We start from the raw sequence: 57,671 nt of genomic DNA, 5'->3' as shown, positions 1-57,671 counted from the left end.
GGACGGGATCTCGGAGGATGTCGTGGGGGTGTCACCGAAGAGGACGATGCTGGCCGTGAATCCGTGGACGAAGTTCTGACCCCCGACGGCCCCGAGCTCGCCCATTGCGAAGAATCCCCCGACTGGGATTCTCCCCAGGACGTCCTGGATCAATCCGACGTCGTGGTGGAGACCGGGGAAGAGTCGCGTCCCTCGTCCGTTACAGGTGAACAGAAGTGCTCCGGCGATTTCTGACTCCCCACGGGAATTCGCGACGTTTTCGAGGAGTCCTCGTAATTCGTCGCTGGCCGTTTCGTGGTCGCGGACGTGGAACTGGACGGTCTGGCCGACTCGGATATGGTCGCCGACCGCGATCCCTCCCCCCTCGTCTCCCCCCATCACGTTTCGGATGAGGAAGTCCCCCATGCCGAACGATTCCTGATATTCATTGATAACTCGGCCGACGTGGAGGCCGTTCCTGACCCGTTCTTGATCCCGGGGTGAGAGCGTCTCGTACACTTCCCTGAGGACTTCGATCGCAGGTCGGCGTCCCAGTTCGCGGATGACGTGTCCTTCGATCCTCGTGACGATCAACGGCCGGCCGATCGGGCGGCACCCCTGACTCACGACCGTCCGGGACGAGATCGGCCCCCCGATTTCGAACGCGACCGCCCCGTCCTCGAAGACCTCGTCGTCGAGGACGAGCCGATTCCCTCCCGGCCGATGGCTGCCGCTGGCCATACCACCGAACACGGGGATCGGACGATTGGCCGCGTTGATCGACTTGAGGAGGTCCTCCGCGGGGAAGCTGAAGGGATCGCCGAGCAGCAATAAGGATGGATTGGTCGCGTTAAGGAACTCGTCGCCTGGGGCGTGATCCTGTTCCGTCAGTCGACGTCCACGCAGTTCGACGTTGGGCGACCGCAACGTCCAGAGGCTGAGGGCAGGGGCGTCCTCGATTTCCTGGCCGTCCCCGACGATCGACTCCCCCGTGCAACCGATGACGTGTTGCGCCAGGCCCCGAGTGCGGAGTTCTCGGGCGGTCGTGGCGAGGGTCCCGGCGTGGTGCCTCGAGGCGAAGAGAACGGCCAGGTCGGCGGCTTCGCCTTCCGCCCGACTCAGGACCTCGGCGAGTGCCGATTCGGGATCGTTGGCGGTCGAGAGCGCCGAGACGCACTTCATCAGACTTCCTCTTAGGCAACTGGGAGCGGGACCGCGGGTTCGCGGATCGATTGGGGCTAGGGGACGGGCAAGTTGTGCTTAACCCCCATCCCCAAACCCGATATATTACGACGCGGCTATCGACTTGCCCACCGCCCCTCGACGACTGCACCGACTTCGATGCCATTTGGAACGCGACGCGACGTGCCTTGGACGTCTCGCTCGGGACGTCGATGAGTCGCACCGCGTCCCTCCCGAGGGTTTGCGTCGGGGAGTCCTGTCTCGTGTGCCCAGTGGAATCTCGGACAACTCGACCTGGGCGATGGCCCTCCGGCCTGCTCGGAATGCTCTGCTTGATGGCGGGGATCGAGGCCTACGTCCTGCGGCATGAATACGACCGCTTCCTCTGGGTGGAAGGCTGGGACTGGCGTCGAAGTGCGTCGATGGCCGCTCGGGCCGATTCGAATGCCGATCTCCTCTGTTTCGGCGATAGCCAGGTGAAATGGGGGGTCGCGCCGCTCGTGCTCGAGGATGCGACCGGTCATTCGAGTTACAACCTCTCGATGTGTAGCGGCCAGGCTCCCGCAAGCTATTTTCTCCTCAAGCGGGTCCTCGACCAGGGGAAACGCCCCCGTGCCATCCTCGTCGACTACTTCTCGCCGCTGCTCGTCGCCGACCCCTGGAAAGACGCGCGTCACATCCCGGAAGTCTTCCGCTTCGGGGAGGTCCTCGACCTGGCGAGGGTGGCGCGTGACGCCTCGTTCTTCGGGAACGTCGCCGCGATGAAGATTCTCCCCACACTCCGTTCCCGCCTCGAGGTCCGGGCGGAGGTGGCCCATTTCGTCCGCCTGGCCGACCATACTCATCCCCATCGTGTCCCTCCGAAGATTCGAAGGAACCTGGACGTGAATAAGGGGGGGATGCTGGAGCCCAGTCGGCCGCTGGTCCGGGCCGATTTCGAACGGGAACGCGCGGCATTCCCCGCCGATTGGTCCTGTCACCCGGTCCAGCGTGTGTTCGTCGAGCGGTTCCTCGAGTTAGCAGGTGTTCACGAGATCCCGGTCTTCTGGTTGATCCCGCCGATGTCGCCCGAGATCCAACGAGCTTGCGACGAGTCGGGGAACTCGGGTCGGTATGACGAGTTCGTCCGAGAAACCGCGAGCCGATTCCGCCACGTCACGGTCGTCGATGGTCGTCGGGGCGGGTATGAACCGTCGGATTTCATCGACTGGATCCACCTGGCTCGCGACGGATCGGCGCGGTTCAGCGCCGAGGTCGCGACGGTCGTCGGTCGCCGACTCGACGGCAAGAAATGCCTCGCCTGGGAAGTCCTGCCCGATTCCCGTGGCCGCCGAATCGACCTCCCGCTCGAGGATCTGGATCAGTCGCGCGCGGCGATCGCAGCCGGTGCCGCCGCGTCGCGTCGACGTTGAGGGATCTCGGTTCACTCATGGAAGGCCGAAGTCGCCAGGAACCCCGAACGATGAGCGCTCCCGGAACCCTCGGCTACCGCAAGGCGATGCCCTGGGGACTCGTCGGAATGATCGCGCTTTCGCTCGCCGTCGAGCGGTTCGCGGCCCGGCACGAGCACGACCTCTTCCTCAAGTTCGACGCATGGAGTTGGCAACGCACCGGCCAGTACGCCCGGTCGGACGCGACCAAGAGTCGGATCCTCTGCTTCGGCGACAGCCAAGTCCAGCGTGGGGTGGTCGCCCCGATCCTCGAGAGCCGCACCGGTCGCCCGACGTTCAACCTTGCGCTCGGAGGGGGACAGGCGGTCAGCAGCTACATGCTCCTTCGCAGGGCGCTCGAGGCCGGAGCACGTCCGGATGCGGTGCTCGTCGACTTCTTCCCCGCGATCCTGGCCGGCGACCCCCTGGCCCCGCTCGACGCTTGGCCGCCGATCGCGGACTATTCCGATGTTGTCGACCTCGCCGTGACCGGCCGCGATCCCGACATCTTCACCGAGGTTGCGCTTGCCAAACTCCTCCCGACCTACCGGGAGCGGCACATGATCCGCACCAATCTGACTTCGGCCCTCCTCGGCGAGGAGCACGCCGATCGGTATCTGGTCCCCCCCTTCGTGCGGCGGAACATGAGGCTGAATCGAGGCGCCTTCCTCTGTCCCGACCCACCCGAACGTAAGCCCGATCTCGAGGCCGAAGGCCGGAAGCATTTCAAGGAGAGTTGGACTTGCCACCCCCTGAACGCCCTCTACCTCGAGCGGTTCATGGAGTTGGCACTCTCGCAGAACATCCCGGTTTTCTGGCTGATCCTCCCGATCGATCCCGGGCTTCAGCGGATCAGCGAGCGGACCGGTGTGGACGCCAAGTCTCTTGAGTTCGCTCGCCGAATCCAGGCCCGCTTCTCGAATATCACCGTCGTCGACGGCCGGAAATCAGGCTACGGGCCCTCGGCCTTCTTCGACTATCACCATTTGAGTGTTCGGGGGGCGTCGGTGTTCTCGGACGACGTCGCGACGATCGTCCGCCGCGTGCTCGACGGTGACCGTTCATTCCCCCGTTGGGTAAAATTGACCGAGTACCGCGAACGTCCGATTGACGTCCCCCTGGAAGATATCGAACAATCGAGGCTGGCGCTCAAACGAGAGAGGGAAGCGCGTCGACGCTGAGACCTACCCTTGCCGCTCGAGATCCCGGATGTCTCGGGATCGGTAAAGCCCTCGGCCGTCGCGTCGTGGATTCGTGAGAGCCCTCATTCCATCTGGACCCCCGTCTATGGTTTTCGACCCCAAGTTCATCCGCAATTTTTCGATCGTCGCGCACATCGACCACGGCAAGAGCACGCTGGCCGATCAAATCTTGCTCCAGTCCGGGGCGATCACCCAGCGCGAGTTCCGCGAGCAACTTCTCGACGACATGGACTTGGAACGGGAGCGGGGGATCACGATCAAGGCCCGTGCCGTGGCGATCAACTACGTCCACGAGGGGCAGACGTACGAACTCAACCTCATCGACACCCCCGGCCACGTCGACTTCCACTACGAAGTCTCGCGCAGCCTCGCGGCATGCGAAGGGGCGATCCTGCTGGTGGACTCGACCCAGGGGGTCCAGGCCCAGACGGTGGCCAACGCCTACCTCGCGATCGGGAATGATCTGGCGATCGTCCCCGTGATGAACAAGATCGACATGCAGGCATCCCGCCCGGATGAGATCCGCGAAGAGATGATGGGCTCACTCGGGATCGACCCGGCCGACATCCTCGCCATCAGCGCCAAGACGGGCCTCGGGGTTCCCGAAGTCTTCGGGGCGATCATCCAGCGGGTCCCGGCCCCCGCGGGCAAGCCCGAGGCGCCGTTGCGGGCGCTGATTTTCGACTCGAAGTTCGACGATTACCAGGGCGTCGTCATCTACGTCCGAGTCGTCGACGGCCTGCTCCGCGTCGGGCAGAAGATCCGCCTCATGGCCGATCAGACCGAGCACGAGGTCATCGGCCTGGGCCGGTTCCGGCCCCACAGCGTCGCCTGCGACGAACTTGGCGTCGGCCAGGTCGGCTACGTCACCGCGAACATCAAGCAGTTGTCGGACGTTCACATCGGCGACACGATCACCTCCGCGGCCCGGGGGGCCGATGAAGCCTTGCCCGGGTACCAGGAGCCGGTCCCGGTGGTCTTCTGCGGGCTCTTCCCCGCGACCCACAACCAGTTCGAGGACTTGCGGACGGCCCTCCAGAAGCTCGCGCTGAACGACTCGAGCTTCTCGTTCGAGCCCGAGACTTCGGATGCCCTCGGGTTCGGGTTCCGTTGCGGGTTCCTGGGCATGCTCCACATGGAGATCGTCCAGCAACGCCTCGAGCGCGAGAGCAACCTCGCCCTCGTGCAGACGGCGCCGAACGTGACGTATGAGATCCTGACGACCCGGGGCGAGACGTTCCTCATCTCGAATCCGACCCGGATCCCGGGGGCGGGTGACATCGAAGAGTTTCGCGAGCCCGTCGCCCGCGTCAACTTCATCCTCCCGTCGGATTGTATCGGTGCGATCATGCAGTTGTGCGAGGAGCGTCGTGGGACCTACCTCAAGACGGAGTACATCACCCCGACCCGCGCGATCCTGTCTTACGAATTGCCCCTGGCGGAGATGATCTACGACCTCTACGATAAGTTAAAGAGTGCGACCCGCGGCTATGGCACCATGGATTACGAACTGATCGGCTATCGCGCGAGCGATCTCTGCCGGCTCGACATCCTCGTCGCTGGGGCGAAGGTCGACGCCCTGTCGATCGTGGTCCACCGGGCGCACGCCGACCGTCGTGGGCGGAAGCTGGTCCGGAAGCTCAAGGGGGAGATCGAACGGCACCAGTTCGAGGTGGCGATCCAGGCCGCGATCGGGAGCCGCGTGGTCGCCCGTGAGACGATCTCCGCGCTCCGGAAGAACGTGACGGCGAAGTGCTACGGCGGCGACATCTCGCGGAAGCGCAAGCTCCTCGAGAAGCAGAAAGAGGGCAAGAAGCGTATGAAGCAGGTGGGGAATGTCGAGATCTCGCAGGAGGCCTTCCTCTCGGTGCTCGACGACAGCGACGAGTGATCGCGATCCCGCCCCGGCCGACCTCCCCGCCCGGCCTTCGGTCCAAGGCGAACTGCGGGGGGCCTCGACCTTCGACGTGCGGTGCGTGGGTAAGGACGTCCGGCGGCTCGGCCCTCTCGGCAAGCCCGACCCAGTCCGGCGGTGACTATGAGCCAAGCGATTGAGGCGCCCCCCGAGACGGTGATCGAAGTCTCCCACTCGGGAGTCGTGCGGCAAACCGTCGAGTTCCTCGTCGTCCTGACCCTGGGCATCCTCCTCTTCCGAACCTTCGCCGCCGAAGCGTACATCGTCCCGACCGGCTCGATGGCGCCGACCCTGCTCGGACTCCACGAGGAACTCGTCTGTCCGAACTGCGGGATTCGCTTCGCCCTGGGAGTCGACGAGGAAGGTCGTTCCGGCCGCCCGCTCTGTCCGAATTGCGGGCAGAGCAACTTCGACCACGTCCCGGCCGTCGAATGCAACGGGGACCGGCTCCTCGTCCAGAAGTTCCTCTATGACATTCGCAGGCCCAAGCGGTGGGAGGTGGCGGTTTTCCACTTCCCCGGCGACCCTACGCAGGCGTATGTCAAACGCGTGGTCGGCCTGCCGGGAGAGTCGATCCAGATCGTCGGGGGCGACATCGTGGTCGACGGGACGATCGCGCGGAAGTCGCTCGACGAGCAACGCGGCATGCGCATCCCGGTCTACGACAATCGGTTCGTGCCGCTCGACTCGGCTCGCTACCCCCGCTTCGCTTTCCACCGAGGTTGGAAGGAACGCGGCCTCCCGACCGGCTGGCACGCCTCGGGCAGCCGATTCATTCATGACGCCGACGGATCCGAGCGAGGGCCGTTGGATTGGGTCGAGTATCGACACTTCGACCCGGACCGCGGGGCCTATGCCCCGGTTCACGACTTCATCAGCTATAACGGCAGCGATTTTCGGGGTGAGAACCGAGTCTCCGACCTGATGGTCGAGGCTCGCCTCAAGGTCGCGGACGACGTCGAGTCGCTCGACGTCCGGCTCAACTCGGGTGCCGACCGGTTCGTGATCACATTGCCCTTCCGAGGGAAGCGTCCCCTCGAAGTCCGCCGGAACGGGGCGCCGGTGGCGTTCTTCGACCTCGAACCGACCTCTCCGCTCCGTCAGGAGGCCCCCGGCGGCCGACTACTGGAAGCGTCGGTTATGGATCGTCGGCTCTCGGTGGCACTCGATGGCGTGCCCCTATTCGAGCCGATCGACTACGAAAACCCGACGGAGGGGCCGGGAGTGGACGAGAGCCCGATCGCCTTCGGTCTCCGGGACGGGACCCTGGAGATCGACGGACTGCGGATCTTCCGCGACGTGTACTACACGAGCCTGCTCGCGAATACGCCGAGACGTCCGTTCGGGGTCGAGCACCCCTATCAACTCGGCCAGGATGAGTTCTTCGTACTCGGGGACAACAGCCCCGTTTCGAACGACTCTCGATTTTGGGCGGAAAGTCCCGTGGTTCCCGGCGAATACTTCCTTGGGAAGCCATTCCTGGTGCATCTACCGGGACGGGCGGTCCCCCTTAAGGTGTTCGGACGGTCCTTATACTGGGTTCCCGACCCGAGGGAAATCCGGTACATTCGATGAGGATACGTCCTTGTCCGCGCGGAACCCGCAGGGATTCTCGACGATGAAACGCCCCTCAGCGACTCGATTTGAGCCGAGTTCCGCGGAAACCTCGCGCGGTGGTGTCGCCAATCGCCCGGCCGGGGCGACGCAGAGCGATAAGCCGAAGGACGCCAAGAAGGAAGGGCATCGCGAGACCGTCGAGGCGATCGTGGTCGCCTTCATCCTCGCGCTCCTCGTCCGGGGTTTCGAGGCCGAGGCCTTCGTGATCCCGACCGGCTCGATGGCCCCGACCCTCATGGGCCGCCACAAGGAGATTACCTGCCCGCAGTGTGGGTACGTTTACTCCGTGAATGCGTCGTCGGAAGACGACGGGGGTCGTTCCGTAGGGATCGCGGGGCTCCGACTTCGCTCGAGTGGACAAGGCTCAGGGTTGCCCACGGTGGTGATGGGGACCTGCGTCAACTGTCGCTACCAGGCGAGGGTCGACGACACGCCGACCTTTAACGGCGACCGCATCCTCGTCATGAAGTTCCCGTACGACATGCCGTTCCTGCCGGGGGCCTCGGCCCCCTCGCGGTGGGATGTGGTCGTCTTCCGATATCCCGAAGAGCCCGAAGTCAGCTATATCAAGCGGCTCGTGGGCCTGCCGGAAGAAGAGCTGCGGATCTGGTTCGGTGATCTTTACATCAAATCTAAAGGCGAGAAGGATTTCGCGCTCGAGCGCAAGCCCTTGGAACACCAGCAGTCGATGGCGATGATGGTTTATGATGACGCCCATCGGGCCAAGGCGCTGGAGGGGAAGTCGGAATGGCTCCGTTGGGGGTCTCGGACTCCGGTCACCTGGGACGAGAAGTCGAAGGGAGAATTCACCGTCGACGCCCCGGTCGGTCAGGAAGCCGAGCTGCGTTACCGACACCTCGCCCCCGATCGTGAGCAGTGGGACGCCATCAACGAGAATGCCCGCCTGCCTCGGGCTCCCCGCCCGACCCTCATCACCGACTTCTACTCCTACAACACGAGCCAGACGAGCGAATCTCGGGGGGCCTTCGAAGGGGCGAGGATCCAGCCTCACTGGGTCGGCGACCTCTGCATCGCCGGCACCTTGAAGGTTGATCAGCCGAAGGGGGTGTTCCGGCTCGAACTCATCGAGGGGGGGATTGTTAACCGATGCGAGATCGACCTCGCCTCGGGGACGGCCACGCTCTTCCACGACGGCAAGCCGCTCGGCTCGTCCTTGAGCCCGAAGGTGTTCGAGGGGACGGGAAGCCATACCTTCTCGTTCGCGAACATCGATAATCGACTTACTCTCCTGATCGACGGTCGCCCGGCCTTCGGCGACGGGATCACCTACGAGGATGCCCCGAACACCCACCCGGCTCCGACCGCGGCCGACCTCTCGCCGGTCGGGATCGCGGCGATTGGTGCGGCGGTCTCCGTGAGCGACCTTGTCCTGAAACGCGATATCTACTATACCCTCAATCCCGGAAGCCCCGACTACGGGAACCTCTGGGATGACCGGATGCCCAGGAACACGGAAGAGTTGTTCGACCTCCTGGCCGAACCCTCCCGTTTCTCGGCCCTGGCGAATCTCCCGACCAAGGATTACTCCATCGGGCCCGATCGCTTCCTGATGCTGGGCGACAATAGCCCCGAGAGCCGAGACAGCCGGGGCTGGAATACCGACGATCGCAGGGTTCCGAGCATTCCGATCGAGGAGTCCAACGCGGGTTGGGATACCTCCAACCGGAAGAGCCATGAGGTCCCACGCGCGATGCTGACGGGCAAGGCGTTCTTCATCTACTGGCCGCACGGCAAACCGGTCTGGCCCGACATTCGCATCAGCCGAGACTTCCGGATCCCGTTCCTGCCTTATGTTCAACGGATGAAGTGGATTCGCTGACCGCAACGACGCGGTCGGCCGCCTCGCGGGTGGCAAGCCCCTCTGGCGCGTTCAAGGAGGATCGGCCCCATGGCCTTGCTCGAAGCTCGCGGTCTGGAGAAGTTCTACGGCCGTCGGAAGGTCGTCAACGGCGTCGATTTCGACGTGTCGCAAGGCGAGGTTGTCGGCTTGCTCGGGCCGAACGGCGCCGGGAAGACGACCAGCTTCCGAATGACCATCGGCCTCATCAACGCCGATGGCGGCAAGGTCGTCTTCGACGGCCAGGACGTCACCCCGCTTCCGATGTACAAGCGGGCCCGCCTCGGCATGGGCTACCTCGCCCAGGATTCGAGCGTCTTCAAGCAACTCTCGGTCGAAGACAACTTGATGGCGATCCTCCAGACCCGCAAGGGGATGAACCGTCGCCGTCGGATCGAACGGCAGAACGAACTGCTGAGCCAGTTCGGCCTCACGCACATCCGGAAGACCAAGGCCAACCGCGTCTCAGGTGGTGAACGCCGCCGGCTCGAGATCGCGCGTTCCTTGATCACCGATCCGAAGCTGATCATGCTCGACGAGCCGTTCGCGGGCATCGACCCGAAGACGGTCAACGAGATCCAGGACGCCATTCGCGACCTCGCCGTGCGCTACAATCTCGGCATCCTGCTGACCGACCACAACTTCCGCGAGACGATCGAGGTTACCGACCGCAGCTACCTGATCCGCGAAGGGAAGGTCTTCGCGTACGGGACGCCCGGCGAGATCCTCATGAATCCCGACGTTCGCCGCTATTATCTGGGCGAACGCTTCGACGCCGGACACCTCCTCGACCAGATCCAGCGCCGGAGCCTCCACCATCACCAACACGAGAACGAGGCCAAACCGGCCGACGTCGTCCTCGACCAGGTCGATGTCGAGCACCGATTCCCCCCGAACGACGACCCCCCTCCGGGCCCTGTCATCTCGATCCGCTGAGCCCCGGCGGCGTGATGCCCTCGCCGCCGATCCGACGTGCTCGGAGCCCTCTGATCAAGGTATCTTGGCGCGCGTCAAGGTCTCCTTGACGGGCCTATCGAAATCAGGGAAGATCCCGCGCAGACTCATTTTGCGCAGCTCGGGCCCGACGAGACTTTCCCTCGTCCAACGACGACCACATTCGCCAAGGAGGGCTGGATGGCGCGGCTGACGATCGACGACGGTACTCCGGAGTTCACGGCCAACGAGGAGCAGTACCGACGGCTGGAGACTGGGGACATCCTCTATTTCCCGACCACGCCGTTCGAGCTCTCGGCGGACGAACGCGCGTTCCTGATTTCGCAGAAACAAGTCGACGCGTCGTATCACAAGAATATCAGCTATCGTCCTTCGGAAGACCGCCTCAAGGGTGTGGACCAGAAGGACGCGGCCGAGTGCGACCGTATGCACCGGGTGATGCGGGCGTACTCGGAGCGGGCGATCGGGTTCATGTCGCGGTTCCTCTCGCGGTATGCGAAGGACTGGAAGATCGACTTCGCGAGCTTTCGGCCGATCGAAGAGGCCGGGCGCAAGGTCTCGCTCCGGTCCAGGAACGACCTGATCCACGTCGACAACTTCCCCTCGCGACCGTCGCACGGCGATCGGCTGCTGCGGATCTTCACGAACGTCCACCCCGACCGTTCGCGGATCTGGGTCACGTCCGATAGCTTCGAGCAGCTTGCCTGGCAGTACGCGGGCAAGGCGCGGCTCCCGCACCCGCCGACCCGGATGTCCCAGCTTCGTAGCCGGGCGACTCAACTCCTGTCGGGGATCGGGCTCCCGGTGGTCGACCGGCCCCCGTACGATCAGTTTATGCTCCGCTTTCATCATTACTTGAAAGAGAGCGAGACCTTCCAGAAAGAATGCCCCAAGGATCGATGGGAGTTCCCGCCCAACTCGACCTGGATCGTCTTCACGGACACGACGAGCCATTCCTGCATCAGCGGCCAGTACGCCCTCGAGCAGACGTTCATCGTCCGGCGCGGAAGCCTCGTCTTCCCGGAGAAGGCCCCGATCGCGATCCTCGAGCGAATGGCCGGCTTCCCGCTCGCCTCGCCGAAGGCCAAGAGCGCCTGAGCCCAGAGTTCCCGAGGGCCCGTCCTCTGAAGAAGGACGGGCCCGGGACGCGTCCTCGACCGTCTTTGACCATCAGGCCGCCGCCGTCTCCCCGCGATCGAGGTGAGCCAGCACCACCGGCCAGACCCGGTCTGGCGTGAGCTCGGCGAAACATTCGAGCCTGTCGCATTTTGTCCGATAGCTCGAGGCGCACCAGACTCGAGTGGCCACCGACGTCGCTCGAGGCCCATACGGACCGTTGAGGCCGGGGCTGGTGCAAGTGTAGACGCCGACGACCTTCGCCCCGGCCGCGGCGGCGAGGTGGAGCGGTCCCGAGTCGTTGGAGAGGAACAGGTCGCACTCGCTCGCGACCGCCGCCAACTGGGGCAGGGTGGTGGTGCCGCAGAGGTCGACGAGCGAGAGCTCCGGCACCAGCGATTGGAAGGCATCGACCCAGGGGCGATCCTCGGGAGCACCGACCGCGACGAGACCGGCTCCTCGGGTCTGCACGGCCCGCCGTGCGATTTCGGCGAAATGTTCGGGGGGCCATCGTTTCGTGAGCCAGCGCGCCCCCATGTTGAGCGCGAGCCGGGGGCGGGGGACCCCTGCGAGTTTGGCCCTGGCCCAGGATCGGTCGACGTCCCGGACCGGCAACTCGTATTTCGGTAGGGCGGTCTCTCCCCCGAACGCTGCGGCCAGCGTCATGAGACGGTCGACCGCGTGGGCGTCCGGACCTGGCGGCGTCACCCGATGGGTATAGAACCACGCCGCCCCCTCGCGAGCGTCCGCCAACCCGACTCGGATCGGCGCGCCGGTGGCCAGGGACATGATCCCCGATCGGAGCAAGCCCTGGAGATCGATCGTGAGGTCGAACCGTCGGGCCCGTAGCTCCGCCTGGAACCGAAGGAACCGGGCGATCCCCGCCGGACTCGGGCCGCTCCGGGCCCGGTCGTAGGCGATGACCTCGTCGATCTCAGGATGGTCGTCGACCAAACCGCGGAGCGATCGGTTCACCACCCAGGCGAGACTCGCCTCGGGCCAGATCGCGCGCAGGGACCACAGCACGGGCTGGGCGTTGACGATGTCGCCCAGGGCACTCGGCTTGATGAGGCAGACCCGCTGCGGGCGAACGCTGCGCAGATCCGCAACGCGTGTGGACATGTTCCGGGGAACTCCTTTTCCCTGGCCGATCGATCGACCGTAATCTAACCGACCAACCCTCTGATGACAACACCGGCGGGTATCGGCCCCGAACCCGCGTCAGTCTTCGAGCGTCACGTTCCAATAGGCATCGCTGAGGAAACGCGACCAACTGGCCACTCGGGCGACGGGTGCGTCGTAATGGGGTTTCCAGGCCGGTCGCACGGGCGTTTTCCGGAGCTTCATCCCGGCGAGTTCGGGAGTTCGATTCGCCTTGCGAGCGTTACAGGTGACGCAAGCCAGGACGCAGTTTTCCCAGGTCGTGAGGCCGCCCTGTGACCGAGGGATCACGTGGTCGATCGTCAATTCCTCGCTCCCCGGCTGACGCCCGCAGTACTGGCAGGTCGAGTGGTCTCGTTTGAAGACGTTTCGACGGCAGAAGGTGACGGCCGTATGACGCGGCCGATCGTGTCGGGTCAGGGTGAGGACTTCGGGGACGCGCATTCGGAACGCGACGGTGCGGATGAACGCCTCGCCTTCGCGGGGCACCAACTTTGCCCAGTCGGACCAGGCATAGAGCCGGAAGTCTTCGGGGTCGACGACGAAGGCTGACTCGTTCCAAAGCAGCGTGAGCGACCGGGCAACGGTCGCGACATGGACCGGTTGCCAATGGCGATTGAGGACCAGCGTCGGACGTTCGAGGACACCGCTAACCATGAACGGAGCGCCTCCCGCGAAGGACACCCACTCTCTGGTACGCGATCTAGGGCCCACCGGCCAGAAGATCGCCGGGCCGGACACGACAAGGATATCCCACGGCGGGGACGAACGTCATCCTCTTATCGAAAGTCGTCCACGATTCTTGGAGATTCGCCGACGACTTGTCGGGCTGTTACCATGAAAGGGTCGGGTGCCCCGGACGGGCGCTCGACGCAAAGGATTCCTTGATGCGAGGGTGTTGATGAAGGCGGAAATCATCGCCGTCGGCAGCGAGTTGGTGAGCGGTCAGGGGCTCGACACGAACAGCCAGTGGCTGAGCCGGGCCCTGGCCGCCCTCGGCATCCCCGTCCACTTCCACACCACGCTGGGCGACGACCTCGAGGAAAACCTCGACGCATTCCGGGTGGCGATCGGCCGGGCCGACCTCATCCTCACGAGCGGAGGGCTTGGCCCGACTCAAGACGACCTGACCCGCGAGGCCCTGGCAAAGCTGGCCGGTGTCCCGTTGGTCGAGGATCCGGCCGCCCTCGAGGCCATCGCGGCCATGTTCGCGCGCCGGAATCGCGTCATGGCCGAAAGGAACCGAGTCCAGGCCCTCTTCCCCCAGGGGGCGTCGGTCGTCACCAACCGGACCGGCACGGCGCCTGGGATCTGGATGCAGGTCGGCAAGGCCACCTTCGGGTGCCTGCCCGGCGTCCCCTCGGAAATGCGGATCATGTTCGACGAGGAGTTCGTGCCGAGGCTCCGGGCGCTCGGGGGTTCCGGCTGTGTCATCCTGCACCACAAGATCAACCTGTTCGGCAAGGGCGAATCGGACATCGAAGCCGACGCCATGGACCTCACCGTGCGCGGCAGAAATCCCGAAATCGGGATTACTGCCCACGACTCGACCATCAGCTTCCGGATCCGCGCTGAGGGGAACGACGAGGCGGAAGCTCGTCAGGCGCTGGTTCCGACCCTCGAGCTCATCCGCAACCGCTTCGGAGAGCTTGTCGTGGGGGAAGGGGCCGATGACGTTGCCGAGGCCCTACTCGCCCAACTCATCCGGACCCGTTACACCATCGCCACCGCCGAGTCGTGTACGGGAGGCCTCGTCTCCCAGATGATCACGGCGCAGGCCGGGGTGAGCGAGTATTTTCCGGGCGGAGTCGTCTCGTATTCGAACGCCGCCAAGGTCAACCTGCTGGATGTCCCCGAGGGCCTCATCGAGGCCCATGGGGCCGTGAGCCCCGAGGTCGCCGAGGCCATGGCCGTCGGCGTCCGCCGCAAATTCGGGGCCGACCTCGGGATCAGCGTGACGGGGATCGCGGGTCCGTCGGGGGGCTCGCTACTCAAGCCCGTCGGCCTCGTCTACCTCGGCCTCGCGACCCCGACCGAGGTGAGCTCGCGGAGGCTCGACATCGGGGCCGACCAGCCTCGCGAGATCATCCAACGACGCTCTGCAAAGAACGCCCTCAACTGGGCCCGTCTCGCCTTACGGGCGGTCGAGTCGCGTACGGATGAATAAGGATGGGCGTGAGGCATTAAGGGTAGATTTATCCGCAGATGACGCATGTCGGCACAGATGGAAATTTAAAAGTTATTCCCTCTGTGCCGATCGGCGTCATCTGCGGATCATTGTTGGCCTTGTCTTCTTGGCCTGCACATCGATCGCCGATGATTATCGGCTCGCCGGTTTCGCCGGGCTCTCCGGGTAGACCGGCCTTATCACGGTGACGGTCGAGGCGATGTTGGTTGAGTCGAGGTGTTTGAAGTCGATCTCGACGAAAAGCCCGGGCTTGAGAGTGGCCGCCGTGAAGTGAGTCGGCTTCGCCGTCGCGTGTTTCGAGTCGGGCGGAGCAGGCCTCGTATCGGCCGGGTCGTCCGAGCGTCTGGCTTCGGCAGGGGTCTTGGCGCCTTTCGTGGTCTCATCATCGGGCGTCCGGAATCGTGTCTCGATCCGCCCTTCGTGCGTGAGGTCGACGACCACGAGAGTGTCCTTGTCCTGGGGCTCGCCCTTGGTCGCGATCGAATTCGCCCCGTCCGTGGCCTCTTTCTTCGCGGACTCGGACGGATCGCCCGAGTTCTGGTCGCGGGCCCAATCTTTCCAGACGGCGGCCATGTTAATCGTGAGCCGGACGGGCAACACCTTGCCGTCCTTGTCCGCCCGCTTCTCTCGGCGACTCGACACGCCCGCCGTCGGCGCTTTCGCCAGCGGTTCGACTTTCACGATAACTCCGGCAACCCGCTCCGCACTCTCCTTCGCCTTCGCCACTCCCGAGGCCTTCGACGCCTTCGTCTCCTGGGCAGTCCCCGTGACGGAAGGACCTGAGATCAGACTGAGGGCTATTCCAGCGGCCAACCAACCTCGACGTGCGCGCATCGGCGTCTCTCCCTTCGACGAAACCTGGGGCGATTGATCCCGAGGACGTCTCGGATAAATCCGACGAGCTTTAATGCAACTTCGGGGCCGGTTTCGCGACGAGTCGGCCCTCTTCGAGAGTCCATCCAGTCCACACCTTTTCGGCCTCGGGATCTTGGTTGCGGAGCCAGTCGGTCGCTTCGTCCAGGATCCTCGTTTGATCGGCGAGGTGGCCGCCGCGTTCCAAGGCGCGCAGGAGGTAGCCGGCGAACTCTCGAGTCGCCCCGCCCGACTTCGATTCGCTCTCGAGCGCCTGTCGCGAGGACGAATCCTCGGGGCGGCCGTTCGCGAGCAGGAACTTACCCCAGAGCGAGACGAAGGGGTCGGGGTTCTTGGCGATCAGCTCGAGGCTGGCTCGAGGGAACGCGATCCCTTCGGTCGACGCATACGCCATCGGGCGTGCAAGGAGGACCCGGAACCATCCAGGCCAGTCGGGACTTTTTGCGATTGTCGTGGCATATCCCGATGGGTCGGCGCTCGCCGCCTCGGCGGTCAGCGACTCGGCCAGGATGTAGCGGGCCAGGGGGGGGAGGGGCTTCCGCAGGCAGATGTCCCAACGCTGTCTCTCGTTGACGCTGGGATCCCGGCTCAGGGCGAACGCGGCCTGGATCCGCTCGGCCTCAGGGCGCGATTCGTCATGCAAGATATAGACGTTCGTCCAGACCGTCCGGAGTGACCAGACGCCAAGGCCGAACCAGCCGACGAGCGCGACGACCACGGCCAGGCCGGCGATCCCCAGGTAGAACAGGCTGCCGTATTTCTCGCGCGTCGTGAGCCGAGGCGGGTCGGGGGTGACGATCGGCAAGGTGGGGAACGAGGGCTTCGGAGAGCCGTTCGACCCGGGTAGCTGGTGCAAATCCATGACTTCGATCCCTGACTCCGAGGCGTGCCATTCGCGTGCGAACTCCTTTCACCTTCGCAGGTTCATGGAGGGCCGACAAGGGACGCCGAGCCTACGTCTCGTCGCCGAATCCACGTGTCCAAGGTATCCTTGAGGGAGTGGGACGCCCCTTGCCGTCGACGGAACGATGCCTACAAAGAGCACGGTCGGGCCCAAACGCGTCGGAGTTTCAAGAGGACGTATGAGTTCCAACGACACGAACCTTCCCGCATACGACGCCATCCTCATCGTCGGCTTCGGTGGGCCGGAGCGTCGCGAGGATGTGATCCCGTTCCTCGAAAATGTCCTTCGGGGCCGCAACGTCCCTCACGAGCGGATGCTCGAGGTCGCCGAACACTACTACCACTTCGGGGGCGTGAGCCCGATCAACGGCCAGGTCCGTGACCTGATCGCCGCGATGCGTCCCGAGCTCCTCGGTCGAAAGGTCGAGCTTCCGATCTACTGGGGCAATCGCAACTGGCATCCGATGCTCGGGGACACGATGCGTCAGATGGCCGCCGATGGTGTTCGAAGGGCGTTGGCGGTGGTCCTGGCCGCGTATAGCTCGTATTCGAGCTGCCGACAGTACCGCGAGGACATCGAGCGAGCTCGCGGCGAGGTCGGCGAATCGGCCCCGCGCGTCGACAAGATGCGTGTGTTTTACAATCACCCCGAATTCATCGCCGCCAACGCCGAACGCGTTCGAACTGCGTGGGACCAGATTCCACCCGAGCGTCGGCCCACCACCCACCTTGCCTTCACGGCCCACAGCATCCCCTCGTCCATGTCGGCCAACTGCCGGTATGTCGAACAACTCTCGGAAGCGTCGAGAATGGTCGCCGACGCTGTCGGGGTCGACGCCGAGCGCTGGCGGCTCGTCTACCAGAGCCGGAGCGGACGTCCGACCGACCCCTGGCTGGAACCGGACATCGTCGACCACCTCCGAACGCTCAAGGACGAAGGGGTCGAGGATGTCATCGTCCACCCCCTGGGATTCCTCTCCGATCACATGGAAGTTCTCTTCGACCTCGACGACGAGGCACGCCGGGCCTGTAACGACGTTGGCCTCAACATGCTTCGCTCCGCGACCGTGGGGACCCACCCCAGGTTCGTCGGGATGCTCGGCGAACTGATCGAGGAGAGGCTCAACGGTTCCGAGTCTCGTCGGGCGATCGGCCGGTTCGGCCCCAGCCACGATATTTGTCCGTTCGACTGTTGCCTTATGCCCGCGCGACCTGCTGGGAGGCCTCAGGGGGTATCCTGATCGCGAACTGAACAACGGAATGTAAAAGCATGGATGCGTTTGTGGTTGTTGGATTGAAGGCTGGCGGTCATCTCGGGGCCACCAACGCATTCTTTCGGCCGACCTCTCTTCCTCTTGCACAAGCTTCGCCGTAAATTGGTCGACATCGTAACGGCGGGTCGGACGAACCCCTGGGGAGCGTTCGACACGCGCCCCCTCCGTCGGCAAGACGGGCGGAGATCGCCCCTCCGCGACGATTCCTGCCCTTCGTCGCGATCATTCCTGCCGCTGGGTCGATACTCTTGGGTGAGAGGAAGCCGCATCATGAGTTTCGTCGACCGCCTCGGTCGGAGCCTGTTCGTTGCGCTTGCGGTCGGGCTGGGATGGGGAATCCGAGGCGATTTCGGGCACCTCGTCGGGGCGATGTACCCCGGCGCGGTGCTCGGCCTGGCCTTCGCTTATGTGAGCGGGCAGCGGTCGTTGCTCCGCTGGATGCCGATCCTCGCCGCGCTCGCGGCGATGGGGATTGGGTCGGGCGGGTCGATGAGCTACGGGATCCTGCACGGTTACGCGCAGGCGGATACCCCGATCAACTTCGCCTATGGGTTCACTACCTTGTTCCTCCAGGGGGCGACATGGGGGACGTTCGGAGGGGCCTTGATCGGGCTCATGCTCGAGAAGACGCCCATGACGACGAGCGAATGGCTCGGGCTCGTGGGGACCGTCCTGTTCTCGGGATGGTCGGTCTCGTTCCTGGTCGTGGATGTGCTCGGGTTCCACATCAATCCGCCGAGGAACGACGGGTCGATCGCGTACATGGGGGCGGCGATCGGCCAACTGATCTGGCTGGCCACGAACAAGAAGCCGGTCGGGCTGAGAGGGGCCCTCTTTGCGTTCGTCGGTTTCGGCGTCGGTATGTCGGCCGGCCGACTCCTGGGGAACCTCGCGAACGTGCTCCAGGATTCTTCGGGGTATGCGATCAACCACTGGAATGTCATGGAGACGTCGTGTGGCTTGATCGCCGGCTTCAGCTTCGCCTTCGGGATGCTCGGGCGTCGTTATCCCGAACCTCCGGAGGAGAAGAATCTCAAGCTCGCCTCGTCCTACGCGATCGTCTACGTCCTGGGCTTGATCCCGCTCTGGCATCGGCTCGGCCGGATCCGACCCGACGTCAAGCTCAAGGAGTGGTCCGCGTCGCTCAGGACGTACGGCTATCCCGACCCCGACGGCCTGGCCCGGACAGTTCTCTGGCTCGTCGACGGCGTTTGCGTCCTGGGATTCGTCGGCGCGTTGGCGTGGCTGGTGATCTATTCCAGGAAATCCCGAGGTTGGGCCGCCCTCCCGGTCCTCTGGCTCTCGGGGACGATGCTCCTCTTTCAAAACCTGACGGCACTCTACTTCTTCTATCCCTCGCGCCCAAAATACGTGAACATGCACCATGTTTTCTGGGTGCTCTTCGTCTTCATGCTTGCCTATGCTTTTGCGAACCGCCGCCGACTCCTCACCAGCACCTTGACTGAGTCCGAGATCGTGCCGGAGCCGGTCGAGCCTGGCGTCGAGAGGAACTTGGGGCTTATCGGCTCGCTCGCGGGCGGGCTTGGCATCCTGATGCTCGTGATCTATCTGGCGGGCTTCGTCAACGGCGGGAAGACCATGACGTCCGCGAACACTCGTTGGCCGATCTGGGCCTGGACGCAAGGCCCGTTCCCAAGGCAGTCGTCGACGCGTTGATCCTGCGTTTTCGCGAGATGCCTGCGGCATCCCGGGGCGAGGTCCTTCGGCGCTTGCCCTGGGGATGCCGACGCGATGTTGGTAGCATTGAGGACCGCGGGCGCCACCTCCTGGGTTCGGACGACGCCCGAGGTTCAGTTTCCGTCGCCGATCGCGCGTGAGGACGATGAAGCTCAAACGTCAGCCGGAGGATTTTCGGGTCGAGGAATTGCCGCTGGTCTCGGGGGACGAGGGCGGCCGTTTCGTCTATTACCGCCTGGAGAAGCGCGGGCTCGGGACGCTCGAAGCGATCGAGGCGATTTGCCGACGATGGAACCTCGCGGGCCGTCGGATCAGCTACGGTGGCCTCAAGGATCGCCACGCGGTCACGACCCAATATCTGACAATCTTCGATGGCCCCGAACGAGTCCTCCGCGAGTCGAGCTTCGAGCTGATCCCGCTCGGTCGACTCGACAGTCCTTACGGCCCGGAGAACTTCCGGGGCAATCGGTTCTCGGTCGTCCTCCGTGCCCTCTCGGATGTGGCGCTCGCCCGGGCGAACCGAGCGGTCGGCGAACTGCCCCGCGACGGCCTGCCCAACTACTTCGACGATCAACGCTTCGGCTCGGTCGGATTCGGCGGCGGCTTCATCGGCCAGGCCTGGCTGACCGGCGACTACGAGTTGGCGCTCAAGCTCGCGTTGGCGGAGCCGAACCCTTCCGATCGGCCGGGTACAAAGGCGGAGAAGGCCGTGCTCCGCGAGTGCTGGGGCCGCTGGGCCGAGGCGAAGGCCCGTCTCGAGCGTTCGCACGCGAGGAGCCTCGTCACGTATCTGGTCGACCACCCCACCGACTTTCGCGGGGCGTTCGCCCGGGTCCGCCGCGAGCTCCGCTCGCTCTATTTCTCGGCGTTCCAGAGCCACTTGTGGAACCTGATCCTCGGGCGATTGATCACGCAAACGACCCGGGAGGATCAGCGGATCCCCTTCGATTTCAAGGTGGCCTCGCTCCCGATCCACCGGGGTCTCGAAGCCGAACAGGCCGAGTCACTGGCATCCGCCAAGATCCCGCTCCCGTCCTCGAGGAATCCATCTCCGGAGGGGCTACAGGGGGAGATTGCGAATGAGGTCGTGGCCGAACTCGGCCTCACCTGGCAGGACCTCCGAGTCCGCCACCTGAAAGACGTCTTCTTCTCGAAAGGGCTGCGACCGGCGCTCTTCTTCCCCGAGAACCTCGCGGGGGACGGCGGGGACGACGAACTCGAGAAAGGCCGGAAGAAGCTGACCTTGACGTTCGAGCTGCCCAAAGGGGCCTATGCGACCCTTGTGGTCAAGCGCGTCACCGACGTCGCCATCTAATCCCATTTCCCGTCCCGATCGACCCACGCTCGAATTGCGAACGACATGGCCAAGTCCACGCTGGATGTCCTCTACGAGGACAATCATTGCCTCGCCGTCAATAAACCCGCAGGACTACTGACGCAGGGGGACATCACCGGCGAGCCCAGCCTGGTCGATCTCGCGAAGGACGACCTGAAGGTCCGTTTCCAAAAGCCGGGGAATGTCTTCGTCGGCCTCGTCCACCGGCTCGATCGCACGACCTCGGGAGTCGTGCTGCTAGCCCGAACGAGCAAGGCCGCGAGCAGGCTCTCCACGCAGTTCCGGGATGGGACGGTCGAGAAGATCTACTGGGCGATCGTCGAGGGGATCGTGACCCCAGAGACCGGGGAGTGGTCCGACACACTGTCGAAAGACGAGGCCAGGAACGTGGTCCGGACGGTCCGTCCGGGCACGCCGGGCGGCCTCGAATCGCGGCTGGCGTATCGGGTGGTCGGACGAAAGGCGGGGACGACCTGGGTGGAAGTCCGGCCGATTACCGGCCGGAGTCATCAGATCCGCGTGCAGTTCGCCGAGCGTGGGTTCCCGATCGCGGGCGACCGAAAGTATGGTGCGAAAACCACCGTCCGGGCGGGCGACGGGTTGGAGCGCGTCGCGTTGCACGCCCGAAGACTCACGTTCAAGCACCCGACCCGGGAGGAAGCGATTTCGGTCCTGGCCCCGGTGACGGGAGACTGGCCCTCGACAGCGTTCGAAGGGACGGGAACGCCGAGCGACTGATGTAGGCGAGTGGAACGCCCAGGCCCGTGACCACGAGCGCGGCGTAGGAACGCCAGGAAGTCTGGTCGCGGTGATCGGTCACCTTGAGATGGTCGTCATCGGGCGGAGTCGCGACGTCCTTGAGTGACTTGGATTCGGGGTCGGCCCCCGCGAGTTCGTCGGTCTTGGATCTCCCGCGCGCGGCCGATGGGCCGGCGGTAGGGCTCGTCGGGGCGGGCGGATTCTGCGCTGCGGGCGTACTTGCCTGGGGAGACTTCAGCCCTTCGAGGTAGGAGCTCGCCGCGCTCCAGTAGACCTTGTCCGTGAGTCCGAGTTCCTCGGCCTCGCGATTGGCCTCCTGGGCGTCGATCTTGTTCACGGTCAACTGATGGATGTACCAGAGTACGCCCGCACGAGACCCGTCGGTATCGCAAAAGTAAAGGGGACGTGAGCTGGCCAGGGCGAGTTCTTCTTCGAATCGGGAGACATGTTCGGCATCCACTTGCTTCAGACCAATCGGTAAGACAACATATCGCAGACCACGGCTCGTCACATCGGCAATGAATGAGGCTTGGACTTCGCTCGGCTCTCGCAAGTCGAGGAGGGTTTTGTAGCCCTTCTCCGCGAGCCAGTCGAGACCCTCCTTGGTCGGGAGACTGCCGCCGGCGAGCTTGGGCTCGACCGACTTGAAGCGCCGGAAGCCGGGGGTGACGCTGACGGCACCCACCGGCGGCTCGACGGAGGAAGACGCAGGCTCAGCCCGAGGCGACGCTTCGGGCTTCTTGGCCTCGGGGGCTTTCAACGATTCCGCCTCCGCGGGGGGCGGCAAATCATTGGAACGCCAGTCGCGGATGTCTTCGACGGCCGGCAAGTTCTCGAGGAGCGAGACCGTCGGCTCCTCGGAGAACGACGGGGCGGACCCCCGCGCCGACCCGGAGGCCGGCTCGGAGGTCGTCACGGTTGCCCGAGTCAGGTCGTCGCCGAAGCGACTGATCCGATTGCGCGAGCCCGAGGCCTCGTAGCTCGCGCGTCCTGCGGTCGGCTTCGTGCCCGTCTCACTCGCCGAGCCAGGCACTGCCGACGGGGTCTTCTCCTTCGACGGGATTGCCTCCAGATCGTTGATCGGAGGTTCGGTCGTCGCCGGGGGAGACGAGGGGATTAGCGGGTTTGACGGGACGATCGTGGCACCCGGGCCGGGGATCGGCGTCACGACGGCGGGGGAGCCCATTTCGAGGGGTGCCTCGCCACCGATCGTCTGACCGCAGCAGGGGGCCGCAGGCGCGGGACGTGTGAAGACTCGAGAGCGGATCCGGCTGAGGAACCCGGGGCTCGTGCTGCCGCAGGGGCCACCGCCGCAGGCGCCGGAAAGGCCCGCCTGGCAGCCGGCCGGGAGCAGGCTCGCGGCGGCCAACAGGGCCAGGATCATCGGCCGGCCTCGACGGGACCCGGCCGATCGAGGCGCCCCTCGCGGGGAGCGTCCTCCACACCATCGCATCGTCGTCATCGCTCGATTCTCCCATCTTCCGACACCACTACGCGCATCGCATGGCCTCCTCGAGCCAGGGACCACGCCCTCGGTGGCGGGGTCGACTGACCGCGCAGCACCGAACCGGGGGCCCAGCTGGACGTTCGCCCAACTCGTGGGTGGTCAGGACGTCACGGGTCCTTCGCGACCGACTGGTCGACGGACCACGATCGAGACGCTCCCGTGCCGGAATCCGGCTCGGTCACGCTCGGCGGTTCGCCTCGGTCGGCGCGGAGGGACGGTTCGCATCGGGACGCTCGTGGGTGTCGACTCAATTCGTAAGCAACTGTTCCCTGACGCGACGAGCGGGCGAAGCCCTCCCGCCGTCCACATCATCCCGGCGGCACTCCGGCCGCCGATTCGTAGCCGCCGACCCGACCTCGCGGCGATCAAGCCATCCGGTCGTGGTGCTGCGGGTGCGGAGTCTGGGTGACGACCACACGTTGTTGAAGATCGTCGATGAAACTTAGCCGACGATCCTACGGTTGCCAAAAATCCCCGCGGATTTCTACAATGTTTTTGCGGCCAACTACCGTGGATTCCGCAAACTTTCCCCAAGCTTCCATCTCGACCCCGGCGGGGCCATGTCCGAATCCGAGACAACCCCTATATCCGTCCCATTTTCCAGGAGTGCAAGGTGGTTGGACGCGGCCTTGCTCGCGATCCTTGCCGTCGTGGTCTTCGGATACCGATTGGCGGATGAACCCACGTTCATCGACGAGTGGGCCTATATCTCCCAGGCCTACTTCGCGGATCTCTACTGGAACGGCGACTCCAACCATCCCGCCTGGCTCGGCTACGCGGCGTTCGACCTGCCGCCCCTTCCAAAGCTCGTGATCGGCCTGGCGCTCTCGGCGGGAGGCTACCAGGCTCCTCCGCAGCAAGCGGCGTTCGATTGGTATCACAACCCGAAGAGTACGTTCGGTCCCCACGAGATGCTCGTGGTCGCTCGCGAGCCGTCTCCCGTGTTCGGGGCACTCGGCTGTGTTGCCGCGTACGGGTTGGGGGTGCTCGTGTCGGGGCGTCGCGTCGGTTGGCTCGCCGCGTTGCTCCTCATGATCAACCCGCTCTATGCCATGCATGCGCGTCGGGCGATGTCGGACGTCCCCTGTGAAAGCCTGATGCTGGCGTCGGCCTTCTTCGGGCTCTGGACCTGGCGGAGAATCCTCTCGGGGAACAATGGCCTGGCGTCGTGGCTGGGAGCGCTTTCGGCCGGGGTCTTCGCGGGGCTGGCGACTCTCGCGAAGCTTAACGGCGGCATGGTGATGTTCGTCATCCTGGCCTGGGGGGCCTTGGCGCTCGTCTTGCCTCGGATCCCATGGACGCGCAAGGTTCTCTGGATTTCGGCGGCCGTCGTTGCGGGAGTCGTCTCGGTCGCCACGTTCGTGGTGCTGAACCCGTTCATGACGGCCCACCCTCGGCAAGCGTTACCCTCCCAGTTCGACGAGATCGTCCAGATGAACGTCTGGGGCCGAGGGAAGTGGCTCGTGACGCATCGGGTCTCGACGTCGAGCGGTCAGCAGACAATCCATCCGCACAACGCCTTGAAGACTCCGGCGGCCAAACTGTCGACCGTCGCCGTCCAGGGGTTCGGGAGGTTCGGTCCCTTTGGGCCTCGCGCCTCGGACTCGGACAAACGCTATGACCCGGGCCAGGATTGGGGACTCGTCTTCTGGATCCCGTGCGTCCTCTGGGGCTTAGGCGTGGCGATTGCCCTGGGGCGTCACGCTTCGGCGACGGAGGCGCTGCCGATAACCTGGGCCCTGGTGGTCCAGGCGGTCGTGACCCTCATCGTCGTGACGGCCTACCTCCCCCTGGCCTGGGATCGTTACTTCATCTCGCTCCAGCCCGTCTCGGCGCTCCTGGCCTCGTTGGGAGCCATCACGGCCTTCGATTCGCTCCGGCGGGTCGCCCGGCCCAAGACCAACTCCGAGGATGCCTGATCGTGCGGCCTCTCCGAAGCCCCGAACTCTGGGTCTTTCTGATTTTGATCGGCAGCTACGCCTTCTTCTGGCACTCGCGCGACTGGAATAGCGCGAGCCGGCTCATGCTCACCTATGCCATCGTCGATCGGGGCACGATCAGCCTCGACGGGCTCGACGACCAGACCGGGGATAAGGCCTGGTTCCACGGCCACTATTTCACCGACAAGCTGCCCGGATATTCTCTCCTGGCGACCGGTCCGTATCTCGTGGCCAAGGCCGTCTTCGGCCTGCCGGGGCATCCCTTGAAGCGACCGGGGTTCGCCTACTGGCCGGCGGATTACTGGACGACCCTGGGGACCTCGGGCCTCCTCTCGGCGCTAACGGGTGTCCTGCTCGTGGGCCTCGCTCGCGACGTCGGCTGCGGGCCTCGGCGGTCGGCCCTGGTTGGGCTCGGGTACGGCCTCGCAACGCCCGCGTATGCCTATGCGACGATGAGCTATGGCCACCAGGCCTCAGCGTTCGCCTTGCTGGGCTCGTTCGCGTTACTCTGGCGGCTCGAGATCGGGCGCACCCGCCGGGCGATCCGGATGCTCCTGGCGGGGTTTCTGGCCGCCTATGCGTCGGTCATCGAGCTCCAGGTCGGGCCCGTCTCGGCGATCCTGGGATTCTACCTTCTGGCCCAGGTCATCGGACGTCGCCGAGGGGTCGCGGTCCTGGGCGAATTCGGCGTGGGGGCGCTCCTGCCGACGCTTCTGCTTTTGGTTTACAACCAACTTGCGTTCGGGTCGTTCCTCGAGATGGGGTACTTTCACCACGCGACCGAGGCGTTCCGCGACGTCCATTCGTCCAAGAATCCGCTGGGGCTCCGACCCCCGGACTGGTCCCACGCCATCCCGCTGTTCTGGGGGCGTTACCGCGGGCTCTTTTTTTATGCACCCATCTTGATGCTTGCAATTCCCGGGTGGCTGGTCCTGGTCGGCCGGCGATTCTGGGGGATGGCGGTAGTCTCGGCGGCGGTCGTCGCCGCGATCGCGCTCGTCAACCTCAGCTATCCCGAGTGGACCGGAGGCTGGTCGACCGGGCCTCGGCTCCTCGTGCCGCTCCTGCCGTTCGCGATGCTGCCGGTCGCCGGTTTCCTGGCGCTGGGGCGAGCCACAACCTGGATCGGGGTGGCTTTGGCCGGTGCGGGTGGGGTGTTGATGCTGCTCTTCCAGGGGGTCGGTGCACGGATCCCGGATCGGGCTTTCCTGGATCCGCTCGTCGAGGTCGTCTGGCCGCTCTGGCAAGGCGCTCCACTGCCCCGCGGCTGGATCGATGGGCGATTTACGCGCAACGCCGTCAGCACCCTACGACCGGCCGACATCGAGGGCCTCCCCGAAGGTCGACGTTGGATGCAGTTCCTGCCCCTCGCGATCGTCCAGGTCTTCGCGGTCCTCGCCTTCTGTACCCTTCACTGGCGACGTAAGGCGGATCAACCCACGCCCGAACCGGCATCCTTGGCGGATCCGGGCGCTCGAGCGTGACCGTGACGTTCAGACCCAGGTGTTGATGAAGAGCAGGATCGTCGTCGACGCGGCGAGGATGCCGATGATCATGCCGCAAAGGCGGAACGCATGGCCCCAGATCTTGGGCCAGGACTCGTGCCGCGACGCGGAGTAGACGAGGCTGATCGCGACGACCAGTGGAAGAACAAACCAGTAGATGTGAATCATGCCGACCCCTCCGCCTTGAGGCCTTCGAGATTCGCGATCGCGGCGGTGGCCGGGACGGCGGGCTCCTCGGTCGACTCCTCTTCGCTATCGGAGTAGGCCGGGCCTTCGTAAGCGTCGTAGATCGCGAGGATGTTCAGCAGTCCCGCGACGGTCGTGTAGATGGTGCCGACCTCCACGAGCTTGCCGAGGCGCGGATGCAGCCCGTTGATCACGTTCTGGGGAGGATCCGCCATGAATCCCCCCAGGAGCGGCTCGAGCCCGTAGTAGGCCAGGGTCCCCTGGATGAGAGCGGGGAGGGTCGGGAGGCCGACGAAGAACTGGCCGACGTAGTGCAGGCAGAACTTCTCGGGGTTCTTCAGCGGGTTGACCCAACGCCAGTAGACGATCTTCCCCTCGCCGATCGCGAAGCCGAGGAAGTAGAGCGTCAGGATGCACGAGGCGTACAGAATGGCTTTGCCGACTCGCCCCTGATAGTAGTGCCCTAGCCCCGGGCAGAGCCAGGCCAGGAACGCCGCCTTGTAGGGGTTGTGGAGAGGGACGGAGGTTTTCGTCATGGCTGGGGAGGCCGGGTCGGTGTCGGAGGGCCATCACGACCGGCGACGCCCCGCACCTGACGTCGACCGTCTCGAATTATCCTAGCACGGGGCCGCCATGGCCGACCACCCCGAACGACCCGAGGCTAGGCGGTCAGCGGGTCGCCCACGCACTCGCGGGAGGATCCGTCGACGACCTCCGGCGTGATGATCTCAAGTCCCGACACGGCCCCCGCCATCAAGGCGAGCGAGGCCAGCCGGTCGAGCCCTCGCGGGTTTCCCCCGGCCCTGGAATGGATTCGTTGGATCGCCCTTGGCGTGAATGTTGGCTCGAGCCTGCCCGCGGCCCCGAGCTTCTCGAGGAGGTAATGCTCCGACTCGGAACGTGTCAGGGGGACCAGTCGAATCGAGAGGCCCCACACCTGGCCCGAGATTTCACCGTCCTCGAGCTCCCGAGCGGCCCGAATCACGGTGAGCCGGGATTCGGGGTGAGTGTCGAGGTGGATTAGGCGTTCGAGGTCAAGGCGGTCGGTGCCGTCGAGAAGGTCCTGTGAGTCGTCGACCGCAAGGACGACGTGCAAGCGTTGCCAGCGGCAGAGTCGGACGGCGTCGGCAAGGGATTTCCACGCCAGGGCTCGGCCGGCGGCCGGGTCGACCCGGGCTCCCAACCCTTCCGCGAGGCCGCCCAGGAGTTGGGCGCCGTCGGAAGGGCTCGTCAGGAGGGCGATGCGACGAGTGGGTCGCTTGACCCTGGCCAGGGCCTGGGCCAAGACTCGAGTCTTGCCCAATCCGCCCGCCCCACGGAGTAAGGCCGACCGCTGCCCGGACTCGATCGTCTGGACCAAACGCTCCACGGCCTCCTCATGACCGGGAAGGGAGACGAAGGGCGAACCGGGGTCGAGGAACGGGTCGCGACGAAGTTTCCAATGGCCTTTCCACACCGAGCGACGTACTCCCTTCATCCCTCTCCATGCGGACGCGCATCCTGGCGTCGCATCCCTTCCCTACCATCGGTTAAAATCCGCCTCGCCTTTTGCCACAACCATTGAGGAGGATCGGTGCCCGACCGCTTCTATTGCCCCGAACCCGCCCGAGAGGGCCGGCTGACGCTCGAGGGGGACGAGGCCCGACACTTGAGCCGGGTCCGTCGACTCGACGTCGGAGCCCAGGTCGAAGTCTTTGACGGCCGGGGCCATTCCGTCCTGGCGGAGGTCGTCGGCACGGGACGGGATCGGGTGGAACTCGTCGTTCTCGACGGTGTGGCTCCCGATCGTCGGGCTGCGATCGAGCTCACCCTCGCCACGGCGGTGCCGAAAGGGGATCGCTTCGACTGGCTCGTCGAGAAAGCGACCGAGCTCGGGGTCTCGAGGCTCGTTCCGATCGTGACCGAGCGGTCGGTCGTCGACCCACGCGCGACCAAGCTCGACCGCCTGCGGCGGGCGATCGTCGAGTCCTCGAAGCAGTGCGGCCGGAACCGGTTGATGGAGCTCGACCGCCCGATCCCCTGGGCATCCTTCGCGGCAAAGCCTTGCGACGGTCCCCGCCTCCTGGCGCACCCGGGGGGGAAGCCCTTGTACTCCTGGCCGAGCGGACGACGAGGGGGCGAGGCCATCGTGGCGATCGGACCCGAGGGGGGATTCACGGATTCTGAGGCCGAGGCTGCTCGATCGTCAGGATGGGTGTCGGTTGGGCTCGGCCCGACGCTCTTGCGGATCGAGACGGCCGGGTTGGTTGTCTGCTCAAACCTCCTGGCCCTCGCCGAAGGCTGGGAGGTCTAGGGCGCAGGCGATCTGGTTTGCGTCGGGATTGCACTAGCCCTAAACCAAGCGTATCGAAAACCCTCTCACGCCCCTCCAACTTGGATTTAAGGGGTTTTGGCAACGGCACTTGCGCGAGCGTGTGCGTTTTCGAGTGAGCGCCTCTTCGATTTCCATAGTTTCGTGGCATGCCTTGTTTTATAGGGCGCAGACCGCTGTCATCCCTATGTCATCGTGCCGGGTACGCTTGTTTTAGGACTAGCTCAGGTCCACTGGCCGCCCGTATTGTCCTGGTAGATTGACCAGACGTAGCCGTCGGGATCTTTCAAGGCGAATTCACGCCACCCCCAACTCTGGTCCGCGGGCTCGCCGGAGACGCTCAGCATCGCCCCTTCGTCGAGGCAATGTTGATAGAAGCCATCGATGTCGTCCACACGCAACTGGAGGTGGATCCCGACGCCCGGCCGCGTATCGGTGAATTCGGCGGAGTGGGCCTCGCGCGGGTGGAGCATCAGGCTGAAGTTGCCGATCCGGAGGATCGCCAGGCTGATCGGTGCCCCCTCGGTCTCGGCATGGACCTGGGCCACCTGGGCGCCCACAACCTCGTTATAGAATTCGAGCGATTTGAGTACGTCGTCCACGTACAAGAAAACGCTGGTGACCTGGGCCGCCATCCGCACCCTCCTGTCGCCTCGAGCGGGTATTCCCGACGCGGGAGGATACCCCGAAGCCCTCCTTCCCGCAACGGTTTCCGCGAAGCGAATCGGGGTTCGTCGCCGGGGGCCTGGAGCGAGGGCATCAACTCCCGCCGATGTCCGCCGCGAAGAACTCGACCGTCTCCCGGACCGCGGGGAGAAGGAAACCGGCCGCCGAGTAGTGGCCGCAGTCGTACCAGATGATCGGGGGCCGACCCGACGATTCCCAAAGCGACCGAGCCGAGGAGGGGGGGATGACCTCGTCGACCTTGCCGGCGACCATCATCAGATGTTTACCGACGAGGCGGTCGGCGTAAGTCAACGGGTCCAGCGGCGTCGTGAGTCGTTTCAGATCCGCGCGATTCCGACCCGACTCGACCCAGAGCGTGCGATACTTGGCCGCCTCGGGCATCTCCCAGAGGATCGTTGCGAGATCACCCCCCGCAAACAGGAACGCGGCGTTTCGCAACGTCGGATCCGACGCCGCCGCGAGCGAGGCCACGATTCCCCCCAGGCTGATCCCCGTGACCCCGAGCTTCGTCGGGTCGACCTCCGGCCTCGAGGCCAGCCAGGCGGCCGCGCGCCGGACGTCGCAAACTCCCTGGCGCATTGCCAGCAGCGAGCGCTCCATGTCCGTCGAAAGGAAGCGCTTCTCGCCCCTCGCGGGTCGTCGCTCTCCATAGTACGGCAACTTCAGGAACAGGGCGGCGACCCCGCGATCGGCCAGCCGGGCTGCCAGGTATCTCGAAAGCGCGAAGTCGGCCCCCAGGATGTGCAGCACGACCACGGCGGGCCGCTTTGATGCCCCGACGGGGCGGAAGTATTCGGCATGAACCGTGTTGTTCTCGGGATCAGGCGTGGTGATCGGCGACGGGAATCGGACCGCCGAGACAGTGTATGTCTCGTGAGTCAACCGCAGCTCGGCCTCAAATGAAAAGACCTCGGCCGAGAGCCGGAACTGTTCGGGTACGGACGACTCCGCCGGGGTAGGGCGGAACGCGACTTGACCTCGTTCGATCGGAGTCGGGGCCACAGTCATCGCGATCGCGAGCAACAAGCTTTGCACGTGACGAAATCCTTTCGATGTCGCGAAATCGGATCCGATGCCCCGACCCGGTTCGATCGCAAGAACGTCAAACTCGATGCCGAGACGGGCTTGCAGCCATCGCGGGGTCCGAGATTGCCCCCGGAGGGCCCGGCCCGTCGGGAGGAGGCACTTCCGCGAGAGTCGCCACCGGCGGGGTTTTCCAATCCATGCTCATCAACTCGGCCCAGCGATTCAGCTCGGGGACTGCCTGAAAGACCAGCTTCATCGAGACCGCGATCGGCATCGCCAGGATCAACCCAACGAGCCCCCACAGGAAGCCCCAGAAGAGGCACGCGATCAGGACCGTCGTCCCGTTCATGTCGAGCGACCGTCCCATGATGAACGGCGTCACGACATACCCCTCCACGGCCACCGCCGCGAGGTACACCGAGGCCACGATCAGGGCATCGCCGATCGATCCCGACTGCCCGAGCGAGATCAGACTCGGCAATGACCCGCCGATGAGCTGTCCGACATACGGGATAAAGTTCGCCAACCCCGCGAAAAGGCCGAGTGCGAACGCATACTTGACGTTCAACACCCAAAGCGCGAGCGAAAGCACGATCCCGAGCCCGAGGTTGATCAACGTCCTCGCCACGAGGTACGACCGGATCTGCCCCGTGAGCCTGCTAAGGATCTTCCCCGCCGCGACCGCATCCCCGGGAGTCGCCGCAAAAAAACGGATCACCTTCGGCGTGAGCATCTCGCTCTCCGCCAGCAGGAAGAGCACCAGGATCAAGATAAACATCCCTTGCCCGACCCGGATCGTGAGGTCCGCCAGCCCGTAGCTCAAGTTGTCGATGACCAAAGCCCGGTTCGCATCCCCGAGTAGGTCGATCGTCCCCGGCTCCGGCAAAATCCCGCGCATCGACGGATGGTCGCGGATCATGTCGTTGAGTCGCCGGCTCAACTGCCCCGAGATATGCTCGATATCCGTCGGCAGCGAATTCGCCGCCTGGACCAGGCTCTCGGCCGCGAGGCTCGCCACATAAAGCCCGCAGAGCACCATCAGCAGAAACAAAACGACCGCCGCGCCCGTCGGCCCAAGCGGGAGCAGTTTCCTGAGAACCGTGGTCACCGGTGCGAGCATGCACGCCAGGACCAGCGCGAGTGCGATCGGGATCAAGATCGCCTTGAGCAAATAAAGCGCGGCGATGACGGCGAGGACCGCCAGGACGACCAGGGAGGGGCTGGCCAGTTTCGGGGATCGGTCCACTCTCTCCTCCTCGACAACCCTCGCAACATGCTCCGAAATCCTCTCCGAGATATCATCACCCGACTACGCGGGGATCGCAAGAGGACGGCAGCATCCGAGGCGAGCCGCAAATTATCGCGGTTAAACCGAAAAATATTAGAATTGTTTTGTTGCTTAAGTGATTTAGAATTGACGTTTTTTCCCCGGTGGCCGCGCTTTCCCTTTCCGGAGACCGATCGCGATTTGGGAGATTCGACGAGTTCCAAAAGCCCAGTCAGGGCGGTTCCCGCTCGGGTTGCAAACGAAAAACCTCGTTCCCAGGGTCCCCTTGGGGATGCCGTCTTCGACGGTCCGCGTCGGCTTTTGGGCTGCGAAACGCGTCCACGCACGGCCTGTGCGGGGGTGAATTCTCGGAGATCACATGCGCCAGAGGACCGTCCTCTCGTTTACCGTGGAATTCGGGAAAAAGAGGACGCGGAGCGTCCGAGACGGCCTTCCCAAGGGGACCGTTTGAACGAAATATGTGTATTTTGTCGTGATTTAAGTAATCGATAGAGAAGGCAATGTCGTAGGGATTGTGAGCCGCCCCGGGTCGTTTGCCGTCCCCATCCGGACGGGCTTGCGTGATCGAACTTTCGTCACTGGAATTGACGGAGCAACTGGGGTTTTGGGGTGTTTGGGACGATTAGGTAGCTTCGGTGTTGCCGGGCTTCCGGCGAAATTAGTATGATAGAATTCTTGAGTTGATGAAGTCTCCGCCTGGAGTGCTCGCCATGCTCGCTACGACGCTCGGCGCCTTGTTACTATCCTCGCAATCGCTCCTTGGTTTTCACGGCCATCACGGGAAAGCCAAAGGAAGCTGCGACCTGTGCGGTGCGGAAAAGTCGGAAGTGATGCGAGAGATCGTCCGTCTCCAACGAAGTTGGAGGTGGCAGGAACGGGACGACGCGGCGGAAGAGTTGCGGGAGTTTGACTGGAGATGTCACCCCGAAGTCGTCGGGGCTTTGGTGTTTGCGTTATTGAACGACCGCAACGAGGAGGTTCGCGAGGAGGCGGCCGAGTCGCTCGCGAAGATGGCGCCGTGTCTGCCCGAGGCGCACCTGGCGTTGAGCCGGGCGGCGGCGAGCGACCCGGATCACGCGACGAGGAAGTGGGCGAAGCAGGGGCTCAGGTCGCTGGGGAATCGATGCGAAGGCACCTGCAAGGTTTGTGGGCCGGGAGTGATCGGCGAGGGCCTCTACCCGCCGCCAAAGTCGGGCATCGTGGTGCCGCCGGAGCCAGGGATAGTGATTCCCGGACCTGACCTGGCTCCCGGTGAGGTTGTTCCCGATGGGGAGACCGAGTTGCAGCCGATCCCGTCCTCGGGGATCGAGGTGATCCCGCCCTCGGAACTTCCGGCGATGCCGTCCGGGCCGTCGCCGTTTTCCCGGACGGACGAACCGGTGAGACAGGCTCAAGCGACGACTACCCTCCGACCCCGCCCTCGCGTCGTGCCCTATAGCTTTAGCCGCCCGATGAAGTTGACCGATCGGCGTAAAGCTCGAGATGACGACGATGACGATGATGATGACGACGATTGAGACTCAGCCGTCTCACTGGGCGGTGTCGAAGGCAGGTTGGCGACGTTTGTTGTGGCGAGCTCGAGGCGATGCGGTTGATCGTGGGAGTACTCAGGGCCTTCTCGCTCGATGACGAGAGAGAAGGTCCTTGGCGTTGACGGGAAGGTTAGCGCTGGAGTGCGCCTCGCATCATCGAGGAAGGGTCGCGTGCGACCTTCTCGGCGAAGACGCGGAAGGAGTTGACGATCGGTTTGAAGCCGAGCAGCAGTTCGTTCGCGGAGGTGGCCATCCGGTTCACGTTGTCGTAGAGTTCGGCTCGCATGATCAACTTCTGGATGCTGCCTTGCGAGTTGAGGTTGCCGTTGCCGTCGGAGAGCTGGCGGGTCAAGAGGTTGACGTCGGCCGTGATCAGGTTGAGGCGCCGGACGGTCTGGCCGAAGTCGGTGGTGGGTTTGGTGTTGGGCGAGGCGCCGAGGTCTCGGAAGAGGGGGCCGGCGGCGGAGAGGCTACTGTCGGCCTTGGCGAAGGTGGAGGAGAAGCGGTCGACCCCGGACTTGACCGCGGTCAAAGTTGGTGCGTCGAGTGCGTCGTTGACCTTTCGCGAGACGTCGCGGATGTTCGCAACAGCGGGCTTGAAGTCGGCCTCGTTAGCGGCGATGAAGCGGTCGATGCCGGCGGCGGCGGCGGAGACCTTGTGACCGGTGTTCGACCAGGTGTCGAGGAATGCGTTGAGGTTGTCGGCGTTCTTGGCGACCTTCGCGATCCCGTTGGCGGCGAGGTCGATGGCCGCGAGGGTCGTACCGGCCTTTTCGAACGCCTGCGTCGCGGCGGCGAGTGCTTTGGAAGGGTCGGGAGCGACGGCTCCTTCGATGATCGGTGCGTCCTGAGGGGTCCTCGACGTGGCCAACTGCCCCGAGCCTGTCCCGGGCATGAGGTCGATCGCAACGTCGCCGATCAGGGACCGGGAGACCTGAGGGACCGAGCCCGCACGGATCTTGTATTTCCCGTCGAGGGAGAGCGTGACGAGCACGCCATCGGGCTGATTCGGGCGGGTGTCGAAGACGATGGAGGCAACTTCGCCGACGCGGATCCCGCTCTTCCGGACCGGGGTCCCTTCGCTGACGCCGGGGGCCTCGGTGTAGTGGACAACGACGTAGACGTGGTCGCGGAGCAGGGACGGGGACTCGCCGAACCAGACGATCAGCATGGTCAGGACGAGGCCCGCCACGATGACGAACATGCCGATCCGGAATTGCATCACCCGTTCGTTCATGAGGACCCTCTGGGAAGATACCTGCTATTTGTCTCGGTTCTGGGCCATCTCTCGGAGGCGTTCACCGGCTTCGCCTCGAACGAACTGGCGGACTCGGCTGTCGGGGTGATCTTCGAGCCCTGAAGGCGGTCCGTCGTAGAGCACCTGCGACTCGTCGGGGCCGAGACGAGCGAGGGGATAAAGCATCACGACACGGTCGGCGACCTTGAGCACGGTCTTCATGTCGTGCGTGACGACGATCCCGGTCGCTTTCTTCGTGCGCTGAGTTTGGAGGATTAGCTCGTTGATGACGTCGCTCATGATCGGGTCGAGGCCCGTGGTCGGCTCGTCGTAGAGCATGACCTCGGGGTCGAGGGCGAGGGCCCGTGCGAGCCCGACGCGTTTGCGTTGGCCCCCCGAGAGCTCGGCCGGTTTCTTCTGTTCCAAGCCCGACGGTAGCCCGACCTCCTGGAGTCGTTCGGTGACGATCCGTTCGAGGGTCGCCTCGTCGAACAGGTTGTGCTCGCGGGGGCCGAAGGCGACGTTGTCGTAGATCGTGAGGCTGTCAAAGAGAGCGGCCATCTGGAAAAGGAAGCCGAAGCGGAGCCGCGTCTGGGTCATTTCTTGTTCGTCGAGCGTGGAGAGGTCGCGCGAGTCGAACTTGACCATGCCGATGGTCGGACGAATGAGGCCAATCATCAGCTTGAGGAGCACGGTCTTGCCGCAACCGCTCTCGCCGATGATGCAAAGGGTCTCCCCGCGACGGACCTTCAAGGTCAGGTTGCGGAGGACGGTCTGCTGGCGAAACCGCATCGTGATGCCGAGGATCTCGACGATCGGGGCGCCTGGACCTTGAGCCTGTGGCGGAGGTGAGGGCGGGGTCGAACTCATAGGAGGCCCGCCGAATTGGGCCAGATGAAGTAGTAGACCGCGTTCCACGCGATGCCGACCGTGAAGTCCACGAATAGGATCGCGATGAACGAGTACACGAAGGCTTCGGTCGCGGCCCGGCCGACCCCCTCGGCACCGGCCCTCGAGTGGAATCCTCGGTGGCAACTGATGAGGGCGATGGCTGCGCCGAAGAAGAAGCTCTTGAACACACCCGCGAACAGGTCTAGACCCCCGACATATTCTCGGGAGTGTTGCCAGTAGGCGAACGAGTCGACCATGAGGATCTGCGTACTGACGACCGCGCCGCCGATCACGCCCATGAAGTCGGCCATGAGGGTGAGCAGGGGGATCAGCAAGAAGCAAGCGAGGAATCGTGGCACGACCAGGTAGTGAATCGGGTTTGTGCCGAGGGCAGTAAGGGCGTCGATCTGTTCGGTGACGCGCATGGTCCCGAGCTCGGCCGACATCGCCGAGCCGACTCGTCCGGCGAGCATCGTCGCGGCCAGGACCGGCCCGAGCTCCTTGACCAACGAGATGTTGATGACCGACCCGAGCCGGGTCGCCAGCCCCATCATCGCGAACTGGCTATGGGCCTGGACGGCGAGCACCATGCCGATGAACGTCCCGGTGATCGCCACGACGGGGACGCTCATCACGCCGATCGCGTAGAAGCTCGGGATGAGCACCGACCATCGCGAGCGCCTGCGGAACAGCCAGGAGAAGGTCAGTGCCGAGAAGAGCGCCACGTCTCCGATGTCGGAGACGATGTCGAAGACCTGCTCCCCGATCCGATGGACGGGCGTCGTGGTGGGCGGCGACGCGGTCGGGGTCGTGGGCAGCGAGGCGGCGGCCATCCGTTGACGCTCCTTTTCCGGCCGGAGGAGACCGGCCGATCCTATGCGCGGACCTGGGGCGGGGAGCGTCAGACTCGTCGCGAAACTCCCTTCCCTGGGTGATCTCGCCATTCTCGGCATTCGCCCGAAATTTGGCAAGGCCGACTCGACGCTGACAATCCCACCGGACGTCCCCCCGGGCCGTGGGGCACTCCTGCCCCGTTTTTGCTGCAGAAGCCAAGGCGAAATTCGCGGGGCAAGAGCGCCCCACGTACCGGGGGGATCATCCGCATCCGGATGGAGCCGTCAATACGACACCACTTCGCAACGTCGACGGCTCGCACTCGGAGGTCGACTTCGAAACGTACAAGACCCGACCTCCTTGCGAAGGCCGGGTCTCGTAGTCTCGTTCTTGTTGAGGCGAACCGACGTCGTGTCGATCAGCTTCGTTTGGCGAGTGCGTGCGCGGAGTTTTCGGGAACTTCGGGCGACGTATAGTCGAACCACTTCTCGTCGAACTCGATCCGGCGCTTCTGCCGCATGGCGAGGTTACTCGTCAGGGCGATCACCGCGTCGGCGAGGGCGACCTCGCCCCGGCAGCGGGGGAGGTGGTCCTTGTCGGCGTAGTAGTCGGACGCGTTGCCGTTGCGGAGGCAGAAGGCGAAATGCTCGAGCTCTTCGCGATACCCGCGGGAGGGGTCGGCGGTCGCCAGGCCGCCGAGCGAAGAGGCGGCCGAAGGCCCGGCCGTGCTCGGGCTGGCCTCGATGACCGGCTTGCCGCCGGCGCCCTTCTCGACGGTGATGCTCGTCGTCCTCGAGAGGTTGGCGTTGCCCGCCTCCTTGTACAGGAGGATTTCCTTCTCGGCGTCGACGACCATCGTCCCGCGCGAGCCCATGAGGGTCTCGCCGTAGTTCTCGAACGCATTCGTGTTGATCGACGAATACGTGACGACGACGTGGTCGTTCTGGGCCTTGCCCGGGAACTCGAACGTGACGAAGACGTGGTCGTCGACTTCGCGGCCGTCGGTATAGAAGAAGGTCCCGCCGATGCCCGTGACGGCCAACGGGTGCTTCTTGCCGAGGAAGATCGAGCAGGCGTCGAGCTGGTGGCTGCCCAACTCGGCCATGAGGCCGGCGCCGGTGCGGTTGTAGAGCCGCCAGCGGATCAGCTCGTCGAGGCTTGTGTATCCGTACTTCTTGAAATCGATATTCTTGTCTTCGTTGAGGATGTCGGGCTTCCAGCCGTCGACGTAGACGACGTTCCCCTGGGGGTCCTTGACATACTCGGGGAGGCCGGTCTGAGGGTCGTAGACGGGCTTGCCGTCGGCTCCCTTGGCGATCCTGGGCTGGGCGTTGTTGCGGTGCCAGAGGGCGCGGATGTGGCGGATCTCGCCGAGGTGGCCGTTCTGCACGAGGTAGTTGGCGTTGTCGTACAGGACCGAGTAGTGCCGCTGGTGGCCGATGGCGAGGAGCTTGTTGGTCTCGCGGGCGACCCGGCACATCTCCTTGCACTCGGTGACCGAGTGCGCCATCAGCTTCTCGCAGAAGACGTGCTTGCCGGCCTTCATCGCCTCGATGGCGATCGGGGCGTGGAGCCAGAGGGGCAGGGCGATGACCACGACCTCGACGTCGGGGTCGGCGAGCATCTCCTTGTGGTCGGCGTACTTCTTGAGCTTCTTCACGTCCTCGGCCGAGTACTGCTTGTGCGCGGTGAACTCCTTGACCGCGCGGGCCTGCTGGGTCGGGCGGATGTCGCAGAAGCCGATGTAGTTGAGATAGTCGCGATTGTGGTCGCGGATCATCGCCTGGCAGCCCTCGTTGCCCGTGCCGATGATCGCGGCACGGACGGGGGGCTTGTCCATCTTGTCATAGCCGAAGTAGAACGCGCCCAGGGCCGGGGCGGCGGCCGCGGCCTTGAGCATGTCGCGTCGGGTCACTCCGAGCGCCTGGTTCGCATTCTCGCGTCCCAGGACACGCTGCTCGGGGGTCAGGTTGGTCATCGTCGAAGCCCTCTCGGGATCAGGAATATCTGGGACGGGTCGAATGAGAATCCCCGCGAATCCGGGCCGAGCTCCTCGGCCCCGGAAGGCTCATTCCGGGGCGAGGTCGTCGGATTGGCCGGAGAACCGGCCTCGGATCCAACCGGAGAGGATGGCGTCGAACCCGATCCATCGGCCGCTCGGCGTGAACGCGATGTACAGGCAGGCGAGCATCTCGATCAGGTTCTTGTTCACGATGAAGTAGTGCCCTTCGGCCATCGGGTTGGGGGGCAGGCCGGGCCAGGGGGGCATGCTCAGGTAGATCTGCCCGAGGAAGACCGCGCCGGCCAGCGCCGCGAGCGGCGTCAGGAAGCCGAGGATCAGGCAGGTGCCCATGATTACCAGGCCCCACATCGTCGAGAGGTTGATCCAATCGATCGAGGTGCGTTCGGGCACGTAAGGACCGTCCGCGGCGATCTGGTCGGGGAGCGGCTTGGCGATGGCCTCGCGGAGTGCGGATCCGATCGCGTCGATCGGCTCGATCAGTTTCTTGCGGTCGACCTCCAGGTCCTTGCGGCGGGCCGCGGCACGCTCCCTTTCATACGAGAGGGCATTGGGATTGTGTTCGATCGCCTGGACCTGTCTCAGATCGTGGTAATACTTGAGCCGCTTCTCGGTCTCGGCCTTGTCCTGGAACCAGACGTCGACGTCGGATTCCGCCTTCTTCAGGATCGCGCGCGATCGTTCTCGTTGCTCATTGTCGAAGTTGAAGTGATTCCCGATCCGCTCGACGTCGGCAGCCCACGACTCCTTGAGCCGAACGGGGTCGAGTTTCGCGAGGCTGTTGACGTCGGGGACGAGTCCTCGGAAATACGGGGCGAGCGGCCCGGCCGAGTTCCTCAAGTAGACTTCGGCCGAGAAGGGCTTCGTCCCCTTGTGGGTCGACTCGACCTTCTCCAGGCCTTCGTAGAGGAAGTGCCAGCCGATGGCGATCCGCAGGAGCACGAGGAAAAGCGCCCCGAGGAATCCGGGATAGTACGATCGCGAGGCAGCCAGGGGAGTCCTCCTTTTGCTCAGGGCGAGGGGGACCTCGAAGCGATCGAGGGTCGACCCGCGCGGTCGGTCAGGGGCCTTGCCGGAAATCGTCGTCATTCAAGTTGATGACGACGACTTTCGGCGAGCCGTCGGCGGGGCCTTCTTCAACGAAGACCGCGCCGACTTCGGGATGGTCGGCGGCATAGGCCTCGGCCGCGGCCGGGCCGAGGAGGTAGAAGGCCGTCGAGAGGGCGTCGGCCTCGGCGGCCGAGGGTGCCAGGACGGTCACGCTCGCGGGGCCGAGGGCCGGCTCGCCGGTCCTCGGGTCGAGGATGTGGCCATAGACCCGGCCGTCGACCTCGAATTGCTGGAAGCCGACGCCCGACGTCCCCATCCCTCGGTTCCTCAGGCGGACGAGGCCGAGCGGCGTTTCAGGCGCGAACGGGTTCCAGATCGCGAGCTCCCAGCGTCCACCGAATCGGCCGGGGGGGGATCCGAGAGCGAAAACGCTCGATCGGCCGCCGTGGATGAGGGCCGTCGTTGGCCACCAGTGGGCCTTGATCACGTCGACCGCTCGGTCGATCGCATAGCCCTTGCCGATGCTCCCCAGGTTGATCACCACGCCAGGTCGGTCGAAGGAGACGGCCTGGCGCTCGGGATCGAGCCGGAGGTGGTGCCGGCCGGTCCTGGCCCTCGCGTCGGCGAGCGTTGCGGCGTCGGGGACGCGTCGAGGGCCTCGGAAGAACCCCCAGGCCTCGGAAAGTGCACCTGCGGACACGTCATACGCCCCGCCGGTCCGTTCGGAGATCGACACCGCGAGCTCGAGAAGCCGGAACAAACCGCCCTCGACGACCACGCCACCTTCGTGAGCCGTCGCGTTGAGCCGGCTCACCTCGGAGTCGTCGCGGTAGACGGTCAACTGCTGCTCGAGCTCGTCGATCCTGTCGAGGGCCCGCCCTCCAAGGTCAGCACCGCCGGGGGTGTTGGCCGCGATGCGGACTTCGAAGAACGAGCCCATCCCGGGGCGCCCCACGCGGAGCAGGTCGCTCGAGGAAACCGGTTCGTCGCTCGAAGGGATCGAAGGTCCATCCTGGCGCCGACGCCGGAGTCTCAAGAGATCACGGCGGTTGACCTGGGAAGGCCGGTGTCTCACGCAACACCTCGGCAAAAGCTCGAGGAAAGACGTCCTGCGACCGTGGTCCGGCCCGAGACGCGGCCGAAGGCCGTTCCTGAAGGCGGGGGAACTACGCCTCAGTATAACCAATCGCTCCCCAGCGCAAAGGGGGTAACGCCCTACCGACGTAGCGGTTCGGCCGGCCGGAGCGGACTCTCCCAATCGCGTTCACCGCTCTCCTTCACCACTTTGGGGTCTCGCGATGGGGAACCCTCGCAACGAGGACCGCGAGAAAGGATGATCCCGTCCCGGGTCGTCAGGACTTCGGCGCGGCCTCAACCGCGGGCTCTGCCGTTGGCCGTCCCATCCCGCCGGGCGGGCTCCGAAGGGCATCCTGCGCGAGTGCGCGATACCAGTCGTACGTCTCTCGGGCGTCGATCGCACGCTGAAGGTAGATCTTCGCGTGCTCGGGCGAATCATGGAGCAGGAGGAACCACCCCGCCATGAACGAGGCGTTCGCCTGGCCCTCCTTGACGACCTTTCCAAGGATTTCGTCGATAATTTTCAGGTCGATGTGACCCGAGTCCCCGAGCTTGAGAACCTCCATGAAGTAGCTACAGAGCCGTGCAGTACCCAGTTGTTTGGTCTTGGGGCCGTTCACGAAATTCGCGAACGATTCGTCGCGAAGCTGCGAACCTCCCAGCGCATCCGCGGTGAAAGCGGTCGCGAGCAAGGCCGGCGCGGTGTACTGGTCGTCGACGACCGAACGGAAGGCATAGAGAGCTTTCTCCCGGTCGCCACAGAGCAGGTAGAGGAAACCAATGGTCATACGTTCCCGGGCACCCGCACGATCCGCGATCGATTCGACCTGGCGATAGGCCAGGTCTCGTGCGGCCTCGAAGTCGCCGTGCCCGGTCCTTTTGCAGAAGCCGACCCAGAACGCCCAACTCTGCTCCGGATAGCGTTGGGAGACCCGGCTTGCCCAGAGTACGCCCTCGTCGTAATCCTTGAGGCCCTCGTGACATCGGCTCGCACACTCCATCGCCCAGGAGGCCCACGTTTGAGCGGCGGCATCGGCATACGGCTTTGCTTTCTCCCACTGTCCCTGGTCCATGAAATGATTCGCGAGGTCGACCTGGACCCGGGCATGGTCGAGCCCGGTGTCTTCCTGGCGCTCGAGGAACCGTTCGAGCGTTTCCTGCCACTTCGCCAGGTCCCCCTGCTCCTTGTAAGTGCGGGCGAGGAGTTCGTAGGGAGTCTTGTCGGGCGAGAGCTCCAGGCTCCGGGTCAGGCAGCGCCGGGCGTCCTCCCACTTTTTGGCATCGATGTATTTGTAACCGAGAGCAATGAGAACCTCGGGATGGTCGCCCGAGGCCGCTTCCCATTCCCTTGCATGCGACTCGACGTGGGCCCAATCGGTCCGGATCAACCCGGTCCGGACCCAGGGAGAGTGGGGGCTGACGCGCTCGAGCCGTCGGGCCGCGTCGGGGCTCAGCGGGGACTGTGAATTTCCCTGGTAGCGCAACACGTCGCGGTAGACGGAATCGGTACGGACCCAGATCTGGGTCTTCAGTCCTTCCACCCGGACGTTGTCGACACCCGCGTAGGTGCACGCCCAGGTGTAAGGGAATTCGGTCGGCTCGAAGTCGGGGATCGTGATCGAGAGGAGGAGCTCCCTCATGAGGGGCTTATCGTGGGCGGCGTCGACCACGTAACTTTGGAGGAACGGTCGATAGGGATGGTCCGCAACAAGCGGCCTGGCCTCGTCGAAGAAGTCGGCGACGGGGACGCACCACTTGTCACGCATGAAGTCCAGGCGTCGCCAGACTTGGGCGAAGCGGACCTCGCGCATCATTCGGCCCAGCACGCTCCACGTGAGCTCACCTCGATCGTCGCGTCCCTCGTCGATCAGGGCGGCCGCAATCTTCGCCTCGTGGGCGTTCTCTTTAACTAGGGCTTCGGAGCGCCTTGGCAGGCCGGCCTGGGCCTTGAGCCGCTTCGGCAGCTCGGTCGTAAAGACCTGCATCCCAAGGAGCGTGGCGGTATGGAGGGTGGAGATCCCGCCGATTTGGCAGAGCGCGTCGTGCACCCGGTAGCACTCGGGATTCTGTTTCAAGAGCCTTTGCGCGAGTTCGATGGACCTCGACACTCCGGACGTCGTCTCGACCGTCAGGAACGCCAGCAACATGGCGAGCTGGCCATTCGGGCCGTTTCCATCCGAAGCGAGCGACGTGGTCTCGAATCGGCAATACTTCCCGACCCACTCCGACCAATCGGGGCCGGGTTTTCCAGCCCTCTTTGACTTCGCCCGCTCAAGGTCGTGGAGTGCGTTCTTGTGCAGGCCGGCGAGGGCCAGGGCGTAAGCGCGGTGTTCGAGGGCGACGGGTGAGTCGGGCTCTCGGGTGAGCCAACGCTGGGCCTCGACCAGGGCGCGGGCCTTGAACGCGCGGTTCGCCGCGTTCCAGTGGAATTCGGTGAGGACGCCGAGGTTGGCGTAGCCGCGGATCAGCCCCCCGATCCTCGAGGGGGACTCGCCCTGCCTACGGATCTCTTCATGGATCGCCCGGACGGCGGCAAACTGCTCGGTGAAGGTCAGCTGGTTGAGCCGGCGTTCCACCTCCTCGGCCAGCGTCCCCTTCGTGTCGCTCGCCGGGGTCGCTCGCGACTCCAAACCCAACGACTTCAGGACCTCGGGGAGCTGTTCTCGAGCCAGAGCTCCCGCACGTTCGACGACCGAGAGGAGCTCGATCTCGGCGGGATCCTTCTGCGGGATTTCCGCCGACCACAAGGGCTCACCCTCCGTATCGTTCGTGCGACGGATCGACACGAGGATGGGCTGCCCGGTCCGGCGTATGGAGTGGAGCTCGAAGGTCGCCGCGGGGACGTCGGTGGGAGTCGCCTCGCCCAGCGACTCGTCGCGAGTCCTCGCGCCGAGGTCCTCGCGGGCCGTCATCAAGACCGACTGGCGGAAGATCTCATGGAATATGAGACCGAAGTCGGTGTCGCCGGGCTCGGGAAAGTTCAGTCGCCCGAGTGCGAAGAGGGGCCTCGGTGGGCCGTCCTTGTCGGTGCCCTTGCCGTTCGAGATCGAGATCGAGCTCTTCACCGCGTTGGGGTCTGCGGGCTTGCGGCGCGTGGTGGAGGCTTTCGGTTCGGGATCCGCCGAAGGGGGATCCTGAGCGACCCGAGCTTGCACGCCCTTGGGCATGGCATCGAGAAGAGTTGATGCGTGGTCCCCTTGAGTCAGCCAGACCTCGAACACGACTACCATCAGGGTGAGCGCGGAGACGACGCCCCAAAGTTTCTTTCGCGACCTCGACGTTTTCGGTTGGAAGGTCGTCCTCGCATCCAGGGGCTTGTCGCATGCCGGGCATAAGGCGACGGGAGCCGCCCTCTTCGGGATCTCCGCCTGGCAGTGGGGGCAGATCGACGTCTCGCTGGACATGGCCGAGACTCCGTTGAATGCTTGGACCGTAGTGGCGTCCTTCATCGAGGAGAATTCACGATATCCCGATCACGGACGTGTCGCAATGCGATTGAGTCGTAGGTCCCAGGGGCCGTTCCCATGATCAGGAACGGAGTTCACCCCTCCCCGGTCATCGCCCGCCTCGCGGCGAATCGAGTTGACTTTCTGTTGTCGATAGCCAAGGTAGAGGATCCGCACGGGGTGTGCTCGCCACCCAAGAGAACCGCCATCGGGCCCGGCTTTGCGATCAAGGGGATACGGGAGAGGATCATGGGAATTCGGAACGTCCGCCGTGCTCGCACCCGTGACATCGCTCGCCTGCTCGTCTACGTCGCCCTCCTTCATGCGGGGAATATCCCTCGACATGCCTTGGGGCAGCGAGTTGATGTAACACCCCCGAAAGGGCCGAACCTAGTGATCCTGATAGGCGACGACCACGGCGGCGGCACCCTGGGGATCGACGGGGACTCGAGGCGGGCGACGCCCCACCTGGACGCATTGGCTCGAGCGGGCGTGCGGTTCGACCGGGCGTTCTGCAACGCTCCGGTCTGCACGCCGAGCCGGCAGTCGTTCATCACGGGAAGGCTGCCCCACGCGGTGGGCGTTACCCAGCTTTCGACGCCGCTGCCTGACTCGGCGGTGACGCTCGGGGATTGGCTCGGCGGGCTTGGGTACGAGACGGCGGCCTTCGGCAAGATGCACTTCAATGGCAAGTCCTCGCACGGATTCGCCGATAGGATCGACCTCGGCGATTGGGAGGCAGAGCTCAGGGCCCGCCCGCCCGAAGGAGGCGACCGGAGGCGAAGCTGGAGGCCGTTCAAGGATCCTGCGTCGGTCTGGCTCAACGCGTCCTGCGCCTCGGTCGGCTTGCCGGCATCGGCGATGGACTCGAAATTTTTCGCCGACCGGGCGATCGAATTCGTGAATCGGCCCCACGACCGTCCGTTTGCCTTGGTTGTCGGCTTCTATGACCCACACTCGCCGTTCCGATTCCCTCGTGAGTGGGAGGGCCGGTTCCGCGCGGATCAGTTCACACCGTTTCCAGTCTCCGAGGCGGAGCGGTCCAACCTGCCGCTCATCTTCACCGGCCTGACTCCCGACGAATCGCGCGGGATCCAACAGGCTTACTACACGGCCAGTTCATTCCTCGACGAGCAAGTCGGCCGAATCGTTGACGCGGTCGACGCCTCGGGGCACGGGACCGATACCATCGTGGTCTACCTCGGAGACAATGGTTACATGGTTGGCCAGCACGGTCGGTTCGAGAAGCATTGTTTCTACGAGCCGGCGGTGCGGGTGCCTCTGCTGATCCGTTGGACCGGGCGGATTCCCGCCGAACGCCGGGTCCTCGAGATGGTCGAGCTCGTCGATCTGCTACCCACGCTACTCGACCTCCTCGGGCAGCGCAAGCCGTCCAATCTCCATGGGGAAAGCCTGAGACCTCTGCTCGAGGGCCGATCTGGAGGCCTCGGTCGGGACCACGTCTTTAGCGAGTATCTCGAGAACGAGGAGGCCATGGTCCGCTCGTCGCGTTACAAGCTGATCGTCGGTACGGGTCGTCGGATCCGACAAGATGGCTACGTCACCACGGATCCGCTGCCGGGGCCTTACGAACGGCTCTACGACCTCGTCGCCGACCCCGAAGAGTCGACCGACCTCGGTTCGCGTGCGGACCTCGACGCGGTCAAGGCGAGACTTCGGAAACAGCTCCACGACCGACTTGTCGGTACAAGGGATGGGGTTGATCCCGTCCCCTCGGGCCTCTCCGAGCTCGAGGCGATCCACTGGTGCCTTGTCCCCCGCGATCGCGTCCCGACTCCTGATCGCAGGAAGTGATTCCCGGCTAGGCTTCCTTCGTCCTGGAAAACGCGACCGGTTCCTCGACGAAGCGTTGGCCCTTCCAAGAGAAGCGCCTAAAATCGGGCGGGCTCGGCCCCTGGCGCGGACGAAACCCTGGCTGATACCCCTGGCGTGGCCCACTCACGGCCCGAGAGGAGACGATGCGGCTCTGGCACCTGGTCGTGATCATCCTCGTGCTGTCGGTCGTGCTGAGCATGACCCGAGACCCGGTGGGGCGGGTTGCGGTCGTCGTTTTCTTAACGGGCCTCGGAGAAATCGCCATGGGCACGACGGCCCTCCTCGCGCTCTTCCAAACTCTTGGCGCCCTGGGGGAGGCCAAGGGCCTCTCGGCCCATGCCGAGGCGATGGCGGCGACCGCCGTTGTCCTCGGAGTTGCCACCGCGACGATGACCGGGTGGCTCTGGGTTGGACTCTGGCTCGTGCAGGCGTCCGTGGCCTGACCGTTGACCGTCGATGCACGGAAGGGATTGGTTCTGGCTCATGACAACGACTTCAAACGAATATCATCCCGAAACGTTCCCGAGGCTCTGGCTGCCGGCGGATGCCGTGTTGACGAACTGGGACGCGATCGAGCCCTGGTATCGCCAACTCATCGACCGCCCGATCGGCTCGACGGCCGAGCTCGAAGGTTGGCTCGCGGACGTGGGAGAACTCAACGCGGCCGTGGGACAGCTCGGCGTCGAGCGTTACGTCGCGATGACCTGCCAGACCGACGATGCCGAACGCGAGGCCGACCACCTCGCCTTCGTCCGCGAGATCGAACCGAGGCTCAAGCCGCTCCAGAATCAGATCCGCGAGCGTTACCTCGACTCGCCCTATCGCGCCGAGTTGCCCAGGGAGCGCTACCTCGTTTTCGATCGGGCCCAGGAGAATCGCCGATCGCTCTATCGCGAGGCCAACATTCAGCGCGAGACCGAACTCGCCGAGCTTGAGCAGCGGTATCAGAAGCTCATCGGCGCCATGACGGTCAATTTTCAGGGGCAGGAGCGAACCCCTGCCCAGATGGCCCCTTACCTGGAAGAGGCCGACCGCGAGCTGCGCCGATCCGCCTGGGAATTGACGGCGAGTCGTCGGCTCGTCGATCGCGAAGCCCTCGACGGTCTCTTCGACCAGATGCTCACCCTTCGAAGGGCGATCGCGGAGGAAGCCGGATTCCCCGACTACGTGGCGTATGCCTATCGCGTCCGCGAACGCTTCGACTATGGCGTCCCCGAGGCGGTCGCCTTTCAGAATGCGATCGAAAAGGTCGTGGTACCGCTGGCGCGTCGACTCCAGGAGGAGCGTCGCCTCGCACTCGGGGTCGACAGGTTACGTCCGTGGGACCTGAACGTCGACCCGCTCGGCCGTTCTCCGCTGCGTCCTTTCCAGGATGGCAACCACCTCGCGGAAGGGGCCGAGGCCATCTTCGCTGGAGTTGACCCCGAGCTCGGCCAGCAGTTCTCCTACCTCCGGACTCACGGCCTGCTCGACCTGGAGAATCGCAAGGGAAAGGCTCCCGGCGGCTACCAGACGACCCTCGAAGAGTCGCGACTCCCGTTCATCTTCATGAACGCGGTCGGCGTCGACGGCGACGTCCGCACCCTGCTTCACGAAGGAGGCCATGCCTTCCACGCCCTCGCGAGTCGGGCCGAGACGATCGCGGCGTACCGTGATAGCCCGATCGAGTTCTGTGAGGTGGCCTCGATGTCGATGGAACTGCTCGGGGCAAAGAATCTCGAACGGTTCTATGGCGACGCAGACTCCGATCGGTCGTACCGCCAGCTCCTCGAGGGGATCGTCCTCATCCTACCCTGGATCGCCACGGTCGACGCGTTCCAGCACTGGATCTACGCCAACCCCGACCACACCCGCGCCGATCGACAGGCCGCCTGGAACAACCTCCTCGACCGTTTCGGCGGCATCGTGGACTGGTCCGGCTACGAGGAGGCTCGAGCACACTCCTGGCATAGGCAGTTGCACATCTTCCTTTACCCGTTCTATTACATCGAGTACGGGATCGCGCAGCTCGGTGCGCTTCAGATCTGGGTCCGATCGCTGACCGACAGAGCCGGGGCCGTGGCCGACTATCGCCGGGCCCTGGCCGTCGGAGGTTCCCGACCGCTTCCCGAGTTGTTCACTTCGGCGGGAATCCGCTTCGACTTCCGCGAAGAGACACTGGTGCCGCTGATCCGGGCGATCCAGAGTGAGCTCGATGCGATTGTAACTTGAACGGGGAGGCGGTCCGAAGTTCACGCTTCGGACCCCCCGCCGACTTGAGAGGCGTCAGACAAAGGGGGCGGGGGAAGTCTCGGCGAAGGTCGGCGAAAGGCCGTCGACGCCCGCCAGTGCGGGGGACTCGCGACAGGCGGGCCAGGGGAGGCTGAGGATGAACCGGCTACCGGCGCCGGGCTCGCTTTCCACGGAGAGCTCGCCGCCGAGTTGATGGGCGAGTCGCCTGGCGATCCCAAGCCCGAGCCCGAAGCCTTTGCGGCTATCCCGTTCACGATTATGGATTTGGGTGAAATCGTCGAAGATCAGCGTCTGGTCCTCGGGCTTGATCCCTTCTCCGGTATCTTCGACGACGAGTTGGATCCCCTCGTCAGACTGCTCGGCTGCCATTCGGATATGGCCGATCTCGGTGAACTTGATGGCATTGTCGATGAAGTTCGACAAGATCCGTTCGACCTTGAGCCGGTCCATCGAGACGAACAGGGATTCGTCGCACTCGTAAAGCACGCGAAGCCCTTTCAGTTCGGCGTGAGGGCGAGACTGCCTCACGATCTGCTGGAGCATCTCCGCCACATTGATCCGTTCGACCTGAGACGGTTCCCTCGACCAGTCGAGCCGTCCGATCTCGAGGAAGCGGTCCAGGAGGTTGGCGGTCGTCCTCGCACACGCCTTGATCTCCGAGAGGGCCTCGCGAACCGCCACGGGATCCTCGGAATCAAGGCTGACGTCGGCGAGCTCGGCCTGGAGCATCATCCCATTGAGCGGGGTCTTCATGTCATGGCTGATCGCATTCAGGAAGTAGCTCTTTCGACGTCCTTCCTCGCGCGACTGTTCGAGGTCCTCGGCGAGCTTGACGGTGCGAACGAGCTCCTGGTAAACGACCTTGAGGTCGCGTGCTCGCCAGGCGTAGCGCCAGGTGTAATAAGCCAGGACGGTGAGGAAGACGTCGTAGAGCCTCCAGGCCGGCCAGAACATCTTGACGGGTATGAAGATATAGCCGCAGAGCCCGCAGAAGACGAAGATGTTTTTCAAATAGCACAACGCGTCTTTGGCGGGGCTTTGTTTCAGCATGGCCTCATTCCATCGCCAGTGCAGGGCGATGACGACGTAGCCCGAGGCAATGATGAAATCGAGGAGGACCGTGGATGTGATCCAGAACCAGTCGTCGCCCATACAGTGGGAGAGCGACATGTACCGCCCGTTCCCAGCGAACCAGTTCAATAGGCCGCTCATCGCCTTCATCTCCGGATTGAGGTGCGTCGACCTCCCTCTCTTTGCGAGCCGAAGGAGTCTCGATGTCGAGTCGCGGGCGCCGTCGTTCCTGGATCAATGCCGGGGTCATTTCCCGAAGACGGCGGCTGTCATAGCATTCTAGTGCAAGTTCTCGAAGCTTACGACAGAAATTAGGTTGAGGTCAAACGTAAACTCGCGACAACCGTGCCCGGTCGGGATGTTTTGATCGATCCTCACGTCCCGGAGTTCGAGCTAGGTGTGATCGGAGGAACAGTCGGCAAGGCTTGGGCTGAGTTGAGGAAGACCCGCCCGAGGAGGATGAGTTGGTCGTCGCGTCGGAGGGGCCCGGCCTCTCCCGCCACGGGGTTGAGGATCATCATCTCCCCGCGCTGGAGGCCGACGAGCAGGCAGGAACGTTTGTCTTCACGATACCTGAGAAACATACTCGAAATCTCGACGAAGTCCCGTCCGACGAGCTCCTCGGGGATCGGGAAGAGGTACATCTCGTTCGCGTCGCGTCCGACGGTCAGCAACTCTTGATAGACCCGGGTCATCCCGTGGTAGATCGCGGTACGGGCGAGGAGTCGAAGTCCGAGTTCGTCCGACGAGATGATCTCGTCGGCACCCGCCCTGAGGAGGCGGTGCCGGTTTTCCGGGTTGCGGCACTCGACGGCGATGTTCGGGAGGCCGCTCCCCTTGGTGATGTCGCGAATGGCGATACATGTCAGGATCGACTTGCCGTCGGCGTAATCGCCCTGCCGATCGTCTAGCAGGACCACGACGGAGTGCGCGGTCGAGACCCTTGCGCGGCGGAGGATGACTTCGTTCGTCGGGTCGCCCCTGACGATGTAGACGTCATTGAAGGCGGCGTCGTCCTGCTTGTCGGGGAGGTCGATCTGCTCGGTGTCGTCGTGGATGATCACGACGGGCCGCTTGTCCTGGATGATCTTGCTGTGGACCTCGCGGATCCAGGCGAGCCCGCGCGGGCCCCAGTTGCATAGGACGAGGTGGTCGTCCATCTCGAAGTGGGACACGTCGCGTCTCCGGAGTTGGTTCTCGACCAGGATCGAAGCCACGGTCCCCGTGAAGAGGCCGGCGAGGCCGACGCCGGTCCCGAGCAGGAGCATGGCGAGGAGGCGTCCGGCGAGGGTCTTCGGCGGATTGTCAAGGCCGCTGAAGAGCATCAACCAGACGCTGAAGAACGACTCGCTCCAGGTGTTGAATTGTTCGTTGTCGCCGCGCTCCGCCAGGTGGATCCCGACGCTGCCGATTAGCCATGCCAGCATCATCGCCGCGACGACCCGGAACGCCTGGTGCCGATTCCACTGGTGCAGCACCGCCAGCAACATCAGCCTGGCGTGCTTCGGCGCGTTGGTGACGACGGGGACGCGCTGGGGCCATGTCGGTCGAGGCATTCAGGCTCCCTGTGCGAGTCGTTGGAAAGGATGAGCCGCGTCAATCATGAGACGAGGCGCCGGTCTCGACGGGGAGGGAATCGAAGGCCTCGGGCGTCCATGGATGGTCGTTAGGGAACCGACTTCGGCCGATGTCGGGCTCGCTCCCTTGAAACGTTGAAGGTAACCCGAGTGACGGTTTTGGCTCAAGGCCGCCCTCTTGTCGAAGAGAGGCTAGGGGCCGCCGGACCTTGAGTGACCTCCAGGCTTATGGCCGGTGAGCTATGCTCCATCCCCGCGGCCTCGGCCCGACCGACCGCGAAGAATGGTCGCTCCATCGGCTTCACCCAGGGGTCGGCGTAGATCGTCACCGTCCTCTCGACTTGGGCTTCGGTCACGAGGACCCCGTTCAGGCCGATGTTCAAGACCCGAACCCCTTGGGGAAGGTTTCGGACGTCGATGGGGACACGTCCCTTAAATGCCGGCCCTCGATCGACTTTGAGGGACATCGTCACTTGTTGCCCGGGCCGGATCACGACCCGCTTCGGGGTCGCGACGACCGTGAGATTGGGCGCGGGGGTGACCGTGATCCATCCTCCGTCGGCCCCGCCCGGGTCGAGCTTGCGGACCAACTCGTCGCGTGTCGACGACGACGATTCCGGGCGTGTCGACGACGACGATTCCGGTACCAGGGCGCGGGCGACCGCGGTCCACGTAGGCGCCGAGTAAGCGGGGGCGGAGGCGTCGGCGGAGAGGGCGACCAGCGTCGTCTCCTCGCCCGCTTCGATCCGGCCGTTCGTCGCCGTCACTCCGGAAGGGAGTCCTTCGAGTTCGACGGCCACGGGTGCCTCGAAACCGTCGATCCGAGTGATGCTCGCGGTCAATAAGGTCGTTCCGCCCCGCGGCACGTTCGGGTTGTTCGTGTTCAAGGCGAAGGTGTAGCCGGGGTGAGGCTTGCGGACGACCAGGTGATATCCAAACAAGTGGCCGCCCAGGCTTCGGACGTCCTCGACGCGTACAAGGTACGTCCCGTCGGCCGGCGGGTCGAAGCTCAGTCGCGAGTCCTTTTGCAAGCCGGCACCACCGTCGTCGTTGCGGTAGTTCACCGTCATCGAGGGGACGCCGCCGGGGGGGAAGACCGAGCCGGGGGGATGGATCTCGACCTTGTAGATCGGCTGTGCCATCGGGTGGTGCTCGGGCGTCGTCTCGAGGAACGCCGATCGAGTCCCTTGCGCCGTCCACATCTGGCAGTCGTCGTCCGGGTTTCTTGGCAACGCCTTGATCCGGGTCAATTCCCGGCCGAAGAGGAGGAAGTCGTTTATCGCGAGGTTGTTCCAACGCGTCAGTCGAATCCCGCTCGCGGACGAGGTGTGGTCTCGGAAGGCGACCTCGGTCTGGTCGATCGGGCGGAGCACCGCGCGTGGGACGGGGTTTCCTTTCGCATCCAAAATCTCGATCACCGAGTCGAGCGGACTCCCCAGCCGACGACCGAAGACCTCGACGATCAGCCGTTGCCCCTTCTTCGCGTCGAAACGAAGGAAATCGACATCCCCATCGTGCTCGATCCTCCCGGAGAACCCGCCGGGCACCCCGAGCGACTCTGCCCCCTCGGGCCGATCGTTGGCGTCAGTCGAGCTCTCGACGCGTTGCGTGCCGTCGCCCACGACCACGGTCCGTCGGTTGATCGGCGAAGTCCCATCCGACCCGTGCGCGGGGACGTCGAGAATCTGGCCAACTTGAGTGTCGGCGGGAGGGTGCATCGTGATCTCCTCGGCCCCCCCCAGATTCAACCCCGCGACACGGACGGTCGAGGATTCTCCCGACCGAATACCAAGCGGGAAGACATCCGTGAGATAGGGAGACGAGGAGACGTTAATTCGATAAAAGTGATTGGCCGATCCCGCATAATCGGCGTCGGCGACCCGGAGGACCAGGTCTCCCTCTCGTGGCACGGTGACCGTCAGGACCGGGTCGGTGACACCATCAGGAGGGGCGGCTTCGGCGAGCGTCTTCCCCTCGGAGTCGAGAATCGCCAGCGAGGCGAGGAGGCCCGAGCCGAGCGCCTTGGCGACGACCTCCAACACGAGCGATTCCCCGGCCTTCGCGTGGAATTTGAAGTGATCGACATCCCCCGGCTTATCGATCGTCCCGATCAGTGTCGCCGGGAGCGAGATGGCCTTGGGCTTCGCCGGGTCGTCATTGGGCTCGACCTCCGCGGATTCGGCGTGGGGCGAGACCGCGAAGGATTGAAACGCCGGGATCCCCAGAGGAGTGGCCACGGTGAGCTGATGGTTCCCCACACGGGCGCTAGGTGCGATCGAGATGTCGACCTCGAGCCGATTGGGGTCGGGCTTCGCCGAGGGAAGGATCGTCCCGGAGAGCCCCGGTTCCGCGAAGATCAGCCGCGTTGTCCGGCCGACGCCGAGGCCGCTGAGTGTGACTCGTCGCGTCGTGCCCCGCGAGGCACCCTGGGGGCTCGGTGCGCCGAGGGTGGCGTTGCGAGCGAGCTCGGGTTTCGAGGGCGTCGGATTGGTCGTCGAGGCCGACTTGAGGTCTCGGGTAAGCTTCGTCGACGTGGCGTCGAAAATCGCGAGGGAGCCGTCATAGCGGCCGACCGCGAGGGCCCTGCCGCTCGGGTCGATGGCGAGACCTTGCGGCCAGTCGGACTGGTCGCTCAGCGCGGCCCGTGCCTTGAGTTCGGGGAGGTCCCAGAGTTTCACGTCCTTGTCCTCACCGCAGGACGCGAGGGTCTTCCCGTCGGACGAGACAATGAGACGGAGGATCGCCCCGTCGTGGGCGAAGACCGAGCGGAGCAGGGGGGCGGCTTCATCTTTGGCTCGCCAGGCGCGGATCGAGCGGTCGACTCCCCCGGCGATGACGAGATCACCGGAGCGGTCGAAGGTCACCGCGTAGAGCTCTGCCGTCGCGTCCGAGAGGGTTTTCGTTCGTGCTCCGCTGGCGACATCCCAGAGCTTGACCGTCCGGTCGGCCCCGGCCGTCGCGAGTTGGCGGCCGTCCGGTGAGAACGCCACGGAATAGACGGCGTCGGTGTGGTCCTTGAGCGTCCGGATCTCCGCCCGTTTCGCGACGTCCCAGAGCAGGATCAGACGGTCATAACTGGCAGTCGCCAGCATCTTCCCGTCCGGAGAAAGGGAGGCTCCGAGGATCGTGTCCGAGTGGCCGCGAAGCTCGAATCTCTTGGACTTCGAGGCGAGGTCCCAGGCGGTGATGCTGCCGAACATCCCGGGCCGACCACCCAGGGCGAATAGGGTCGCGCCATCCGGCGTCAACACGACCGTCGTCAAGGGGCCGGGATGGTCGTCGAGCGTGGCCTCGGGCTTGGCCGTCGCGGCGTCGTACAGGACGACCTTATGCCCTTCGGCGGCGGCGAGGAGCTTCCCGTCGGGTGAGTACGCGAGCGACGTCACTGCGTCCAAAGCCGGGGATTTGAGCGGGACGACGGGCAACCCCTTGAGCGGGTCGTAGAGCGAGGCGATCGGCGTGTCGGATTCCGAGGGGCCGTCGAACTTCGCGCCTTCCTTGACCCAACGCTCGAGGGTTTGGATCTCAGCATTTCTCAACGGCGGTTGCTTGTACGGCATCCGTGGCGACGCGTCGGGCCGCACGACTTCGATGAGCTCGCTGGCGTCGGCGTCGCCGGCCACGAGGATCGAATCACCTCCCGTCTTTCCCCCTTTCTTCAGCAGGGCGAACGTGGAGAGGTCGAGGCCCCCGGCCGGTTTCTTGGTGTTGTGACAACCCAGACACGACTTGACCAGGATCGGTGCGACCTGTTCGCGGAAGCTCACCGATTTCGGCGGCTCGTCGGCGGCGATCAAAGCGACCCCCAGCACGATGAGCGGGAAGGTCGGTCCGATGCGATCCATGGGATTCCCTCGCGAATGGCTCAGGGACGTCTCATCCAAAAAGGGCCGCGTCGGGCTTGATCGCGGGAAGGGACGAGCGTTGGGTCGGTCCAGTGGGTCTACCTTCGCATTTCAGTGGTTGAACAGGAATTCATTGCCCGTCAACGTGGCCCAGTACAGGTCTTCGACGGCCTGACGCCTCGCGTCGGCGGCCGCCTTCGGATCGCCCTGCCCGGCGGAGGCCTCGGCGAGGATCTGGTTGAGCTTCGTCCGCTCGGCGTCGGTCGGGTGGCGTGTCAGGGCGGACAGGAAGAGGCGGTCGAGGATCTCGCCGTCGGTCGCCTTCGACGCGAGGATTCGCGCGACGATCCCCTGGTCGCTCCGGAGTTTCTCATTGATCGTCGCGCCATTGGCGAGGTGCAAGGCCTGCGACATCGAAGGTTCCGACGATCGTTCGCACGAGCACGTGCTCACGCGTTCTGGCCTCCCGAACGAGCTCAGGAAGGTGCTCTCGAGTTTCGTGTCGGGCAGTTGCAGGCTCCGCCATCCCGAAGGGTAGCCGTTGAACGAGGTTGGAACGTCGGTGACCTTCGAGATCGCGTCGAGCAAAACCTCGGCCGGGAGGCGTTCGACCGGGTAGTGGCTGAGGAACTTGACGTCGGACCCGTTCCCGGCGAGGGGGAGGCTCGAACGGGCGTAGACGGCCGACGTCATGATCGTCCGAATCAGGTGCTGGATGTCGAAGTGATGGGCCTGGAAGTCCTCGACGAGCCAATCCATCAACGGCTCGTCGCTCGCGGGATTCGTGGCTCTCAGGTCGTCCTCAGGGTTGATCAACCCTTTCCCGAAGAAGTTCCGCCAGACGCGATTCACGATCGCCCGAGAGAAGTAAGGATTGTCGGGCTGGCCCAGCCAGTCGGCGAAGGATTCGCGACGGTCGCCGCGCCAGTCGAGGGAGACACCCTTGGCGTCGAGGGGCCGAGGCGTTTCGATCCGGCCCGTCCTCGGGTGGCGAATGTCGCCCTCGGGCGAGGCCATGACCACGACGTCACCCATCGAGCCGCCGTCCTTGAGCTGGACCCGGGAGAAGAGGTTGGCGACACCGTAGTATTGATCCTGTGTCCACTTCTCCATCGGATGGTTGTGGCATCGGGCGCATGTGAGCGAGAGCCCGAGGAAGGCCATGCTCGAACTCTCCGTCAGGTCGACGGGGTCGCGGTGCAGGACGAAGTAGTTGGCCGCGCCATTGCGCAGACTGCTCCCCTTCGCCGTGAGGACCGACCGGGCGAACTGATCCCAGGGGACGTTGTCGGCGACGGATTTGCGCACGAACCGATAGAACGACCAGACCGCGGGGGCCGGGAGCTTCTGAGACGAAACGAGCAGGAGGTCCGACCACTTATAGGCCCAGTAGTCGATCGCCTCGGGACTCGCGAGCAGACGCTCGACCAGGATTTTCCGCTTCTCGGGGTTCTTGTCTGCGAGGAAGGCATCGACCTGGTCGCCGGGCGGCAGGGTCCCCGTTGCGTCGACATAGGCGCGGCGGAGGAAGGCCGCGTCGCCGGCGTCGGGCGAAGGAATGATTCGGAGCGACTGGAGCTTGGACAGGTTCTTTACGTCGATCGGGTTATGGCGCGGAGCGTCGGCGAAGATCTTGGGATCGATCGTCGTCTCGTAGGGTGACGTGATCGTGGTTCGCTGGACGAGGCTCGCGTACCAGACGGTGACGGATGCTTCACCATGCCCTTCGACCTTCACCTTGCCGAGGTCGTCGACGTGGGCCACCGTGTCGTCGGTACTGGCGAACTTGGCCCAACGGGTGACGTCCTCGAGGTGCCCGTCCGAGAACGCGGCCTGGACGATGACTTGCTGAGTCTGCCCGACGGTGAGTCGGGCGGATTCGGGGAAGACCTTGAGGCCGACGATCGTCGACTCGTCCGAGCGGGGACGCGGCATGCCCGACGCGATCCACTCAGCGATGACACGGTACTCGAGTGAGTCAGGCGCAAATCGGACGCCTCCGCCGTGGTCGATGACCCCGGTGGGCTTGAGAAGCAGGAGGCTCTCGGCCGGGGCCGACTTCACGATCCGACGGCCCAGGGCTTGCCTCGTCAGGACGTCGTAGTCGACCTCCGGCCCGTATCCGCGCAGGGTCAGTCGGAAGCCGTTCTTCCCCGCGGCGGCTCCGTGGCAGGCGCCCGAGTTGCATCCAGTCTTCGTCATGACCGCGAGCACATGATTCTTGAAGCTCCAGGGGAACTCCTGGGCGATTCCCTCGACCGAGACCGAGGCCGTTGTCACCTCCGACCCCACCTTGGCGGAGATCGTGGCCAGGCCGTCGCCCACCGGAGTGAGCCGGCCATCGGCCCCGACCGCAACGATCTTAGGGTTGCTCGACTCGAAGACGGCCCGGGAGGTCTCATCACTGGAGAACGAATCGGCCGCGTGCCCTTCGACGAGGAGTTGCTGGTGGGAATTCGGGCCGACGAGGCGGATCGAAGCCGGCAGGATCTCGAGGCCGGCCCCGACGACCGTCCCGGTGGAGAGGGCGATGAGGAGGACCGTCGCGCAGGGGAGCCTGAGCATGAAGGAGGCCTCTCGGGGCGGTTTGGAGGGATGTCGTCGGGTGCTAGCGGGCCGGTGGGGATGGTCGGCGGACCTCGACCATGTCGAGGCCCGCGTCGGATTAGAACAATTCCTGGATCGGTTCGACCCCATGGTCGACGATGCGGAGCGGTCGCCCCTGGGGACCTGGGAGCTCGGTGTCGAGGCTGATTCCCAGCCCCTGGTAGACGGTCGCGGCGATCTCGGCCGGGGTCACCGGCCGATCCTTCGGGGCATACCCGGTCTCGTCGGACGCGCCGACGGCCTGGCCCCCCTTGATCGGCCCACCCGAGAAGAGCACCGTCCAGCACGCCGGATGGTGGTCGCGACCCCCCGCCGGATTCACCTTGGGGGTCCTCCCGAATTCACCGAAGGCGAGGATCATGGTGTTCTCGAGCATCCCTCGCCTCGATAGGTCCTCGATCAAGGCCGAGTAGGCCGTGTCGAAGTTCGGCCCGACTTCGTTCTTATAGCACTCGATCGGGCTGAAGGGGGCGGAGCCGTGGATGTCCCAGGTGATCTCGTTGAAAACGGTCTCGAACATG

General features: G+C 64.7%; 43 protein-coding genes (2 of these 43 cut by a window edge). 19 read left to right on the top strand and 24 right to left on the bottom strand.

What is annotated here, in order from left to right:
* Window positions 1-1,161, bottom strand: partial view of an FIST signal transduction protein gene (locus ACYOEI_RS15740; RefSeq protein ID WP_462850468.1) — the 5' portion only. Its footprint begins 3 nt before the window's first position; the window shows 1,161 of its 1,164 coding nt (coding positions 1-1,161); its start codon is at window positions 1,159-1,161; its stop codon lies off the left edge, out of view.
* A gap of 335 nt (window positions 1,162-1,496) precedes the next feature.
* Between ACYOEI_RS15740 and ACYOEI_RS15735 the strand changes: the two genes are divergently transcribed.
* The 7 genes from ACYOEI_RS15735 (at window position 1,497) to ACYOEI_RS15705 (ending at window position 11,235) form a co-directional block, all read left to right on the top strand.
* Window positions 1,497-2,573 carry a hypothetical protein gene (locus ACYOEI_RS15735; protein ID WP_462850467.1) on the top strand — a complete coding sequence of 359 codons (1,077 nt, stop codon included), beginning with the start codon at window positions 1,497-1,499 and terminating at the stop codon, window positions 2,571-2,573.
* 50 nt (window positions 2,574-2,623) lie between these two features.
* Entirely contained in the window at window positions 2,624-3,772 is a 1,149-nt protein-coding gene (locus ACYOEI_RS15730; RefSeq protein ID WP_462850466.1) for a hypothetical protein, read from the top strand.
* Window positions 3,773-3,878: 106 nt separating this feature from the next.
* Window positions 3,879-5,684: a translation elongation factor 4 gene (lepA, locus tag ACYOEI_RS15725; protein ID WP_462850465.1), complete on the top strand. Its 1,806-nt coding sequence runs from the start codon at window positions 3,879-3,881 to the stop codon at window positions 5,682-5,684.
* 147 nt (window positions 5,685-5,831) lie between these two features.
* Window positions 5,832-7,283, top strand: coding sequence for a signal peptidase I (gene lepB, locus ACYOEI_RS15720; protein WP_462850464.1), 1,452 nt, complete (start codon window positions 5,832-5,834; stop codon window positions 7,281-7,283).
* A gap of 43 nt (window positions 7,284-7,326) precedes the next feature.
* Entirely contained in the window at window positions 7,327-9,165 is a 1,839-nt protein-coding gene (locus ACYOEI_RS15715) for a S26 family signal peptidase (RefSeq protein WP_462850463.1), read from the top strand.
* Between the two features lie 69 nt (window positions 9,166-9,234).
* Entirely contained in the window at window positions 9,235-10,119 is an 885-nt protein-coding gene (gene lptB, locus ACYOEI_RS15710; RefSeq protein ID WP_462850462.1) for an LPS export ABC transporter ATP-binding protein, read from the top strand.
* A gap of 198 nt (window positions 10,120-10,317) precedes the next feature.
* On the top strand, window positions 10,318-11,235 hold the full coding sequence (locus ACYOEI_RS15705) for a Kdo hydroxylase family protein (RefSeq protein ID WP_462850460.1): 918 nt from the start codon (window positions 10,318-10,320) through the stop codon (window positions 11,233-11,235).
* Between the two features lie 72 nt (window positions 11,236-11,307).
* Here ACYOEI_RS15705 and ACYOEI_RS15700 read toward each other — a convergent pair whose 3' ends face one another.
* Both ACYOEI_RS15700 and ACYOEI_RS15695 read right to left on the bottom strand, forming a co-directional pair.
* Window positions 11,308-12,375 (bottom strand): glycosyltransferase family 9 protein, encoded by a 1,068-nt coding sequence (locus tag ACYOEI_RS15700; protein ID WP_462850459.1) that lies wholly within the window; start codon window positions 12,373-12,375, stop codon window positions 11,308-11,310.
* A gap of 99 nt (window positions 12,376-12,474) precedes the next feature.
* Entirely contained in the window at window positions 12,475-13,071 is a 597-nt protein-coding gene (locus tag ACYOEI_RS15695) for an HNH endonuclease (RefSeq protein WP_462850458.1), read from the bottom strand.
* A 244-nt stretch (window positions 13,072-13,315) separates the two neighbouring features.
* On the opposite strand from ACYOEI_RS15695, the gene ACYOEI_RS15690 reads away from it, so the two are divergent.
* On the top strand, window positions 13,316-14,581 hold the full coding sequence (locus ACYOEI_RS15690) for a competence/damage-inducible protein A (protein WP_462850457.1): 1,266 nt from the start codon (window positions 13,316-13,318) through the stop codon (window positions 14,579-14,581).
* 153 nt (window positions 14,582-14,734) lie between these two features.
* On the opposite strand, the gene ACYOEI_RS15685 is transcribed toward ACYOEI_RS15690, so the two are convergent.
* Window positions 14,735-15,436: a hypothetical protein gene (locus tag ACYOEI_RS15685; RefSeq protein WP_462850456.1), complete on the bottom strand. Its 702-nt coding sequence runs from the start codon at window positions 15,434-15,436 to the stop codon at window positions 14,735-14,737.
* Window positions 15,437-15,506: 70 nt separating this feature from the next.
* Entirely contained in the window at window positions 15,507-16,337 is an 831-nt protein-coding gene (locus ACYOEI_RS15680) for a hypothetical protein (protein ID WP_462850455.1), read from the bottom strand.
* 220 nt (window positions 16,338-16,557) lie between these two features.
* Between ACYOEI_RS15680 and ACYOEI_RS15675 the strand changes: the two genes are divergently transcribed.
* From ACYOEI_RS15675 to ACYOEI_RS15660, 4 genes are all read left to right on the top strand, one after another.
* A complete protein-coding gene (locus ACYOEI_RS15675; protein WP_462850454.1) occupies window positions 16,558-17,619 on the top strand; it encodes a ferrochelatase in 1,062 nt (353 codons plus the stop codon).
* A 303-nt stretch (window positions 17,620-17,922) separates the two neighbouring features.
* A complete protein-coding gene (locus ACYOEI_RS15670; RefSeq protein WP_462850453.1) occupies window positions 17,923-19,329 on the top strand; it encodes a hypothetical protein in 1,407 nt (468 codons plus the stop codon).
* A 166-nt stretch (window positions 19,330-19,495) separates the two neighbouring features.
* Complete coding sequence (gene truD / locus ACYOEI_RS15665; RefSeq protein ID WP_462850452.1) at window positions 19,496-20,665, top strand: tRNA pseudouridine(13) synthase TruD; 1,170 nt, start codon at window positions 19,496-19,498, stop codon at window positions 20,663-20,665.
* Between the two features lie 45 nt (window positions 20,666-20,710).
* Complete coding sequence (locus ACYOEI_RS15660; protein ID WP_462850451.1) at window positions 20,711-21,424, top strand: RluA family pseudouridine synthase; 714 nt, start codon at window positions 20,711-20,713, stop codon at window positions 21,422-21,424.
* Here ACYOEI_RS15660 and ACYOEI_RS15655 read toward each other — a convergent pair.
* A complete protein-coding gene (locus ACYOEI_RS15655; RefSeq protein ID WP_462850450.1) occupies window positions 21,324-22,829 on the bottom strand; it encodes a fused DSP-PTPase phosphatase/NAD kinase-like protein in 1,506 nt (501 codons plus the stop codon). The genes ACYOEI_RS15660 and ACYOEI_RS15655 overlap by 101 nt on opposite strands.
* A gap of 740 nt (window positions 22,830-23,569) precedes the next feature.
* Between ACYOEI_RS15655 and ACYOEI_RS15650 the strand changes: the two genes are divergently transcribed.
* Both ACYOEI_RS15650 and ACYOEI_RS15645 read left to right on the top strand, forming a co-directional pair.
* Window positions 23,570-24,871, top strand: coding sequence for an ArnT family glycosyltransferase (locus ACYOEI_RS15650; RefSeq protein ID WP_462850449.1), 1,302 nt, complete (start codon window positions 23,570-23,572; stop codon window positions 24,869-24,871).
* Window positions 24,872-24,873: 2 nt separating this feature from the next.
* Window positions 24,874-26,376, top strand: a complete 1,503-nt coding sequence (locus ACYOEI_RS15645; protein WP_462850448.1) for a glycosyltransferase family protein — start codon at window positions 24,874-24,876, stop codon at window positions 26,374-26,376.
* 9 nt (window positions 26,377-26,385) lie between these two features.
* Here ACYOEI_RS15645 and ACYOEI_RS15640 read toward each other — a convergent pair whose 3' ends face one another.
* From ACYOEI_RS15640 to ACYOEI_RS15630, 3 genes are all read right to left on the bottom strand, one after another.
* Window positions 26,386-26,565 (bottom strand): hypothetical protein, encoded by a 180-nt coding sequence (locus tag ACYOEI_RS15640; RefSeq protein ID WP_462850447.1) that lies wholly within the window; start codon window positions 26,563-26,565, stop codon window positions 26,386-26,388.
* Entirely contained in the window at window positions 26,562-27,119 is a 558-nt protein-coding gene (locus tag ACYOEI_RS15635) for a DUF6677 family protein (protein WP_462850446.1), read from the bottom strand. The genes ACYOEI_RS15640 and ACYOEI_RS15635 overlap by 4 nt, the downstream gene beginning before the upstream one ends.
* Window positions 27,120-27,244: 125 nt before the next feature.
* Window positions 27,245-28,060 carry an AAA family ATPase gene (locus tag ACYOEI_RS15630; protein WP_462850445.1) on the bottom strand — a complete coding sequence of 272 codons (816 nt, stop codon included), beginning with the start codon at window positions 28,058-28,060 and terminating at the stop codon, window positions 27,245-27,247.
* Window positions 28,061-28,156: 96 nt separating this feature from the next.
* Here ACYOEI_RS15630 and ACYOEI_RS15625 point away from each other — a divergent pair, with 96 nt between their 5' ends.
* The gene (locus tag ACYOEI_RS15625) at window positions 28,157-28,876 is read left to right on the top strand and encodes an RsmE family RNA methyltransferase (protein ID WP_462850444.1); all 720 of its coding nucleotides are present in this window, start codon (window positions 28,157-28,159) and stop codon (window positions 28,874-28,876) included.
* Window positions 28,877-29,118: 242 nt separating this feature from the next.
* Here ACYOEI_RS15625 and ACYOEI_RS15620 read toward each other — a convergent pair whose 3' ends face one another.
* The 3 genes from ACYOEI_RS15620 to ACYOEI_RS15610 form a co-directional block, all read right to left on the bottom strand.
* The gene (locus ACYOEI_RS15620; protein ID WP_462850443.1) at window positions 29,119-29,529 is read right to left on the bottom strand and encodes a VOC family protein; all 411 of its coding nucleotides are present in this window, start codon (window positions 29,527-29,529) and stop codon (window positions 29,119-29,121) included.
* A gap of 124 nt (window positions 29,530-29,653) precedes the next feature.
* A complete protein-coding gene (locus ACYOEI_RS15615; RefSeq protein WP_462850442.1) occupies window positions 29,654-30,616 on the bottom strand; it encodes an alpha/beta hydrolase family protein in 963 nt (320 codons plus the stop codon).
* Window positions 30,617-30,683: 67 nt separating this feature from the next.
* Window positions 30,684-31,853 carry an AI-2E family transporter gene (locus ACYOEI_RS15610; protein WP_462850441.1) on the bottom strand — a complete coding sequence of 390 codons (1,170 nt, stop codon included), beginning with the start codon at window positions 31,851-31,853 and terminating at the stop codon, window positions 30,684-30,686.
* A 725-nt stretch (window positions 31,854-32,578) separates the two neighbouring features.
* Between ACYOEI_RS15610 and ACYOEI_RS15605 the strand changes: the two genes are divergently transcribed.
* Window positions 32,579-33,412: a HEAT repeat domain-containing protein gene (locus ACYOEI_RS15605; protein ID WP_462850440.1), complete on the top strand. Its 834-nt coding sequence runs from the start codon at window positions 32,579-32,581 to the stop codon at window positions 33,410-33,412.
* A gap of 145 nt (window positions 33,413-33,557) precedes the next feature.
* Here ACYOEI_RS15605 and ACYOEI_RS15600 read toward each other — a convergent pair whose 3' ends face one another.
* The 7 genes from ACYOEI_RS15600 to ACYOEI_RS15570 form a co-directional block, all read right to left on the bottom strand.
* Complete coding sequence (locus ACYOEI_RS15600; protein WP_462850439.1) at window positions 33,558-34,664, bottom strand: MlaD family protein; 1,107 nt, start codon at window positions 34,662-34,664, stop codon at window positions 33,558-33,560.
* 24 nt (window positions 34,665-34,688) lie between these two features.
* The gene (locus tag ACYOEI_RS15595; RefSeq protein WP_462850438.1) at window positions 34,689-35,534 is read right to left on the bottom strand and encodes an ABC transporter ATP-binding protein; all 846 of its coding nucleotides are present in this window, start codon (window positions 35,532-35,534) and stop codon (window positions 34,689-34,691) included.
* Complete coding sequence (locus ACYOEI_RS15590; protein WP_462850437.1) at window positions 35,531-36,388, bottom strand: MlaE family ABC transporter permease; 858 nt, start codon at window positions 36,386-36,388, stop codon at window positions 35,531-35,533. The genes ACYOEI_RS15595 and ACYOEI_RS15590 overlap by 4 nt, the downstream gene beginning before the upstream one ends.
* A 419-nt stretch (window positions 36,389-36,807) precedes the next feature.
* Entirely contained in the window at window positions 36,808-38,367 is a 1,560-nt protein-coding gene (locus ACYOEI_RS15585) for a Gfo/Idh/MocA family oxidoreductase (RefSeq protein WP_462850436.1), read from the bottom strand.
* 90 nt (window positions 38,368-38,457) lie between these two features.
* Window positions 38,458-39,498 (bottom strand): DoxX family protein, encoded by a 1,041-nt coding sequence (locus tag ACYOEI_RS15580; RefSeq protein WP_462850435.1) that lies wholly within the window; start codon window positions 39,496-39,498, stop codon window positions 38,458-38,460.
* Window positions 39,470-40,399 carry an FAD:protein FMN transferase gene (locus tag ACYOEI_RS15575; RefSeq protein ID WP_462850434.1) on the bottom strand — a complete coding sequence of 310 codons (930 nt, stop codon included), beginning with the start codon at window positions 40,397-40,399 and terminating at the stop codon, window positions 39,470-39,472. Before ACYOEI_RS15575 ends, ACYOEI_RS15580 begins: the two co-directional genes overlap by 29 nt.
* A gap of 412 nt (window positions 40,400-40,811) precedes the next feature.
* Window positions 40,812-43,940 (bottom strand): hypothetical protein, encoded by a 3,129-nt coding sequence (locus ACYOEI_RS15570; protein WP_462850433.1) that lies wholly within the window; start codon window positions 43,938-43,940, stop codon window positions 40,812-40,814.
* Window positions 43,941-44,231: 291 nt separating this feature from the next.
* On the opposite strand from ACYOEI_RS15570, the gene ACYOEI_RS15565 reads away from it, so the two are divergent.
* From ACYOEI_RS15565 to ACYOEI_RS15555, 3 genes are all read left to right on the top strand, one after another.
* Window positions 44,232-45,797: a sulfatase family protein gene (locus ACYOEI_RS15565; RefSeq protein ID WP_462850432.1), complete on the top strand. Its 1,566-nt coding sequence runs from the start codon at window positions 44,232-44,234 to the stop codon at window positions 45,795-45,797.
* A 164-nt stretch (window positions 45,798-45,961) separates the two neighbouring features.
* The gene (locus tag ACYOEI_RS15560; protein WP_462850431.1) at window positions 45,962-46,261 is read left to right on the top strand and encodes a hypothetical protein; all 300 of its coding nucleotides are present in this window, start codon (window positions 45,962-45,964) and stop codon (window positions 46,259-46,261) included.
* Between the two features lie 40 nt (window positions 46,262-46,301).
* Complete coding sequence (locus ACYOEI_RS15555) at window positions 46,302-48,029, top strand: M3 family oligoendopeptidase (RefSeq protein ID WP_462850430.1); 1,728 nt, start codon at window positions 46,302-46,304, stop codon at window positions 48,027-48,029.
* A 54-nt stretch (window positions 48,030-48,083) separates the two neighbouring features.
* On the opposite strand, the gene ACYOEI_RS15550 is transcribed toward ACYOEI_RS15555, so the two are convergent.
* The 5 genes from ACYOEI_RS15550 to ACYOEI_RS15530 all read right to left on the bottom strand — a co-directional run.
* The gene (locus ACYOEI_RS15550) at window positions 48,084-49,262 is read right to left on the bottom strand and encodes a sensor histidine kinase (RefSeq protein ID WP_462850429.1); all 1,179 of its coding nucleotides are present in this window, start codon (window positions 49,260-49,262) and stop codon (window positions 48,084-48,086) included.
* A gap of 233 nt (window positions 49,263-49,495) precedes the next feature.
* Window positions 49,496-50,677 (bottom strand): potassium channel family protein, encoded by a 1,182-nt coding sequence (locus ACYOEI_RS15545; RefSeq protein WP_462850428.1) that lies wholly within the window; start codon window positions 50,675-50,677, stop codon window positions 49,496-49,498.
* Window positions 50,678-50,862: 185 nt separating this feature from the next.
* A complete protein-coding gene (locus ACYOEI_RS15540; RefSeq protein ID WP_462850427.1) occupies window positions 50,863-54,543 on the bottom strand; it encodes a c-type cytochrome domain-containing protein in 3,681 nt (1,226 codons plus the stop codon).
* 111 nt (window positions 54,544-54,654) lie between these two features.
* The gene (locus ACYOEI_RS15535) at window positions 54,655-57,108 is read right to left on the bottom strand and encodes a DUF1553 domain-containing protein (protein ID WP_462850426.1); all 2,454 of its coding nucleotides are present in this window, start codon (window positions 57,106-57,108) and stop codon (window positions 54,655-54,657) included.
* A gap of 100 nt (window positions 57,109-57,208) precedes the next feature.
* Window positions 57,209-57,671, bottom strand: the 3' end of a protein-coding gene (locus tag ACYOEI_RS15530) for a DUF1501 domain-containing protein (RefSeq protein WP_462850425.1). Its footprint extends 911 nt past the window's final position; 463 of the gene's 1,374 nt are visible here — the last part of the coding sequence; its start codon lies off the right edge, out of view; its stop codon occupies window positions 57,209-57,211.

It is taken from the genome of Singulisphaera rosea, assembly GCF_054877945.1.
The sequence above is the reverse complement of the archived record's forward strand: the minus strand, read 5'-3'. Positions and strand labels throughout refer to the sequence as shown.

Coding starts and splice junctions, on each gene's coding strand:
- ACYOEI_RS15735 (WP_462850467.1), top strand. CDS start 1,497: ATGGCGGGGATCGAGGCCTACGTCCTGCGGCATGAATACGACCGCTTC.
- ACYOEI_RS15730 (WP_462850466.1), top strand. CDS start 2,624: ATGAGCGCTCCCGGAACCCTCGGCTACCGCAAGGCGATGCCCTGGGGA.
- lepA (WP_462850465.1), top strand. CDS start 3,879: ATGGTTTTCGACCCCAAGTTCATCCGCAATTTTTCGATCGTCGCGCAC.
- lepB (WP_462850464.1), top strand. CDS start 5,832: ATGAGCCAAGCGATTGAGGCGCCCCCCGAGACGGTGATCGAAGTCTCC.
- ACYOEI_RS15715 (WP_462850463.1), top strand. CDS start 7,327: ATGAAACGCCCCTCAGCGACTCGATTTGAGCCGAGTTCCGCGGAAACC.
- lptB (WP_462850462.1), top strand. CDS start 9,235: ATGGCCTTGCTCGAAGCTCGCGGTCTGGAGAAGTTCTACGGCCGTCGG.
- ACYOEI_RS15705 (WP_462850460.1), top strand. CDS start 10,318: ATGGCGCGGCTGACGATCGACGACGGTACTCCGGAGTTCACGGCCAAC.
- ACYOEI_RS15700 (WP_462850459.1), bottom strand. CDS start 12,375: ATGTCCACACGCGTTGCGGATCTGCGCAGCGTTCGCCCGCAGCGGGTC.
- ACYOEI_RS15695 (WP_462850458.1), bottom strand. CDS start 13,071: ATGGTTAGCGGTGTCCTCGAACGTCCGACGCTGGTCCTCAATCGCCAT.
- ACYOEI_RS15690 (WP_462850457.1), top strand. CDS start 13,316: ATGAAGGCGGAAATCATCGCCGTCGGCAGCGAGTTGGTGAGCGGTCAG.
- ACYOEI_RS15685 (WP_462850456.1), bottom strand. CDS start 15,436: ATGCGCGCACGTCGAGGTTGGTTGGCCGCTGGAATAGCCCTCAGTCTG.
- ACYOEI_RS15680 (WP_462850455.1), bottom strand. CDS start 16,337: ATGGATTTGCACCAGCTACCCGGGTCGAACGGCTCTCCGAAGCCCTCG.
- ACYOEI_RS15675 (WP_462850454.1), top strand. CDS start 16,558: ATGAGTTCCAACGACACGAACCTTCCCGCATACGACGCCATCCTCATC.
- ACYOEI_RS15670 (WP_462850453.1), top strand. CDS start 17,923: ATGAGTTTCGTCGACCGCCTCGGTCGGAGCCTGTTCGTTGCGCTTGCG.
- truD (WP_462850452.1), top strand. CDS start 19,496: ATGAAGCTCAAACGTCAGCCGGAGGATTTTCGGGTCGAGGAATTGCCG.
- ACYOEI_RS15660 (WP_462850451.1), top strand. CDS start 20,711: ATGGCCAAGTCCACGCTGGATGTCCTCTACGAGGACAATCATTGCCTC.
- ACYOEI_RS15655 (WP_462850450.1), bottom strand. CDS start 22,829: ATGATCCTGGCCCTGTTGGCCGCCGCGAGCCTGCTCCCGGCCGGCTGC.
- ACYOEI_RS15640 (WP_462850447.1), bottom strand. CDS start 26,565: ATGATTCACATCTACTGGTTTGTTCTTCCACTGGTCGTCGCGATCAGC.
- ACYOEI_RS15635 (WP_462850446.1), bottom strand. CDS start 27,119: ATGACGAAAACCTCCGTCCCTCTCCACAACCCCTACAAGGCGGCGTTC.
- ACYOEI_RS15630 (WP_462850445.1), bottom strand. CDS start 28,060: ATGAAGGGAGTACGTCGCTCGGTGTGGAAAGGCCATTGGAAACTTCGT.
- ACYOEI_RS15620 (WP_462850443.1), bottom strand. CDS start 29,529: ATGGCGGCCCAGGTCACCAGCGTTTTCTTGTACGTGGACGACGTACTC.
- ACYOEI_RS15605 (WP_462850440.1), top strand. CDS start 32,579: ATGAAGTCTCCGCCTGGAGTGCTCGCCATGCTCGCTACGACGCTCGGC.
- ACYOEI_RS15600 (WP_462850439.1), bottom strand. CDS start 34,664: ATGAACGAACGGGTGATGCAATTCCGGATCGGCATGTTCGTCATCGTG.
- ACYOEI_RS15595 (WP_462850438.1), bottom strand. CDS start 35,534: ATGAGTTCGACCCCGCCCTCACCTCCGCCACAGGCTCAAGGTCCAGGC.
- ACYOEI_RS15590 (WP_462850437.1), bottom strand. CDS start 36,388: ATGGCCGCCGCCTCGCTGCCCACGACCCCGACCGCGTCGCCGCCCACC.
- ACYOEI_RS15585 (WP_462850436.1), bottom strand. CDS start 38,367: ATGACCAACCTGACCCCCGAGCAGCGTGTCCTGGGACGCGAGAATGCG.
- ACYOEI_RS15580 (WP_462850435.1), bottom strand. CDS start 39,498: ATGACGACGATTTCCGGCAAGGCCCCTGACCGACCGCGCGGGTCGACC.
- ACYOEI_RS15575 (WP_462850434.1), bottom strand. CDS start 40,399: ATGGGCTCGTTCTTCGAAGTCCGCATCGCGGCCAACACCCCCGGCGGT.
- ACYOEI_RS15570 (WP_462850433.1), bottom strand. CDS start 43,940: ATGTCCAGCGAGACGTCGATCTGCCCCCACTGCCAGGCGGAGATCCCG.
- ACYOEI_RS15565 (WP_462850432.1), top strand. CDS start 44,232: ATGGGAATTCGGAACGTCCGCCGTGCTCGCACCCGTGACATCGCTCGC.
- ACYOEI_RS15560 (WP_462850431.1), top strand. CDS start 45,962: ATGCGGCTCTGGCACCTGGTCGTGATCATCCTCGTGCTGTCGGTCGTG.
- ACYOEI_RS15555 (WP_462850430.1), top strand. CDS start 46,302: ATGACAACGACTTCAAACGAATATCATCCCGAAACGTTCCCGAGGCTC.
- ACYOEI_RS15550 (WP_462850429.1), bottom strand. CDS start 49,262: ATGAGCGGCCTATTGAACTGGTTCGCTGGGAACGGGCGGTACATGTCG.
- ACYOEI_RS15545 (WP_462850428.1), bottom strand. CDS start 50,677: ATGCCTCGACCGACATGGCCCCAGCGCGTCCCCGTCGTCACCAACGCG.
- ACYOEI_RS15540 (WP_462850427.1), bottom strand. CDS start 54,543: ATGGATCGCATCGGACCGACCTTCCCGCTCATCGTGCTGGGGGTCGCT.
- ACYOEI_RS15535 (WP_462850426.1), bottom strand. CDS start 57,108: ATGCTCAGGCTCCCCTGCGCGACGGTCCTCCTCATCGCCCTCTCCACC.